Annotated in this window: 50 protein-coding genes and 1 pseudogene (1 of these 51 cut by a window edge); 15 read left to right on the forward strand and 36 right to left on the reverse strand. The window is 73.4% G+C overall.

Features of this window, described 5'->3' with window-relative positions; genetic code table 11:
* Nucleotides 1-204: 204 nt before the first annotated feature.
* On the reverse strand, nt 205-1,053 hold the full coding sequence (locus tag ACFQS1_RS12190; protein WP_378967061.1) for an MBL fold metallo-hydrolase: 849 nt from the start codon (nt 1,051-1,053) through the stop codon (nt 205-207).
* A gap of 65 nt (nt 1,054-1,118) precedes the next feature.
* Nucleotides 1,119-1,595, reverse strand: coding sequence for a molybdenum cofactor biosysynthesis protein (locus ACFQS1_RS12195; protein ID WP_378967063.1), 477 nt, complete (start codon nt 1,593-1,595; stop codon nt 1,119-1,121).
* A gap of 362 nt (nt 1,596-1,957) precedes the next feature.
* On the opposite strand from ACFQS1_RS12195, the gene ACFQS1_RS12200 reads away from it, so the two are divergent.
* Complete coding sequence (locus ACFQS1_RS12200; RefSeq protein WP_378967065.1) at nt 1,958-2,650, forward strand: phosphatase PAP2 family protein; 693 nt, start codon at nt 1,958-1,960, stop codon at nt 2,648-2,650.
* A gap of 2 nt (nt 2,651-2,652) precedes the next feature.
* On the opposite strand, the gene ACFQS1_RS12205 is transcribed toward ACFQS1_RS12200, so the two are convergent.
* Together ACFQS1_RS12205 and ACFQS1_RS12210 are read right to left on the reverse strand one after the other, a co-directional pair.
* Complete coding sequence (locus tag ACFQS1_RS12205) at nt 2,653-3,942, reverse strand: neutral zinc metallopeptidase (protein WP_378967067.1); 1,290 nt, start codon at nt 3,940-3,942, stop codon at nt 2,653-2,655.
* A gap of 26 nt (nt 3,943-3,968) precedes the next feature.
* Nucleotides 3,969-4,883: an AraC family transcriptional regulator gene (locus ACFQS1_RS12210; RefSeq protein WP_378967069.1), complete on the reverse strand. Its 915-nt coding sequence runs from the start codon at nt 4,881-4,883 to the stop codon at nt 3,969-3,971.
* A 101-nt stretch (nt 4,884-4,984) separates the two neighbouring features.
* Here ACFQS1_RS12210 and ACFQS1_RS12215 point away from each other — a divergent pair, with 101 nt between their 5' ends.
* Together ACFQS1_RS12215 and ACFQS1_RS12220 are read left to right on the forward strand one after the other, a co-directional pair.
* A complete protein-coding gene (locus tag ACFQS1_RS12215; RefSeq protein ID WP_378967072.1) occupies nt 4,985-5,422 on the forward strand; it encodes an organic hydroperoxide resistance protein in 438 nt (145 codons plus the stop codon).
* A gap of 41 nt (nt 5,423-5,463) precedes the next feature.
* Nucleotides 5,464-6,918 (forward strand): serine/threonine-protein kinase, encoded by a 1,455-nt coding sequence (locus ACFQS1_RS12220; protein ID WP_378967074.1) that lies wholly within the window; start codon nt 5,464-5,466, stop codon nt 6,916-6,918.
* A gap of 17 nt (nt 6,919-6,935) precedes the next feature.
* On the opposite strand, the gene ACFQS1_RS12225 is transcribed toward ACFQS1_RS12220, so the two are convergent.
* From ACFQS1_RS12225 to ACFQS1_RS12235, 3 genes are all read right to left on the reverse strand, one after another.
* Nucleotides 6,936-8,330, reverse strand: a complete 1,395-nt coding sequence (locus ACFQS1_RS12225; protein ID WP_378967076.1) for a WD40 repeat domain-containing protein — start codon at nt 8,328-8,330, stop codon at nt 6,936-6,938.
* 53 nt (nt 8,331-8,383) lie between these two features.
* Nucleotides 8,384-13,045, reverse strand: coding sequence for a DUF4011 domain-containing protein (locus tag ACFQS1_RS12230; protein ID WP_378967078.1), 4,662 nt, complete (start codon nt 13,043-13,045; stop codon nt 8,384-8,386).
* A 103-nt stretch (nt 13,046-13,148) separates the two neighbouring features.
* Nucleotides 13,149-14,171 carry an oxidoreductase gene (locus tag ACFQS1_RS12235; protein WP_378967081.1) on the reverse strand — a complete coding sequence of 341 codons (1,023 nt, stop codon included), beginning with the start codon at nt 14,169-14,171 and terminating at the stop codon, nt 13,149-13,151.
* A 62-nt stretch (nt 14,172-14,233) separates the two neighbouring features.
* On the opposite strand from ACFQS1_RS12235, the gene ACFQS1_RS12240 reads away from it, so the two are divergent.
* Nucleotides 14,234-14,578 (forward strand): MerR family transcriptional regulator, encoded by a 345-nt coding sequence (locus tag ACFQS1_RS12240; RefSeq protein WP_378967083.1) that lies wholly within the window; start codon nt 14,234-14,236, stop codon nt 14,576-14,578.
* Nucleotides 14,575-15,216 (forward strand): formylglycine-generating enzyme family protein, encoded by a 642-nt coding sequence (locus ACFQS1_RS12245; protein WP_378967085.1) that lies wholly within the window; start codon nt 14,575-14,577, stop codon nt 15,214-15,216. The genes ACFQS1_RS12240 and ACFQS1_RS12245 overlap by 4 nt, the downstream gene beginning before the upstream one ends.
* Nucleotides 15,217-15,229: 13 nt before the next feature.
* Here ACFQS1_RS12245 and ACFQS1_RS12250 read toward each other — a convergent pair whose 3' ends face one another.
* Nucleotides 15,230-16,144 (reverse strand): AraC family transcriptional regulator, encoded by a 915-nt coding sequence (locus tag ACFQS1_RS12250; protein WP_378967087.1) that lies wholly within the window; start codon nt 16,142-16,144, stop codon nt 15,230-15,232.
* A gap of 92 nt (nt 16,145-16,236) precedes the next feature.
* The gene (locus ACFQS1_RS12255) at nt 16,237-17,547 is read right to left on the reverse strand and encodes an FAD-dependent oxidoreductase (protein WP_378967090.1); all 1,311 of its coding nucleotides are present in this window, start codon (nt 17,545-17,547) and stop codon (nt 16,237-16,239) included.
* 89 nt (nt 17,548-17,636) lie between these two features.
* On the opposite strand from ACFQS1_RS12255, the gene ACFQS1_RS12260 reads away from it, so the two are divergent.
* A complete protein-coding gene (locus ACFQS1_RS12260) occupies nt 17,637-17,942 on the forward strand; it encodes a hypothetical protein (protein ID WP_378967092.1) in 306 nt (101 codons plus the stop codon).
* 85 nt (nt 17,943-18,027) lie between these two features.
* Here the strand turns inward: ACFQS1_RS12260 and ACFQS1_RS12265 are convergent, their stop codons facing one another.
* The 3 genes from ACFQS1_RS12265 to ACFQS1_RS12275 are packed head-to-tail and all read right to left on the reverse strand — an operon-like array spanning nt 18,028 to nt 20,938.
* Complete coding sequence (locus tag ACFQS1_RS12265) at nt 18,028-18,753, reverse strand: ABC transporter permease (RefSeq protein ID WP_378967094.1); 726 nt, start codon at nt 18,751-18,753, stop codon at nt 18,028-18,030.
* Nucleotides 18,750-20,222: an ABC transporter permease subunit gene (locus ACFQS1_RS12270; RefSeq protein ID WP_378967097.1), complete on the reverse strand. Its 1,473-nt coding sequence runs from the start codon at nt 20,220-20,222 to the stop codon at nt 18,750-18,752. The genes ACFQS1_RS12265 and ACFQS1_RS12270 overlap by 4 nt, the downstream gene beginning before the upstream one ends.
* Complete coding sequence (locus tag ACFQS1_RS12275; RefSeq protein ID WP_378967099.1) at nt 20,219-20,938, reverse strand: ATP-binding cassette domain-containing protein; 720 nt, start codon at nt 20,936-20,938, stop codon at nt 20,219-20,221. The genes ACFQS1_RS12270 and ACFQS1_RS12275 overlap by 4 nt, the downstream gene beginning before the upstream one ends.
* An 87-nt stretch (nt 20,939-21,025) precedes the next feature.
* Here ACFQS1_RS12275 and ACFQS1_RS12280 point away from each other — a divergent pair, with 87 nt between their 5' ends.
* Together ACFQS1_RS12280 and ACFQS1_RS12285 are read left to right on the forward strand one after the other, a co-directional pair.
* Nucleotides 21,026-22,126, forward strand: a complete 1,101-nt coding sequence (locus ACFQS1_RS12280) for a sensor histidine kinase (protein WP_378967102.1) — start codon at nt 21,026-21,028, stop codon at nt 22,124-22,126.
* Between the two features lie 37 nt (nt 22,127-22,163).
* Entirely contained in the window at nt 22,164-22,820 is a 657-nt protein-coding gene (locus ACFQS1_RS12285; RefSeq protein ID WP_378967104.1) for a response regulator transcription factor, read from the forward strand.
* A 16-nt stretch (nt 22,821-22,836) separates the two neighbouring features.
* Here the strand turns inward: ACFQS1_RS12285 and ACFQS1_RS12290 are convergent, their stop codons facing one another.
* From ACFQS1_RS12290 to ACFQS1_RS12315, 6 genes are all read right to left on the reverse strand, one after another.
* The gene (locus tag ACFQS1_RS12290) at nt 22,837-22,980 is read right to left on the reverse strand and encodes a hypothetical protein (protein WP_378967107.1); all 144 of its coding nucleotides are present in this window, start codon (nt 22,978-22,980) and stop codon (nt 22,837-22,839) included.
* 36 nt (nt 22,981-23,016) lie between these two features.
* Complete coding sequence (locus tag ACFQS1_RS12295) at nt 23,017-23,664, reverse strand: GNAT family N-acetyltransferase (RefSeq protein ID WP_378967109.1); 648 nt, start codon at nt 23,662-23,664, stop codon at nt 23,017-23,019.
* Between the two features lie 23 nt (nt 23,665-23,687).
* Complete coding sequence (locus ACFQS1_RS12300) at nt 23,688-24,257, reverse strand: dihydrofolate reductase family protein (RefSeq protein WP_378967111.1); 570 nt, start codon at nt 24,255-24,257, stop codon at nt 23,688-23,690.
* Nucleotides 24,254-24,844 carry a dihydrofolate reductase family protein gene (locus ACFQS1_RS12305; RefSeq protein WP_378967114.1) on the reverse strand — a complete coding sequence of 197 codons (591 nt, stop codon included), beginning with the start codon at nt 24,842-24,844 and terminating at the stop codon, nt 24,254-24,256. The genes ACFQS1_RS12300 and ACFQS1_RS12305 overlap by 4 nt, the downstream gene beginning before the upstream one ends.
* Before the next feature lie 226 nt (nt 24,845-25,070).
* Nucleotides 25,071-25,403, reverse strand: a complete 333-nt coding sequence (locus ACFQS1_RS12310) for a TfoX/Sxy family protein (protein ID WP_378967116.1) — start codon at nt 25,401-25,403, stop codon at nt 25,071-25,073.
* A 58-nt stretch (nt 25,404-25,461) separates the two neighbouring features.
* Nucleotides 25,462-25,782, reverse strand: coding sequence for a hypothetical protein (locus ACFQS1_RS12315; protein WP_378967118.1), 321 nt, complete (start codon nt 25,780-25,782; stop codon nt 25,462-25,464).
* A gap of 292 nt (nt 25,783-26,074) precedes the next feature.
* Between ACFQS1_RS12315 and ACFQS1_RS12320 the strand changes: the two genes are divergently transcribed.
* Complete coding sequence (locus tag ACFQS1_RS12320; protein WP_378967121.1) at nt 26,075-27,760, forward strand: dynamin family protein; 1,686 nt, start codon at nt 26,075-26,077, stop codon at nt 27,758-27,760.
* 18 nt (nt 27,761-27,778) lie between these two features.
* Nucleotides 27,779-28,513 (forward strand): MBL fold metallo-hydrolase, encoded by a 735-nt coding sequence (locus ACFQS1_RS12325; RefSeq protein ID WP_378967123.1) that lies wholly within the window; start codon nt 27,779-27,781, stop codon nt 28,511-28,513.
* Between the two features lie 44 nt (nt 28,514-28,557).
* Here the strand turns inward: ACFQS1_RS12325 and ACFQS1_RS12330 are convergent, their stop codons facing one another.
* The 14 genes from ACFQS1_RS12330 to ACFQS1_RS12395 form a co-directional block, all read right to left on the reverse strand.
* Nucleotides 28,558-29,730 (reverse strand): RNA polymerase sigma factor, encoded by a 1,173-nt coding sequence (locus tag ACFQS1_RS12330; RefSeq protein WP_378967711.1) that lies wholly within the window; start codon nt 29,728-29,730, stop codon nt 28,558-28,560.
* 95 nt (nt 29,731-29,825) lie between these two features.
* Nucleotides 29,826-30,152, reverse strand: a complete 327-nt coding sequence (locus ACFQS1_RS12335; protein ID WP_378967125.1) for a YciI family protein — start codon at nt 30,150-30,152, stop codon at nt 29,826-29,828.
* A gap of 234 nt (nt 30,153-30,386) precedes the next feature.
* Complete coding sequence (locus ACFQS1_RS12340) at nt 30,387-31,958, reverse strand: beta-N-acetylhexosaminidase (RefSeq protein WP_378967127.1); 1,572 nt, start codon at nt 31,956-31,958, stop codon at nt 30,387-30,389.
* Between the two features lie 44 nt (nt 31,959-32,002).
* Nucleotides 32,003-33,073: a DUF2855 family protein gene (locus ACFQS1_RS12345; protein WP_378967129.1), complete on the reverse strand. Its 1,071-nt coding sequence runs from the start codon at nt 33,071-33,073 to the stop codon at nt 32,003-32,005.
* Between the two features lie 9 nt (nt 33,074-33,082).
* Nucleotides 33,083-34,084: a 5'-3' exonuclease gene (locus ACFQS1_RS12350; RefSeq protein ID WP_378967132.1), complete on the reverse strand. Its 1,002-nt coding sequence runs from the start codon at nt 34,082-34,084 to the stop codon at nt 33,083-33,085.
* 239 nt (nt 34,085-34,323) lie between these two features.
* Nucleotides 34,324-35,319: a LacI family DNA-binding transcriptional regulator gene (locus ACFQS1_RS12355; protein ID WP_378967713.1), complete on the reverse strand. Its 996-nt coding sequence runs from the start codon at nt 35,317-35,319 to the stop codon at nt 34,324-34,326.
* Nucleotides 35,320-35,388: 69 nt separating this feature from the next.
* A complete protein-coding gene (gene araA, locus ACFQS1_RS12360; RefSeq protein ID WP_378967134.1) occupies nt 35,389-36,897 on the reverse strand; it encodes an L-arabinose isomerase in 1,509 nt (502 codons plus the stop codon).
* A gap of 16 nt (nt 36,898-36,913) precedes the next feature.
* Nucleotides 36,914-37,630: an L-ribulose-5-phosphate 4-epimerase AraD gene (gene araD, locus ACFQS1_RS12365; protein WP_378967136.1), complete on the reverse strand. Its 717-nt coding sequence runs from the start codon at nt 37,628-37,630 to the stop codon at nt 36,914-36,916.
* Complete coding sequence (gene araB, locus ACFQS1_RS12370) at nt 37,627-39,258, reverse strand: ribulokinase (RefSeq protein WP_378967138.1); 1,632 nt, start codon at nt 39,256-39,258, stop codon at nt 37,627-37,629. Before araB ends, araD begins: the two co-directional genes overlap by 4 nt.
* Nucleotides 39,255-40,271, reverse strand: coding sequence for a LacI family DNA-binding transcriptional regulator (locus tag ACFQS1_RS12375; protein ID WP_378967715.1), 1,017 nt, complete (start codon nt 40,269-40,271; stop codon nt 39,255-39,257). Before ACFQS1_RS12375 ends, araB begins: the two co-directional genes overlap by 4 nt.
* 32 nt (nt 40,272-40,303) lie before the next feature.
* Complete coding sequence (locus ACFQS1_RS12380; RefSeq protein ID WP_378967141.1) at nt 40,304-41,335, reverse strand: ABC transporter permease; 1,032 nt, start codon at nt 41,333-41,335, stop codon at nt 40,304-40,306.
* Nucleotides 41,332-42,300 (reverse strand): ABC transporter permease, encoded by a 969-nt coding sequence (locus ACFQS1_RS12385; protein WP_378967143.1) that lies wholly within the window; start codon nt 42,298-42,300, stop codon nt 41,332-41,334. Before ACFQS1_RS12385 ends, ACFQS1_RS12380 begins: the two co-directional genes overlap by 4 nt.
* Nucleotides 42,297-43,844 (reverse strand): sugar ABC transporter ATP-binding protein, encoded by a 1,548-nt coding sequence (locus ACFQS1_RS12390; protein ID WP_378967145.1) that lies wholly within the window; start codon nt 43,842-43,844, stop codon nt 42,297-42,299. Before ACFQS1_RS12390 ends, ACFQS1_RS12385 begins: the two co-directional genes overlap by 4 nt.
* Nucleotides 43,844-45,010, reverse strand: coding sequence for a substrate-binding domain-containing protein (locus ACFQS1_RS12395; RefSeq protein ID WP_378967148.1), 1,167 nt, complete (start codon nt 45,008-45,010; stop codon nt 43,844-43,846). The genes ACFQS1_RS12390 and ACFQS1_RS12395 overlap by 1 nt, the downstream gene beginning before the upstream one ends.
* A gap of 354 nt (nt 45,011-45,364) precedes the next feature.
* Between ACFQS1_RS12395 and ACFQS1_RS12400 the strand changes: the two are divergent.
* Nucleotides 45,365-46,125, forward strand: a pseudogene (locus tag ACFQS1_RS12400) (asparaginase domain-containing protein).
* Between the two features lie 29 nt (nt 46,126-46,154).
* Here the strand turns inward: ACFQS1_RS12400 and ACFQS1_RS12405 are convergent.
* The gene (locus ACFQS1_RS12405) at nt 46,155-47,018 is read right to left on the reverse strand and encodes an alpha/beta hydrolase family protein (protein WP_378967150.1); all 864 of its coding nucleotides are present in this window, start codon (nt 47,016-47,018) and stop codon (nt 46,155-46,157) included.
* Between the two features lie 188 nt (nt 47,019-47,206).
* Between ACFQS1_RS12405 and ACFQS1_RS12410 the strand changes: the two genes are divergently transcribed.
* Nucleotides 47,207-49,687 (forward strand): helix-turn-helix transcriptional regulator, encoded by a 2,481-nt coding sequence (locus tag ACFQS1_RS12410; protein WP_378967152.1) that lies wholly within the window; start codon nt 47,207-47,209, stop codon nt 49,685-49,687.
* Nucleotides 49,688-49,700: 13 nt separating this feature from the next.
* On the opposite strand, the gene ACFQS1_RS12415 is transcribed toward ACFQS1_RS12410, so the two are convergent.
* Complete coding sequence (locus tag ACFQS1_RS12415; RefSeq protein ID WP_378967154.1) at nt 49,701-50,462, reverse strand: LLM class F420-dependent oxidoreductase; 762 nt, start codon at nt 50,460-50,462, stop codon at nt 49,701-49,703.
* A 184-nt stretch (nt 50,463-50,646) separates the two neighbouring features.
* Here ACFQS1_RS12415 and ACFQS1_RS12420 point away from each other — a divergent pair, with 184 nt between their 5' ends.
* Complete coding sequence (locus tag ACFQS1_RS12420) at nt 50,647-51,057, forward strand: GNAT family N-acetyltransferase (RefSeq protein ID WP_378967157.1); 411 nt, start codon at nt 50,647-50,649, stop codon at nt 51,055-51,057.
* Between the two features lie 33 nt (nt 51,058-51,090).
* Here ACFQS1_RS12420 and ACFQS1_RS12425 read toward each other — a convergent pair whose 3' ends face one another.
* Nucleotides 51,091-51,807 carry a VOC family protein gene (locus ACFQS1_RS12425; RefSeq protein ID WP_378967159.1) on the reverse strand — a complete coding sequence of 239 codons (717 nt, stop codon included), beginning with the start codon at nt 51,805-51,807 and terminating at the stop codon, nt 51,091-51,093.
* Between the two features lie 110 nt (nt 51,808-51,917).
* Nucleotides 51,918-54,080 carry a glycoside hydrolase family 3 N-terminal domain-containing protein gene (locus tag ACFQS1_RS12430; RefSeq protein WP_378967161.1) on the reverse strand — a complete coding sequence of 721 codons (2,163 nt, stop codon included), beginning with the start codon at nt 54,078-54,080 and terminating at the stop codon, nt 51,918-51,920.
* A 507-nt stretch (nt 54,081-54,587) separates the two neighbouring features.
* Here ACFQS1_RS12430 and ACFQS1_RS12435 point away from each other — a divergent pair.
* Both ACFQS1_RS12435 and ACFQS1_RS12440 read left to right on the forward strand, forming a co-directional pair.
* The gene (locus ACFQS1_RS12435; RefSeq protein ID WP_378967164.1) at nt 54,588-55,928 is read left to right on the forward strand and encodes an extracellular solute-binding protein; all 1,341 of its coding nucleotides are present in this window, start codon (nt 54,588-54,590) and stop codon (nt 55,926-55,928) included.
* 77 nt (nt 55,929-56,005) lie between these two features.
* On the forward strand, nt 56,006-56,404 hold the 5' end (the start) of the coding sequence (locus ACFQS1_RS12440) for a carbohydrate ABC transporter permease (RefSeq protein ID WP_378967166.1). Its footprint extends 447 nt past the window's final position; 399 of the gene's 846 nt are visible here — the first part of the coding sequence; its start codon is at nt 56,006-56,008; its stop codon lies beyond the right edge, outside the window.

A 56,404-nucleotide genomic window follows, 5' to 3' on the forward strand; every position in this document is an offset into this window, starting at 1 on the left:
TTGGTTGTCTTCCTAAGACCGCTTGGCCTCCGACTTGCGGCGGTGCGGTGCGGATGGCCGGCTGCGAGGGCGCGGTCGCGGACGGCGGCGATCCGGCCGCCCGGCGGACGCCCTTGGGTGCCGGGTGCCGCCGCCGGGTGCGCCGGCCGCCGGGTGCCGCTTGGGCTCGGCGGAGCGGTGCTTCTGCGGGCCGGACCGGGTTGGTTACGGCGGCGGCAGGCCGGCGGCGGTGGCGGCCAGGGCCGCGGCGGTGTCTTTCGTGAGCGGGTCGCCGTGGCCGAAGCATGCGATGCGCGGCGCGAGCGCGGCCTGCTTGCGGAGGGAAGCGGCGGCGGTGGGCGGGTCGTAGTTGAAGACGCCGAGCATCACCGTGCCGTCCGGGCCGCGGGCGATCGTGTCGCCGGGGAAGAGGACGCCGGGGCCGGGCAGATGGAAGGCGACGCTGCCCGGGGTGTGGCCGGGCGCCGCCACGCAGACGGCCGTCACGCCGCCGCCCAGGTCGATCTCGTCGCCGTCGTCGAGCTCGTGGTCGACCCGGACCGGGGGCGCCGTGGCGGGGGCGCCGGCCGCGGCATGCACCTGGGCGAAGAGCTCCCGCTCCCCCTCGGACACCAGGATCGGCGGAGGGCCGTCCGCCGCACCGCGGATCATCGGCGCGTCGAGGCGGTGCGCGTACACCTCGGGCGCGCCCCAGGCGGCGCTCCCGCTGCCCCGGCCGGGAAGGTCGGCGCTCTGGCCGGAAAGGTCGCTGCCCCGGCCGGAAAGGTCGCCGCCCCGGCCGGAAAGGTCGGCGCTCCGCCCGGCGGTGTCGGCGCCCAGGGCGGCGATCTCGGCGGCCGAGCCGGTGTGATCGACGTGGTAGTGGGTCAGCAGGATGCGGCGGACGTCGGTGGTGCGGTGGCCCAGGTCGTCGAGAGCGGCCGCGATGGACCGCGCCGAACCGGGGACGCCGGTGTCGATCAGGGTGAGGCCGGACGGGTCGCGCCACAGGTAGGCGTGACCCACCGGGAAGCGGAACATGACCAGCTCGGGGAGCACCTCGACGACGTCCATGCGCTCGACATTAAGCTCGGCGCCGGCTCGGGTAAGGGTGCTCTGCCGATGGCAGAAAAGCCCGCTCAGGCCGCCACCACCGAGGCGGCCACCGGGCCGACCCGCAGGGTGCCGTCGTCCAATGGCGTGCAGCGCACCCCGCCCTTTCCGCGCAGCGCCTTCCACGCGCCGGGACCGACCGTCACGTCCATCCAGGCGCAGGGGTGCGCTTTCCGGTTGACCATCAGCCGCACCGGGCCGTCGCCGGAGTCGAGGGTCAGCACCTGGCCGACCAGGTCGTCGACCGGCACGCCGGAGAGCAGGATGTTGCGGCGCACCGCCAGCAGGCCGACGCCGGCCGGCAGCGACGCGGCGGCGATCACCGTGACGCTGGCGTCGCGGTGGGCCGGCTGGGCGAAGTACCGGTCGCCGACGATGCCGAGGCCGGCCCGGATGCGGACCTCGGACACGAGCTCGCCCTCGGGGGCCGGGGCCGGGCCGTCGCCGGGCCGCCCGCCGAAACGGTGAACCGGTGAGGCGAGAAGTTCCAGGATCTCCGGCACGAGCCGAGTCTAGTCAGGCCGATCATGCGTCCGATCGACCGGCAAATCGGCATTGGCCGGTCGAAGTGGCCACCTCCGACCGGCCGACAGGTCACAGCTTAACGACGTGCAACCGGCAGGTGAAGGAAGTCATACCCCCGCTTGCGGGCGTCTGGGAAGATCGCAGGCCGGTCGCACTTCGATCTTCCCGTGGCGGGGTGAGGCGGAGCGGCGACCGGCACGACCAGGACGCCTGCGCTGTTCCGTTCGGATCGCACGGCCGAAACCGGGGGGAGACGCGCGCGATGAGCCTGCTTCAGGAAAACGACGCTCCGGCCGTACCCAATAAATCCCGACAAAGGCTGCGACGTGCCCTTTACGAGGTGCTCCTGGTCGGGGTTCTCTTCCTTGCTTACAAGATCGGCCGGCTCGCGGCGGACGGCCACGTCGGCGAAGCCCTCACGAACGCCCAGAACGTCTGGGACCTCGAGCGCTTCCTGCGCCTGCCGAGCGAGCTGGCCGTCCAGCAGGCGGTCATCTCGCAGAAGTGGCTGATCAAGGCGGCGAACTGCTATTACGCGTACGTCCATTTCCCGGCTACCGCGGCCGCGCTGATCTGGCTGTACCTGCGCCGCCCGGCGCACTACCTGCCGACCCGGCGCCTGCTCGCCTGGCTCACCGCGGCCTCGCTGGTGGTGCACCTGCTGTTCCCGCTCGCGCCGCCGCGCATGCTCTCCGCCGTCGGCATGGTCGACACCGGCCGTCTCTTCGGCCCGGCCGTCTACGGCTCGCCCAGCTCCGACGCGCTCACCAACCAGTACGCCGCCATGCCCTCGCTGCACGTCGGCTGGGCGCTGGCCCTGGCGATCGCGCTGATCCTCGCCACCCGCGGCCGCTACCGCTGGCTCTGGCTCGCCCACCCCACGATCACCCTGCTGGTCGTGGTCGTGACCGGCAACCATTACTGGCTCGACGCGGTCGTCGCGACCGCCCTGCTCGGCCTGGTCGCCGCCCTGCTCGGTCATCGCGCGCCGGCGGCGCTGGCGATTCCCGAACCCCGCGTCGGCGAGGGCTAGCGTCAGACGCACACGCCGGTGCCTTCCAAAACCCCTTTCCGGTACGCGAAGATGCGGTCGAACGCCGACGGCCCGCCGGTCCCCGCCTTGCCGAAGGCGAGCAACGCCGCCACCGCCTCGTCGAGATCCCCGGGCGAGAGCCGGATCCGCTGGTCCTCCTGGTCGCGGGTGAGCTGGTCGTTGGTCCACGAGCCGGCCAGGCAGTCGACGGTCAGCTGGCCCGCCGTGGAGGTCGTCGACTCCCCGCGCCGGTCCTGCGCCGCCCGGGCGAAGAGATCCCCGAAGACCATCCCGACCGCGTAGTCCCCGATCCGGTCGTACAGCTGCGGACCGAGCCGTTCGGTGTCGAAGGCGATGAAATCCTGCCCGGGGCAGTAGTACGCCTGATCCTCGACCGCCGCGTCCTGGTCGCCGCAGTCCGGCGCCTGCCCGGCGTCGACGACCCGGATCGGCTGCCATTGCTGGTCGGCGATGTCCGGGAAGGTCCGGGTCCAGTACGCCTGCGCGTCCTGGGCGAGCAGGTTGACCGCGTCCGCGTACGGCAGGTCGCCGCCGCTCGCCGCCTCCTGCCGGGTGCTGAACGGCACCTCGGTGACCTGCAGGTTGCCCGCCTCGTAGCCGGCGCATTTCCGCGGGCCCTGCTGGACGCCGTCCTGGAAGGCCCGGATCCGGTCGAACGCGTTCCCGTGCGCCCCCTCGGCGACCGCCGGCGTGCCGGGCTGGTCGCGCAGCATCAGGATCCCCGCCACCGTGTCGTCCAGCTGCTCCGCCGTCGGCTTCTCGAACGCCGTCGAACGGCCGGCCTGCACGTCCGCGAGCCAGGCGCCCGCGAAGCAGTCCGCCTGCTGCTCCAGGACCACGGTCTGCTGGTCGGTGTTGCCGAGGCGGGCCTGGATGGCGTGGCCGTACTCGTGTGCCATGACGACGCCGACCAGGAGCGGGCCGAACTGCTCCTGGAGCTGAGGGATGAGGTTCTGGGCGTCCCAGGCGATGTAGTCGCCGTCGGGGCAGTAGAACGCGTTCGGCTGGTAGTCCGCGGACTGGCCGCCGCACTCCAGGGGCGGCGAGCTCTCGGTGTAGGGATGGAAGCCACCGGTCACCGGCTGGAACTTCTGCCCGCCCGAGATCTTCGGGTATTGCTCCCGCCAGTACCGCTCGACGTCGTCGAGCGACTTCGTGACGACTCCGGAGGACTTCTTCGGCGGCGTCGGTCCCTCGGAGGGGGCGGGGACCAGCCCGCACCCGGCGAGGGAAAGCGCCATGATCCCGGCAACGACCCGCAAAGCCCGCATGTCTCAGAGGTACCCAATCGTCGCAACTATTTTCGCGCGTTCTGGCGATACCGGCCGGGGGCCACGCCGAGCTCGCGCTTGAACGCCTTGGCGAAGGCGAACTCGGACGTGTATCCGGTGCGCTGCGCGACGGACTGTACTGGTTTGTCGCCGTCCCGCAGCAGCTGTGCCGCCAGCGTCATCCGCCACCAGGTCAGGTAGCCGAGGGGCGGCTTGCCGACCAGCGAGGTGAACCGGCGGGAGAACGCGGCCCGGGACAGCCCGGCCTTGGCGCCCAGCTCCTCGACCGTCCATTGCCGGGCGGGCTCCTGGTGGATGTGGCGCAGCGCCGTGGCGATCACCGGATCGCCGAGCGTCGCCGCCCACCCGGTGGCCGGCCCGCCACCGGTCTGCTCGGCGAGCCATGCCCGCACGATGTAGAGCAGCATCATGTCCAGCAGCGCCGACACCACTGCTCCGCTTCCCTGGCCGGGGTCGGCGATCTCGTCGCCGAGCAGGTTGACCGCGGCGTGCAGCGGCGAGCGGCGGCCGAGGCGCGCGGGCAGGTGGATGACCTCGGGCAGCTCCTCGAACAGCGGATGCGGCCGGGTCCGGTCCAGGGTGTAAGCGCCGCACAGCAGAACTGTCTCGGCCCCCTCGCCGGCATCGGCGGCCGGCATCACCTCGGGGAGGGCGGCCACCGGTGCGCCGGCCAGCGGCGTCGACGGGCTGTCGGCCAGCGCGTGCCCGCACCCGTGCGGCAGGCACACCACGTCGCCCGCGCCCAGGCCGATCGCCTCGCCGTCCGGCGGGATCAGCCAGCAGGTGCCCGCCAGCACCACATGAAAGCCCGACCCGGAGAACGGCGCGGCCCGTACGCCCCACGGCGCGCGCTTGCGGATCTCGCTGGAATGCGGCCGCCCGGTGCGCATGACCCCGATGGCGTCGCTGAGCACGTCCATCGGCAGATCGTATCGTCCGTGGGGCCGCGGCGAGACGATCGGACATGGAAGCGAGACGCGGAGCCCTACAACCAGGTTCTCGACCTTCCTACGCTGGTCACATGTCCATCACGACGCTCTACACCGCCGAGGCCGTCTCCACGGGCGACGGCCGCAACGGCCACATCGCCACCTCCGACGGCCGCATCGATCTCGCCCTCGCCATGCCACCCGCGCTCGGCGGCTCCGGCGACGGCGCCAATCCGGAGCAGCTGTTCGCCGCCGGCTACGCCGCCTGCTTCCACAGCGCGCTCCGCCTGGTCGCCCGGCAGGCGAACGCGGACGTGACCGGCTCGACCGTCACCGCCCGCGTCAGCCTCGGCAACGAGGGGGAGTCCCTGGGCCTGGCAGTGGAGCTCGGCTACCACCTGCCGCACGTCGCACCCGGCGCCGCCGAGGAGCTGGCCCGGGCGGCGCACCGGGTCTGCCCGTATTCCCGGGCCACGCGCGGCAACATCTCCGTCGAGCTCCACTCGGTGGCGAGCATGCCCCGCGCGTAGCCGCCCCCTAAGCTGTCGCGCGTGAGAGCGGGAGCTGGGGCATGCTGCACGCCGGGGTGAGGCTGGGCGATCGGTATCGCCTCGAGGACCGGCTCGGCGCCGGTGGCATGGGCGAGGTCTGGCGGGCGGTCGACGAGCTGCTCGGCCGGCGGGTGGCCGTCAAGGCGATGCTGCCGTCGGTGGCCGACGATCCCGACTTCGCGCGGCGGTTCCTGGCCGAGGCCAAGTCGATGGCCCGGGTCAACCATCCGGCGGTGGCGGCCATCCACGATTTCGGCACCGCCGGCGGGATCGCCTATCTGGTGATGGAGCTGGTGGCGGGCGAGTCGCTGGCGCAGCGGCTGGCCCGGGCCGGCCGGCTGGGCGCGGCCGAGACGATGCGGCTGATCGCGCTTGCCGCGGACGGGCTGCAGGCGGTGCACGACCAGGGCATCGTGCACCGCGACATCAAGCCGGCCAATTTGCTGATCCGCCCGGACGGCTCGGTGGTGATCACGGACTTCGGCATCGCGCGGCACGAGGACGCGAGCCGGCTGACGGCGTCAGGGGCCATTCTCGGCACCCCCTCCTATTTGTCTCCCGAGCAGGTGATGGGCCAGGCGGCCACGCCGCGCAGCGACATCTACGCACTCGGGCTGACCGCCTACGAGTGCCTGGCCGGTGAGCGGCCGTTCGCCGGCGACAACCCCTACGCGGTGGCGCTGCAACGGCTGCAGTCCGCCCCGCGCACCATCGGCGTCACCCTGCCCGTGCCGGTCGTGACGGTGGTGGAACGCGCCCTGGCCCTGGACCCGGCCGCCCGCTGGCCGACCGCGGCCGCCCTGGCCGGCGCCGCGCGCGCGACCGAGGGCGCCGGCTCGTCGCCGGCTTTGCGTCCCGCTGACTCCGGCCGCCGGGCCGGTCTCCCGGCCGTGCCCCCGCCCAACGGTCCGGCCGGCCGGCCCGGCGGCGCCGCGCGCCCGCGCCGCGCGGTCGTCGCCGCCTCGTTGGCCGTCCTGCTGGTCGCGGCGGGCGCGGCGTGGTTGCTCACCCAGAGCCGGCGCGACAACGGCACCGGCTACCGGAGCGACCCCGCGGTGGCGGCCACCGGCCCGGCCGCCCCGGCGAAGCCGGTGATCCCGGCCGGCTTCAGCGCGTGCGACAAGAGCTTCTGCCCGTCCGAGCCGATGTGCTGGGGCGGTCTCACGGCGATCAGCGGGGAGGCCAGGCCGCCCGAGCGGATCCCGTGCGCCGAGGACCACTACTGGGAGACGTTCGCCGCCATCGCGTACCCGGGGGACGCTGCCGAGGCGCGCGCGGACGAGCTGATGGACAACGCCGAGGTCGCCACGGCCTGTTCCGCCGGGCTGATGGCGGCCCGCAGCCGCGATCGGACGTCGACCAGCACGTGGCGCCGGACCGCCTGGCCGATTCAGCTGAAGGGCAGCACGGTCACCCTGCTGCACTGCCTGGCCGGCGCCACCGGCGGCGAGACGAGCACCGCCGCCTTCCGTTAGGGGTGCGGAGGTGGCGGTCAGGCCGACAGCGCGCCGTCCGCGCCGAGGGCCAGGATCACCAGCTCGCCGTGATGATCGGTCGCGGTCAGCCGATGGTCGTCGAGGCGGGTGAGCGCGGCGATCCCGAACCCGAACTCGCCGATCAGCCGCGGCCCGGCCGGGACCCCGGCCCAGTCGAGCGTCCAGGAGAACAGCCGGAAGTCGTAGGAGGCCGCCACCACGACCGGCGCGTCCGCCGCGCCGAGCACCGCGACCGCCTTCACCGGCTCGGGAGCGTGCAGCGTGATGCCGCGCTCGACGGTCAGGTCGGGGCCGTCGGCGACCAGCATCACCCGTACCGCCCGGTGGGCGGCCGACACGACCACCCGGTCGGCCAGCGTGTCGACGGCGGTGACCCGGGTGTCGTGCTCCCACAGCGGATGCCGGTCGCCGGCCGTGCCGAGCGTCAGGATCCGGCCGGTAGCGGCGAGCTGACCGCCCCGGAACGGCGCGGACGGCTCGGTCGCCGGCGGGTCAGCGGCGCCGCCGGTGGCCAGGTCGACCAGGTGCGGGCGGCCGCCGAACGTCGCCGACGCCACCAGCGAGCCGGCCGCCGCCAGCGATCGGGGCCAGAGCCGCGCCCCGGAGCGCCGCCACTGCGGCCGGCCGGCCACGTCCAGCGCGACCAGCGCCGGGTCGTAGGTGCCGGCGATCAGCGCGCCGCCGTCGGCCGACCAGGTGATGCCGCGCAGCGGCGCGTCGCCGAGGCGCACCGAGCGCATCGGCAGCAGGGCCGGATTGAGCAGTTCCAGGGCGCCGTCGTCGCCGGCGAGCGCCAGCGTCGTCCCGTCCGGCGACCACGCGCAGTCCTCCACGGCGGCGCCGGGCAGATAGGTGATGCGGCCGGGGTCGCGCCACAGGTCGCGCACCGCGACCAGCCCGTCGGACCCCACGGTCGCGACCAGGCCGTGCGGGCTGACCGTCAGGCGTACGCAATCCTCCAGCTCACCCAGGTAGGTCTCGCCGAAGGCCTGCCACACGGCGGCGCGCGACGACGCGATCTGGCAGATCAGATGTTGCCCGTCGGGCATCCAGGCCACCGACGTGACCGGGCCGGGGTGCCCGGCCAGGACCTTCATCAGCGACGGCGGCCGGTCGTCGACCACCCGCCACACGGCGGCCGTGCCGTCGGCCGAGCCGGTCGCGAGCAGGTCGGCCGCGGCCGGGTTGAAGGACACCGACAGCACCGCGGCGTTGTGGGCGAACTCGGTCACCTTCACCGGGCGCGACGGATCGGTGGTGTCCCAGACGAACACGCTGCGATCGTGGGAACCGCTCGCCAGCCGCCCTCCGTCGGCGCGGAAGGCGACACAGCTGATCGGCGCGGCATGCGCCGGCCCGTTCCCGACCGTCACCCGAACCATGCTGGACATCGACGGAGCGTGAGTCAATACGGTCGGCACCGAAGATCAAAGTCGGATTGCCGTCAGGAGACCGGCAGCAGCTGGAGCAGGTCGGGACGGCGGGACGGGCCGCGCCCGGGCAGCGCCGCCCGCTCGATCGCGGCGCGTAACCGGGCCTCCTCCTCGGCCCGGTCGCGATACCAAGCGGCGCCCCACACCCGGTAGAGGTTCCAGCCGAGGTCACGCAGCACGGCGGCGCGCAGCCGGTCGCGGTCGCGGGCCACCGGGCAGCCGTGGTACATCGCGCCGTCGCACTCAATGCCCAGCAGGTACGAGCCGCCGCGCAGCACGCCGAGGTCGATGCGGTACCCGCCCGAGCCGATCCGGGCGCGGACCTCGTAACCCCACGACTCCAGGGTGGCCCGCACCGACTCCTCGAGCGGGCCGAGCGGCGTCCGGTCGAGCCGGCCGGCCGCGCCGCCATTTTCGCAATACGACAGGTACGCGGCCAGATGCCGGACGCTCTCGTTGCCGGTCTCCGGGATGTCGTGGGAGCGGATCGACGAGACGATCTCCACCCGCTGCCGGGCCCGGGTGATCGCCACGTTGAGCCGCCGCCAGCCGTTGGGCCGGCTGAGCGCCCCGAAGTTGGCGCTGATCCGCCCGTGCTCGTCGTGCCCGTACCCGATCGAGAAGATCATGATGTCGCGCTCGTCGCCCTGCACCGCCTCCAGGCTCTTGACGAAGAACCCGTGCAGCCGGTCGCCGTCGAGCAGCCGGTCCAGCCCCGGGTGGTGGGCGACGGCCTCGGACAGCGCGTACTCGATCGCCTCGGCCTGGGCGACCGAGAAGGTGACCACGCCGAGCGACAGGTCGGGCCGCGTGGTCAGGCTGGCGATCACCCGCTCGGCCACGATCCCGGCCTCGACCGGGTTGTCCCGGGTGCTGCCGCGCCGGTACACGCCGCCCGCCTCGATGAGATGCACCCCGGTGTCCGGCCGGTCCGCGGCGGCCGGGAAGGTGATCAGCCGGCCCTGGTAGAAAGCCTGGTTGGCGAAGGCGATCAGCGACTCGTGCCGGCTGCGGTAGTGCCAGGCCAGGCCGAGACTGGGGAAGGCGCCGCAGGCCTTGGCCAGCTCCAGGATCGACTGGAAGTCGCTGACGTCGGTGCCGCCGTCGGCCACCGCCTCGAAGAACGAGGTCGGCGGCAGCTGCTTGTCGTCGCCGGCCGCGATCAGCGTCGTGCCCCGGTAGATGCAGTTGATCGCGTTGGCCGGCGTGACCTGCGACGCCTCGTCGAAGATCACCACATCGAAACCGATGTCGGCGGGCAGGTACTGGCTCACCGCCAGCGGTGACATCAAAAAACAGGGCTTCATGGCCAGCACGGCGGTGCGACAGCGTCCGATCAATTCGCGTACGGCGAGATGCCGCGTCTCCTTCATCCCCTCCCGGCGCAGCAACGCGGCTTCGTCGGCCGGCACGCCCTCGGCGCGTCGCGCGTGCAACGCCGCGGCGATGTGCGCCGGGGCGGCGGCGATCAGCTCCTCGTCCCGCCGGCGGAACTCGCCCACGAGGTGGTCGCGCTCCTGGGACCGCAGCGGATGCAGCCGCCGGTCGCGGTGCAGCACGTCGTCGGCCCAGGCCCGCAGCAGCGCCCGCTCCAGCACCGGCCGCAGCTGCGACGGCAGCACCTGGGTGTCGGCGCAGAACGCGACGGCCGGGTCGAGGCCGAACCCGGCGAGGACCTCCCGCGCCGCGACGTGGCTGAACCACTCCTCCTGCCCGCTGGAGTCCTCCCGCAGCGCCCGCAGCAGCGCCGGCCCCCGCTCGTAGTCGTCGAGCTCGGCCTCCAGCGACGCCCGCCGCGCGGTCCCGAACGCCGCGACGACGGCGCCCCGGGCAATGGCCCACGCGGCCGCCTTCTCGGCCAGGCCCGGGGACGGCCGGCATCCGGCCAGCGCCGCGGCCTGGTCGGCGGTCAGGGCGCGCCCGGCCAGCTCCCGCGCGCGCTCGGCCCAGTCGATCGCCACCGCCTCGGCCCGCTCGTCGACGTCCCGCGCCGCCGAGGGGAGCTCGCGCATCGCCTCGGCGACCGCCTGCCGCAGCGCGGCGAGCCGCCGCGCCCCGGCCAGATCCAGGGTCTTGCCGGTCGCCTCGTCGTGCGCCGACACGTAGCGGGCGGCCGCCGACAACGGCGCGGCGCCGGCGCGCAGCCAGCCGATCGCGTCGCGCACCGCGCCGTGGGCGAGCTCGGGGCGGGCGGCCGGCTCGAGCGCGGGCCGCAGCGCCGCCTGCCACCGGGAGACCGCCGCCTGCACGCCGGCCGCCGCGCGCAGCAGCCCGTCGTCGGGGCGGGGCGCGCAGACGTGGTCGATGACCGCGGGCACGGCCTGCGGCGGGGTCCAGCGCAGCAGATCGTCCGCGGCCTGGACGGCTTCGCCGAGCGCGGCGAAGTCGCTGGCCGCCCCCCGCCAGTAGCGGCCGAGGGCGGGCCCGTGCTCCCGCTCGAGCGCGGCCAGGTCGCGGCGGGCCGCGCGCCACGCGACGGCCAGGCCGAGGTGCGCGACCGCCTCCGACGGCGATACCGAGGGCAGGGCGAACGAGGCAACCGCCTCGTAGTCGCGGCGGTAGGCGCTGAAGAGCTTGCGCAGGCCCCGGTGCACCCGGGTGAGCCGGTCGGCGAGATGCTCCACCGGCTGGTCCAGGATCGCCTCGTGGAAGTAGCGGCGGGCCTGGCCCTCGGCCGCGGTCAGCGCCTCCACGCCCCGGCGCAGCGCGGCGGCCGCCGCGGTCGCCTTGGCCAGCGCGCCCGGTCCGAACCAGAACGGCTCGGGCCGGTTGGCCCGCCCGCCCAGCTCGGCGATCGCCGCCACCCGGGTGAGGTCGGCGAAGGTGACCGGCGCGGGCAGGCTCAGCGCCGAGGCCACCCGGCCGGCCTCGCGCACCTTCTCCTCGAGCATCGTCGCGTCGTCGTCGAAGCGGCGGGCCAGCCCGGCGGCGGCCTCGGCGGTGAGCTTGGCGTGGTCGGCGGCGGCCGGCCGCAGGCTTGGCACCGCCACCTCGGGCAGGTCCTGCGGAAGGTCCTCCCACTCCACCCCGGCGGCGGCGCGCACCGCGTCGCGGGCCTGCCGCACCCCGGCCAGCCGGCGGCCCCGCTCGGCGGCGGCCCGGCGCACCGGTCGCAGGCTGGAAGCGGTCAGCCAGTCCTCGGCGACTCCCTCGGGCCGCCGCGCGGCGTGCTCGGCCAACGCTGCCAGCGACGCCGCGCCCGAGGGCCGGGCCAGGCCGAACTCGGTGGCAAGGGCGGCGTTGCGGCCGGCCGCCGCGGACAGCTCGCGCAGCGCGTGCTCGGCCTTCTCGAGGCGGCCGTCGAGCGGGTCGTGCTCGGTCACCTCCCGCCAGGCGAACTCGTCGCCCAGCGCGGCCGGGCGCCAGGACCGGGCGAGCCGGTCGGCCGCGTCGGCCACCTGCCGCAGCGCGTCGGGGGTGAGGGTGACCGGCTCCGGCGCGGGGGCCGCGGGCACGTCGGCGAGCCGGGCGCAGCGGCCGAGGATCTCGTGCAGGCTCACGCCGAGCGGCTCGCGAACCTCGTTCATCGCCTCGGCGTACGCGGAAAGTTGCTCCCGCAGCGCGCGAGCTTCGCCGCCGGCCTTTCCGCCGGCCGCCGGGGCCGGGGGCGCCGGCTCGTCGAGCGCCGTCGCCAGGCCCCGGGCCACCTCCTTGCGGGTCGCCTTGTGGCTGTGCAGCTCGAGCAGGTGATCGCCGAGACCGGCCGAGGCGAGCCGGTTGCGCACCACCTCGAGCGCCGCCGCCTTCTCGGAGACGAACAGGACCCGCTTCCCGGCGTGCAGCAGGCAGCCGATCATGTTGGCGATGGTCTGCGACTTCCCGGTCCCGGGCGGGCCGTCGAGCACGAAACTCCGCCCGGCCGCGGCGGCGGCGACGCATGCCCGCTGGGAGGCGTCGGCGTCCAGCACCAGCGGGGTTTCCTCCGGCGGCGCGAAAGTGTCGGCGCCGGCCGGCGAGATCGGCTCGAAGGCGGGCTCGCCGTCGCGCGCGGCCAGCGCCCGGACCAGCGGGTGGGCGAGGATGCGCTCCTCGTTCTCCCGCAGGTCCCGGTACATCGCCTCCTTGTGGAAGCTGAAGGTGGACAGCAGCACGGTCTCCTCGGCGCGCCAGCCGTCCCGGCCGCTGATCGCCGCGCGGACCCGGGTGAGGAACTCGGGCACGTCCAGGTCGGCGAGCGACTCCACGGCCGGCAGCTCCACGCCGAGCAGCCGCAGCCGCAGCGTGAGGGCCGGGTTGACCACCGGGTCGTCGTCGCGCCCGCGCAGCTTCGGCAGGTCGGCCGGGCCGGCCGCGGTCAGCTCGACCGGCACCAGCAGCAGCGGGCTGGCGAAGCTCACGCCCTGCTCGTCGCGCCAATGGAGCATGCCGATCGCGAGGTGCAGCGCGTCGACGCCGCGGTCGAGAAAGTCCTGGCGGGCCTTGCGCATCAGCCGCCGCAGCACGGTCCCGAGCGGCTGCGCCGCCAGTCGCGTACGGAAGAACTCGCCCTCGCCGGTGAAGCCGTGCTCGCCGCCCGCGCGCAGCGCGCCCACGATCACCTGCGGCGGCGGTCCCGCGATGTCGACCGTGCCGGTCTCGGACCGCCGGAAGCCGAGCAGGCGGTTGCCGGCGTCGAGGTTGATCAGGCCGTCGCGCCAGGCGCTGAGGGCGGCCCGCACTTCCTCGCTGGGCATTTCCGGCGTCATAGCCCGATTTCACCAACGACGGGGCCTATCCGCTGGCGTTTCGTGAAAAAGCCTCGTCAGTGGGGTTCGCGACCACCCGAGTCGCGGCCCCTCACCACAGGACGTCCTCGTCGGCCTTGCGGTAGTCGCGGATCTGGTCGGTGCGGCCCGCCGCGGCGAGCCGCACCCAGTCCGGGTTGGCGAGCAGGATGCGGCCCAGCGCGACCAGGTCGTACTCGTCGTTGGCCCGGCGCTTGAGCAGGTCGTCGAGCTCGGGCGAGGTCAGGAAACCGCGGGTCAGCCCGACCGAGCCGACCGTGATCGCGGGCAGGCCGGTGATCCGCTTGGCCCAGCCGGCGAGGTTCTCGTGGTGGCCCGCGAAGACCGGCTCCCAGAAACGGCGCTGCGAGGCGTGCAGCACGTCGGCGCCGGCCTCCGCGAAAGTTTCCAGGATGGCTTCCAGCTCGGCCGGCGTCTCGGCGATCCGCGCCGCGTAGTCGCGCTCCTTGAACTGGGAGAACCGCACGATCAGCGGCATGCCCGGTGGCAGCTCGGCCTTGACCGTGCGGATGACCTCGGCCGGGAACGTCGCGCGGGCGCGGGCGTCGCCGCCGTAGCGGTCGGTGCGGCGGTTGGTGCGCGGCCAGAGAAACTCGTCGAGCAGGTATCCGTGCGCCGCATGGATCTCGACGGCGTCGAAGCCCGCGCGCACGGCGGTGCGCGCGCTTTCCCCGTACGCGTCGAGAATTTCCGGGAAATCGGTGCCGCGCATGGTCGACGGGGTCCACGCGCCGGCGCCGCGCTCGCTGCCCAGGTGCCAGAGCTGGGCCGCGATCCGGCCGTCCGCCCGGTGCACCTCGCCGGTGACCAGGCGCCAGCCGGCCTCCGCGGCGCCCGGGGTCATCCGCGGCACGTCGGTCTCGTGCGACGCGCTGGGGTGGCCCACCAGCGCGCCCTCGGTGATGATCAGGCCGATGCCGCCCTCAGCCCGGCGGCGGTAGTACGCGGCGACCTCGGCGGTCGGCACGCCGCCCGGCGAATATTTCCGGGTCATCGGCGCCATCGCGAAACGGCTGCGCAACGACAGGCCGGCGAGGGTGGTGGGCGCGGGCAGAACATCCAGCGGAGCGGTCATGCGGCTAAGGTAGAACCTGACACGGATGTGAAGTTCAAGGGATTGTGGCGCGGGAGACATCGATGCGGATCGGCGAACTGTCCGCGGCGACCGGGGCGAGCACGCGGTCGCTGCGCTACTACGAGGAGCAGGGGCTGCTCACCAGCGCCCGCACGACCGGCGGCCAAAGGGTGTATCCGGCCGACGCGGTCGAGCGGGTCTCGCTGATCCAGTCGTTGCTGTCGGCCGGGCTCAACAGCGCCACCATCCACGACGTCCTGCCGTGCATCAGCGACGAGTCGCTGCGCACGCCGTGGCTGGCCGGCCGGCTGCGCACCGAGCTCTCGCGGGTGGAGACCCAGATCGACAACCTTTCGCGTACGCGGGAGATCCTGGCCGGCCTCGTCGAGCAGTACCGCGTCGCGTGACCGAGCTGGTCACCATCCCGGCCGGCGAGGTCACCATCGCCGACCGCCGGACCTCCCGGTCGTGGAAAGTTTCCGTTTCCGGGTTCGCGCTGGGCGCTTTCCCGGTCACCGAGGCAGTTTTTGCCGCCGCTCTCCGCTCCGGTGGCGGCGATTCCCGCCTGCCGGTCACCGAAGTGTCCTGGACCGACGCGGTGTCGTTCTGCAATCGCCGATCGGTCGCGGAAGGTTTCGCGCCGGCCTACGTGCTGGGCGAGACCGTGACGTGGGACCGGGACGCCGACGGGTATCGGCTGCCCACCGAGGCGGAGTGGGAGCACGCCTGCCGGGCCGGGACGACCAGGCCGCGCTACGGCGAGCTCGGCGAGATCGCCTGGTACCGCGAGAACTCCGGTGAACGGGTGCACCCGGTGGGCGGCAAGCGGCCCAACGCGTGGGGCCTGCACGACATGCTCGGCAACGTGTGGGACTGGTGCTGGGACCTCTACGACCCCGAGGTGTACGGCAGTTATCGCGTGCTGCGCGGCGGCGGATGGTTCGACGAGCACTGGAGCTGCCGGGCCGGCGTCCGGCGGCGCAGCCACCCGAGCCTGCGGATCGATGACGTCGGGTTCCGGCTGGCGCGGTCGACGGCCGGATAGCCCGCGTTCGATCTCAGGATCGCGGGCTCACTCCGCGCACTCGCTTGAACGCGGCGCTCAGCGCGAAGCCGCTGCCGTAGCCGACCTGGCGGGCCACCGCGGCGATCGTCGAATCCGGCTCGCGGAGCAGGTCGGCGGCGAGCGCCAGCCGCCAGTTCGTCAGGTAGGACATCGGCGGCTCGCCGACCAGCTCGGTGAAGCGGCGGGCCAGCGCGGCGCGGGACACGCCGATCCGGCCGGCCAGGGCGGCCACCGTCCACGGGTGGGCGGGATGGTTGTGCAGCATCCGCAGCGCCCGGCCGACGACCGGGTCGGCCTGGGCGCGGAACCAGCCGGGCGCGGTCCCGGACCGGGCGAACCAGGCCCGCAGCGCGGCGATCAGCAGCAGGTCGAGGAGCCGGTCGAGGACCGCGGACTGCCCCGGGTCGTCCTTGGTGATCTCGGCGGCGAGCAGCGGGACGAGCGGGCTGTCCCACTCGTGCGAGCGCAGGACGAGCAGCGGCGGCAGCGCCCGCAGCAGGCGGTCGGTGATCTCGCCGGCGCCCTGGTACGCCCCGACCAGCATCACCGACTCGCCGGCGTCGGCGTTGCCCCAGGTGCGCACCCCGCGGTCCATTGCGACGGAGACGTCCTCGCCGTACAGCGTCGTGCAGCGCTGGTCCGGGTGGATGATCACCTGCGGCGGCGTGGCGGGGTCGTCGGCGACCACGTACGGCTCGGGCCCGCGCACGATGAGCACGTCGCCGGGGCCGGCGGGGACCGGCGGCTCGCCCTCGCGCATCACCCAGGCGCCGCCGCGCACGACCGCCATCACCGCGAGCGGCGCGCGATCCTCGATCCGGATGGACCACGGCGGATCGAGCACGACGCGCAGCAGGAAGGCGCCCCGGGCCCGGGGGCCGTCGAGGAGTCCGGCGAGCGCGTCCACCCGACCACGGTAGACGATCGCGTATGCGCGAGAGCCCCTCGGCCACGGCCCGTCTCACCCGGCTCCGGGGCTGGTGGGAAACCCGTGCGCCGTCAGCGCGGGAGGTGGCGCAGGAGCCACCGGCCGACCGGGTTGCCCCGGCGTGCGGTTTCCGCCTCGGCCCGGCGCGACGCCTCGACCGCGGCGAAGCCGTAGTCGCGCATCCGGGCCTCGTACGCCCCGATCGCGGCGATGAGGTCGCCGCCGCCGGTCCGGGCATCGCGTCCGGTCCGGGCATCGCGTCCGGTCCGGGCGCCGGCGCCGGTCAGGGCGTCGCACAGCAGCGCCGCGTCCATGAGGGCGGTGTTCGCCCCGGATCCGCGGGCCGGGCTCATCGCGTGGATGGCGTCACCGAGCAGGGTCACCCGGCTCGGCGCCCAGACCGGTACGCGCCGGCTGCTGCGGATCCGGATCAGGAACGTCTCGTCGACGGCGGCCGCGGCGAGCAGCGCGCGCAGATCCGGGTGCCAGGATCGGATCGCCCGGACGGCGACGGCGTGCAAGGCCGCGGCGTCTGCCCCGGTGGGCTCGGCCCCGGAGCCCATCCCGGCGGGCTCGGCGCCGGAAAGCGGCCCGGCGCGCTCCGCCCCGGCGGGCTCGGCGCCGGAGAGCGCCCACATCACATAGTCGCCGGCCGGGCTCAGCCGGACGTCCGGGGCGATCTCGGCGGCGGCCTCGGCCGGTGGGCGCCGGAACTCGACCAGCCCGCAGGCCAGGCCGGCGCGGCCGCCCGTGATCGCGGTGAACCCGCTGGACAGGGCAGGCGGGACGAGCCGCCGGGTCGCGTCGTCGAGCGGGGTCTTGCCGTAGATGACGCTCGTGCCGGTGTCGACCAGCCGCGCGTCCGGCAGCCGGACGCGGCGGACCGCCGAGCCGACGCCGTCCGCGCCGACGAGAACGTCGGCGCGCGTCGTCGCGCCGTCCGCGAACCGGAGGGTCACGCCCTCCGGACCGTCCTCGTACCCGATGAGCTCGCGGCCGTAGTGCGCTCGCTCCTCGAGCCCGGCGGCGAGAATCTCCCGCAGCGTGCCCCGATCGACCGAAGTGGACAGCGTGGACGGGTCGTCCGGGTCACGCCCCGGGCCGGCGGGCGTCTCGTGCAGGACGCGCAGCCGCGGCGACAGCACGGTCATCCTGGTGCTCGGCCGGCTCGTCGTCGCGAGGAACAACCGGAACAGCCGGGGCGGCAGGCATTTCTCCAGCGCGAGGCCGGCGCGTGCGTCGACGTGCAGCCGGTACCCCTGCCGGCGGGCGTTCAGCGCGGCGTCCCGCTCGTAGACCCGGACGTCGATCCCGGCCCGCGCGAGGCCCTGAGCCAGGCACAGCCCGCCCAGGCCGGCGCCCGCCACCGCCACCCGCAACATCTGCCTCCCTGTCCGGCGCGGGCATCAGCCTGCCAGGCGCGCGCAATAAATGTGATGTGCCGGCCGTGGCGTTCTGGCAGCCTCGGCGCATGGAACGCTTCGGGGATCTGGGGGTCCGGCTCGTCCCGCCGGCGGCGCGGCGGTGGGCCGGGGGCGGCGTGCGGTTCGCGCTGCCCGGCGATGACCTCCGCACGACGCCGCCGGCCGTGACGCTGATGGCGCGGCCGGGCTGGATGAAGGCGGTGCGCAACCGGGACGACGCGGTCCGCCGGCTCACCGCGCCGGCGTGCGGCCCCGCGCCGAGACCACCGGGCCGGTGGCCGGATCGAGGGCGCCGGTGGCGGCGCGGGCCGGAGACGCGCCGGTCGCCGCGCCGATGGCCGGGCCGGCGGTGACCCGGCGGCGGAGACTGCGGCCGGGGTGGCCGGGCCGGCGGTGACCGCGGCCGGGGTGGCCGGGCCGGCGGTGACGCGGCGCCCGCTACACGTCGCAGGCCCGCAGGATGAGCGCCCCGGCCCCGAAAAGGCCGAACGCCCAGGCCGCGGCCACCCCGAGCCCGGCCCACGGCCCGATCGGCAGGCTCGCCAGGTCCACGGTGGACTGGATGGACGCGCCGGCGGTGGACGGCGAGAGGCGGTAGATCCAGCGCTGCCAGTCCGGGTCGTGGAACATGCCCAGCACGGCCGGGGTCAGGTACAGCACGCCCAGCACGATGCCGGTGGCAGCCACGCCGCTGCGGACGCAGGCCGCGACCCCCAGCGCGAGCAGCGTCATCAGGCACAGGTAGAGCACCGAGCCGGTGGCCGCCCGCAGCACCGCGGCGGAGCCGAGCGAGGGGTAGCCGTCGGCGTGCGCGTGGGCGAAGAGCACCGACGCGACGATCGCCGGCACGCCGGCGGCGAGCACCCCGGTCAGCAGCAGCGCGGCCTTGGCGAGCAGCACGTCCAGGCGGCGGGGGAGTGCGGTGAACGTGGCCCGGAGCAGCCCGGTGCCGTACTCGCCGGCCAGCGTGTGCACCGCCCAGACCGCGACGGCCGCCTGGCCCAGCTGCACGCCGAGCAGGCTCGACTTCACGACGTCGGGGCTCGACGCGGTGGCGGCGGGAATCGAGACCGCCGCGGTGAGCAGGGCGATGAGCGGCAGGGCGATGGCGGCGTCGGGGACCGTGCGCAGCTTGGTCCACTCGGCCCGCAGCGCGGCCCTCATGCGTCGGTCCTCCGCGCGCGCAGCACGGCCAGGCCCACGAAGGCCGCCGCCCAGGCTGCCACGACGGCCAGCCCGGCCCACGGCGGCAGGGGGAAGTAGCCGCCCGATGGGCGGTAGGGCAGTTGCACCTGGTGGTAGGCCGGCAGCACCTGCTGGAACGCGAATCCCGCCGCCGGGGTGAGCCGCAGCAGCCAGACCGCGGCGCCGGTGGGCAGGACCGACGCGGTGGCGAGGAGATAGGGCAGGACGACCAGAACGATCGCCGCGGTCACGGCGAGCACGCCGCGGCGCAGGGTGGCGCCCATCCCGTACGCGAGAATCGCCGTCAGCGAAAGCAGCAGGCCCGCACCCACCACGACCCGGATCTGCGTGCCGGCGCCGGCCGGCAGCAGGTAACCGTCGTTGCTCTCGACCAGGAAGCGCCCGAGGGGCAGGGCGATCGCGGCCGAGACCAGGCCGGCCACGAAGGTGACGCCGCCGATGACGATCGCCTTGGCGGTCAGGACCCGGCCGCGCGCGGGCATCGCCGCGAAGGTGGTGCGGATCAGGCCGCGCCGGTACTCCCCGGTGATGAACAGGACGCCCACGACGATGACTGCGATGAGCGCGCCGATCATGCCGGTCAGGGTGAAGGTGAGCGACGGACCGGCCTCGTTGCCCGCGGGGGCGATGTCGCCGCTGCCGGTCACGGTGAACCGGCCGCCGTCGCGGGTGACGCCGGGTGGCTCGTTGCCCTTCTCCCAGTCGGTGCGCAGGCCGTCGTCGCCCACGTTGGTGAAGGTCCATTCGCCCTGGCGGTCGACCTGGTCGAAGACCGCGGTGGCCTGCGTCCACCGCGCCTGCACGATCGAGCCGCCGCGGGCGCTCGCCTTGGCGGTCACGTCGCTGGGCGATGCCACGAAAAGCCCGATCTGTACGGACTTCCGGAGACCGTCCAGCTTGGCCTTGCCGATCGGCTGCCACGTCGCGCCGTCCGCCGAGGCGTACCCGGTCACGGTGTCGCCTCGACGGGTCAGGCGCAGCCACGACGCGCCGGCCGGGCCCGCCCGGTCCTCGGTGAACGCGTACTGCATCCGGACGCCGTGGGAGCCGGTCAGGAGCACGGCGGCGTAGTTGGCGCCCTCGCTCGTGCCGTCCTTCACCATGATCCCGGCCTTGGCCCAGGGCACCAGCCCGTCGACGATCGTGTCGTGGTTCGGCGGGGGATAGGTGATGATCCCGCGGAACGAGGCGACGTGCGCGGTCAGCTCGCCGTCGCCGTCCAGCCGCTGATGCACGTACGAGAAATGGTCCGTGACCGCCTCCCCGCCCGGACCGGTCGGCGGCTTCGGGCAGGGACCGTCCGGGCAGTCGACCCGGATGCCGGCCGCGGCCAGCGCGCCCAGCCCGACGACGGCCACGAACACCAGGGCGATCCCGGCCACCCAGGCGCGGACGCTGCGTAACTTGGTGAGCTCGGCCCGGATCACGACAACACCCCCAGGCCGCGGGTGAGCTCCAGGTACGCCGCCTCCAGCGAGCCGAAGCGGGCGGTGAGATCGGTGGTTCGCGCGGCCTGCACGACCCGGCCGGCGCCGACCACCACGACGTGCCCGGCGATGTCCTGCAGCTCGCTCATCAGGTGGCTGGACACCAGCACGGCCCGGCCCTCGTCGGCGAGCGACCGCAGCAGGCCGCGCATCCACACGAAGCCCTCCGGGTCGAGCCCGTTGAACGGCTCGTCCAGCATCAGCATCGGCGGATCCCCGAGCAGCGCGGCCGCGATCCCCAGCCGTTGCCGCATGCCCAGCGAATAGCCGTTCGCCTGGCGGCGCGCCACCGGCCGCAGGCCGGTCAGGTCGAGCACCTCGTCGACCCGCCGGGCGCCGAGCCCCTGCGAATGGGCGAGCCACAGCAGATGGTTGCGGCCGGACCGGCCCGGCTGCAGCGCGCCCGGATCGATGAGCGCGCCGAGGTGGGTGAGCGGCCGGTCGAGGGTGACGTAGCGGCGGCCGCCGACCAGCGCGGTTCCCGCGTCCGGCCGGTCGAGGCCGAGGATCACCCGCATGGTGGTCGACTTGCCGGCGCCGTTGGGCCCCACGAACGCGGTGACCAGCCCCGGGCCGGCGGTGAACGTCATGCCGTCCAGCGCCACGCTCGCGCCGAACCGCTTGCGCAGTTCGCTGACTTCGATGATGGCTTCCATGGCCGCCATTCCTACGCAAGCCCGGGTAACGCCGGCGGAACGCCGGTTGTCACCCGTCTGTTAGGTGCGGCCGGGCATGCTTGGCCGATGGGTGTGCGGCTGCGTTACACGCTCCTCTACGGGGCGATGGTTCTCGTCTCCGGTCTCGGCCTGCTCGCGATCGTGGGGGCGCTCAGCACGCAGCGAACCGTGCGGGCGCCGGGGGACGGCGCACGGGAGCCGGCCGCGGAGCAGATCGCCCGCCTCCAGGAGCAGCTCGCCCGATCCGACGACGCGCACGCGCGGCAGCTGCTGATCGGCCTGGTGACCGGCCTGGGCGTGACGGTGCTGCTGTCGCTGCTGCTCGGGCGGTTCCTCGCCGGCCGGGTGCTGCGCCCGCTGCTCGTGCTCACCCAGGCCACCCGGCGCATCTCGGCCGACAACCTGCACGAACGGCTCGCGGTGCGCGGGCCTGCCGACGAGGTCAAGGACCTCGCCGACACGATCGACGAGTTGCTCGGCCGCCTGGAGGAGTCGTTCGCGGCGCAGCGGCGCTTCGTGGCCGACGCCTCGCACGAGCTGCGCACGCCGCTGGCCACCATGCGGGCGTCGGTGGACGTGGCGATGGCCAAGCCGGGCCCGGTCCCCACCGAGACGACCGTGCTGGCCGACCGGGTCCGGGCCTCGCTCGACGAGGCCGACCGCCTGCTGGAGGGGTTGCTGCTGCTGGCGCGCGCCCAGCACGGGGCCTTCGACGATCGCGAGGTGGTCTCGCTCACCGCGCTCGCCGCGGCCGCCCTCCGGTCCCGCCCCGGCGACCTCGAGTTGTACGAGGAGCTCCCGGCCGACGTCGCCACGCGCGGAAACCCCGTGCTGCTCGCCCGCCTGGTCGACAACGTGATCTCCAACGCGTTCCGGCACAACGTGGCGGGCGGCTGGGTGCGCGTCGCGGTCGCCGCCGCCGGCGACGACGCCGTGCTCGAGGTCGAGTCGACCGGCCCGGTGCTCGACCCCGCTCAGGTCGCGGTGCTGGGCCGCCCGTTCCACCGGCTCGGCCCGGAGCGCACCGGGTCGGGCTCCGGCCTCGGGCTCTCGATCGTCGCGGCGGTGGCATCCGCCCACGGCGGGCAGCTGCGGCTGGCGGCACGGCCGGGTGGCGGCCTGCGAGTGACGATCTCGCTGCCCCTGGCCGTGGCGGTGCCGGCGTGAGGGCGCGTGCCGATCTCGTCGCCGTGGCGGTGCCGGCGTGAGGGTGCTGGTCGTCGAGGATGCGCGGGCGCTGGCCGACATTGTCGCCGAGGGGCTGCGTGATCAGGGCATGGCCGTGGACCTCGCGTACGACGGGCTCAGCGCCGCCGCGAAACTGGATGTGAACCCGTACGATGTCGTGGTCCTCGACCGCGACCTGCCCGGCCTGCACGGCGACACGCTCTGCCAGATGATCACCTCGCGGGACGACCGCTCGATGGTGCTGATGCTGACCGCCGCCGGCTCGGCCGACGACCGGGTCCGCGGCCTCACCCTCGGCGCCGACGACTACCTGGCCAAGCCGTTCCACTTCCCCGAGCTCGTCCTGCGGGTCCGGGCCCTGGCCCGCCGCCAGCCCGCCGCCCGCGCCCGCACGCTGCGGGTGGCCGGCCTCGAGCTCGACCCGATCACCCGGACCGCGACCCGCGACGGCGTGCCGCTCCCGCTGTCGGTCAAGGAGCTCGCCGTCCTCGAGGCGCTGATGCGCGCCACGCCGGCCTATCTGAGCAGCGAGGCGCTGCTGGAACAGGTCTGGGACGAGAACGCCGACCCGTTCACCAACACCGTCACGGTGACCATCGGCCGCCTGCGGCGCAAGCTGGGTGACCCGCCGGTCATCACGACCACGCCGGGTGTCGGTTACCGCATCGCCTAGAAGGCGGCGGTGGTGACTAGAAGCCGGCGGCGCCGGGCGGCAGCTTGGACCGGTCGTCCACCTTGTCGCAGCGGGAGCACTGCTTGAAGCGCCCGCCGTCCGAGGTCGAACGACCCACCCACTTGTGCCAGCCCAGCCGACAGCTGAAAGGCCTGCCCATGCGCCGGAGGCTACGCCCCGCCGCGGGCCGTGCGCGTCAGCCGAACGGCGCGTGCCCGGCCTCCGCGATCAGCACCGCCGCTTCCGGCCGCCAGCCCAATCTCGGGTAGAGCCGCTGCCCGTCCTCGCTGGCGATGAGGATCCCGTGCCGCGCGCCGTGCTCGGCGGCCGTCCGCGCCAGCTCGCCCATGACGACGCTGGCCAGCCCCCGGCGCCGATGCGCCGCCGCGGTCTCGATCCGATCGGCGATGGCGTCCGTCCCGACCAGGCCCATCGTTCCGCCGGCCGCCGCCTCGCCCGACTCGTGGCGCACCGTCGCCGTGACGACGTCCCGGTCGACGGCGACCTCGAGGTGGTACGGACCGTCCAGCTTGCTCGCGGGATGCTCGCTCAGCTCGATGGTCATCAGCTGTTCGGCCCGCTTGAGCAGTGCCAGCCCCCGCTCCTGGAGCAGCCCAGCGGTGCGGCCGGGGTCGTGGGTCGGCACGGTCAGCCAGGCGACCTCCGGCTCGGCGCGCACCCGCTCGGCCAGCCCGTCGAGGTCGTCCGGGCCGTAGGCGACGTACTCGATGTCCCGTCCCGGCTGCAGGCAGCGCACCCGCAGCCCGCCCCCGACGTCCTCGGCGGCGGGCACCCGCCGCGCCACACACCAGCCGCGGTGCCAGCGTTCGATCAGCTCTCGCACCCGGTAAGTATCCGGGGCGAACGCTACTTCGCCACCCGGTATCGCAGGTGTGTCACGTCGCGGGCCTCCAGTCGCCGGACGAGTTCCAGCTCGATGTGCGCGGACTCGGTGCTGCCGAACAGCCGGCGGCCCGCGCCCAGGAGCACCGGAACGAGATGGATCTCCAACTCGTCGAGCTCGCCCGCGCGGAGCAGCGACTGGGCCGCGCCGGCGCCGTGGACCAGCACGGCCCGGTCACCGGCCTCGGCGCGGGCCTGCGCGGCGCAGGCGGCGACATCGGAGTGGAAGGTCGTGTTGCCGGACAGCTCCCCGCCGTCGTCGACGCGGTGGGTGAGGATGTGGATCGTGACGCCGTCGTGGTGGTCGCCGTGCCAGCGGTCGGCGAGCTCGAAGGTGCGCCGGCCGGCGATCACGGCCCCGGTCGCCATGGCCTCGCGGAAGATCTGTCCGCTGGGCCCGGCGGACATGCGGTCGTCGAGCCAGTTGAAGAGCCGGCCGCCGTTGTGGCCGAGGCCCTGGCCCTTGCGATCGTCCGGGCCGGTGATGAAGCCGTCGAGGGACATGGACATGTAGAGACGCAGCGGGCCGCTCATCCGCGCTTCACCTCGTACCGCAGGTGCAGGGTCTTCGGCGCCGGCAAGGTCCGGACCAGGTCGAGCTCGACGTGCTCGGGCGGCAGATTGTCGAACAGGAGCCGGCCCTGACCGAGAAGGACCGGCATGAGCTGGATCTCGATCACGTCCAGCAGCCCGGCCTTCAGGCACTCCTGGGCCGTGTAGGCGCCGTGCATCATGACATCCCGGTCGCCGGCGGCCTCCTTCGCCTGCGCCACGCACGCCGCGATGCCCTCGGTCACGTAGTGCACGCGCGGGTGGGGGTTGTCCGCCGGCGCCCGGTGGGCCGGGACGAAGATCGGCACTCCGTCGTGGTGGTCGCCGCCCCAGTAGCCGGCGAAATCGCCGGTCCGCCGCCCGGTGATGACCGCGCCGGTCGCCATGCACTCGTCGAAAACGATCCGGCTCTCGGCGCTGTCCGGCCGGAACTCGCCGGCCGTCGGTCCCGGGCCGAGCCATTCCATCAACCGCATGCCGTCCCGGCCGGCGGGGTTCTCCTTGTCGTCATCGGGCCCGGTGATGAACCCGTCCAGGGACATCGCCATGTACAGAACCACGCGTGCCATGTCTCCTCCAGCCGTGCGTCTTGATCGCCGCTCGAGGCTAGGCGCGCCGGGACGTCGCGGTCTTGAACGAATCCGGCATCATCACTTCGATCGGCCCGGCCGTTCTTGTCGTACCCCTCTGCCATCCTCGGTGCCATGACTGGGCAGCGGGTGGCGGTGGTGACCGGCGCGAGCCGAGGCGTGGGCAAGGGGATCGCCGTGGCGCTCGGTGTCGTTCTTCCCCGGGTCACTTGGCGGGAAGGGAGCGCGCGTATCGGACGCCGATCGACACCCAGTGCTCGAGGTCCTCGTCGGTGGCCAGCCCGCTGGGATCGACGCGCAGCCAGCCGTCCATCTCCCGGCCGCGCATCTCGAACCGGTCGGCCTCGGGCCGTTGCGTCAGCGTGGGCGTGTCGGCGGGGTCGACCCGCAGCAGCAGGCCGCCCTTGCTGCTGGCGCTCACCGCCATGTTCCCGCCGATCAGGAACGCCAGCCCGCCGAACATGCGCTTCTCGGTCAGGCCGGGCTCGCTCTGGACGATCTCCCGGATCCGGTCGGCAAGCTCCTGGTCGTAAGCCACGCCGACAGTCTCGCACCGTCCGGCTGATCTCTCCACGATCGAGCCGGCGGGATTGCCGCTACTGCGCGGGGCGGACCCGGGGCTCGCGCCGGTCGGCCGCGGCGTAGGACGCCGCGGCGGCGGCCGCCGAGACGACGAGCACGGAGGGCCAGGCGCCGATCCGCTTGGCGAGGGGGTGGGACAGGGCAAAAGCCGACGCGTACGTCGTGAGCAGCGCGCCCGTGACGACCGGGCTGGTGCGGCGGGCCCACTCGCGGCCGGCCAGCACGCCGCCGGCGGCCAGCACCACCCCGCCCAGCGGACGGATGCCGGTGCGGCGGGCGAGCTGCCAGCCGCCGATCAGAGACCCTGCGGTGATCGCCGCGGTGGGAAGACGCATGACCCCGAACCTACACCGCCCGCCCGTCCGGCCGGACCGCCCGGTGGGACGCCGACCGCGCCCGTTTCTTTCGGGTGACAGGGGTTTGTCGCCTCGGAGACACGGGAACCCGCCGGACGGGACCGGATCATCGGCCATGTGGATGTTGCGATCCCGCTCCAGGATGGAAAGCCTGTTGTGGGTACGCGACCAGCCCGCGCACCCGGCGCCCGGCGGCCCGTCACGTTCCCGCCGGTTTCCCCCTCCATTTCCCCCCTCCATTTCCCCCTCCATTTCCCCCCGGAGGCGCCGCGTGACCGACCCGCACACCGGGCTCGCCCACCTCATCGACCTCGTCCGCGCCGAGGCCGGCCGGCTCGGCCGCGACGACCTGGCCGCCTTCCTGCCCGCCTCGCCGGGCGCGGCGGACACCACCGTCCGGCCCCGGATCGCGGTGGCCGGCGGGCCCGGCCGGGGCAAGTCGCGACTGATCAACAGCCTGCTCGGGCGGCCGGGGCTGAGCCCGGTCGGCAGCCGGCCGACGACCGGCGGGTGGGTGGAGTTCCGCTACGGCTCCGGCGACTCGGCCGTCGCCCTCGTCGCCGACCCGGGCGATCCGGGGACGCCGCGGCGGGTGCCGATCCCGGTGACCGAGCTGCACGCGTACGCGAAATTGGACGAGCTCGAAGCCCCGGTGCTCGGCGTCGAGGTCCGGCTGGACGTGCCGGTCCTGCGCGACCTGATCCTGGTCGACACGCCGGGCGTGGGCGGGCCGAACGCCGCCCTGCGCCACGCCGACGGGCTGCTGTTCGTCAGCGACGCCACCGAGCCGGTCACCGAGCACGAGATGGCGTTCCTGGCCGCGGCCACCCAGCGGCTCGACACCATCGTGGTGGCCGTCAACAAGAGCGACGTCGTCGGCCACGAGCGCACGCTGGCCGAGACCCGCCGCCGGCTCGCCGGGCACCCCGACCTGGCTCGCCTGCCCGTTCTCGGGATCTCCGCGCGCCTCGCCGAGCAGGCCGCCCGCCCGGGAACCCCGCAGCGCGTCGCGGTGCGGCTCACCGAGCTGGCCGGGACCCGGCAGCTCATCGACGTGATCAGTTACGAGGCGGCGGCGGGCCGGCGCCGGGCGTGCGCCACCGACCGGGCGCACGCGACCGCGGCCGTGGCCCGCGAGCTGCTCGCCCACCTCGACCGGCTGACCGGCCCGGACGAGCGGGTCGACGCCGACATCGCCACGGTCACCACGCTGCTGGACGGCGGCGGGCTGCTCGGCGCCCGGTTCGAGGACGCCCGCCGGGCGGCCACGCAGCGGTTCGCGGCCCGCGCCGACGAGTTCGGCGAGCGGCACCGCGAGGCCGCCGAGGGCGGTCCCGGCACCGACCTCGACGCGCTGCCGCCCCGGCTGGTCATCGGGCTCGCGACGGCCGGCGCGGCCGCCCTGAACGAGACCGAGGACCAGATCCTCGACGCGCTGCGCGACAGCCTCCGCGACCACGTGCTGCTGCCGCCGGCCGCCGAGCTCGGCATGCGGCAGCGGGCCGCGGTTCCGGCCGCGCCGGGCCCGGCCGCCGGGGAGAGCGAGGAGGTCGCCCGCGGCCGCGATCTGCTGCCGACGCTGACCGGCCTGCTGACCGGCTCGGCGGTGGTGTTCACGCTGCTCACCGGATCGGCGGTGGTCGGCGCCGACCTCGCGCTGGCCGCCTGCGCCGGCTGGTGGCGGCTGCGCGGCGACGCCGGGCCGCAGCGCCGCGTCCGCCTGGCCACCTGGGCGGAGGCCGCGGTCGCCGAGGCCAAGCGGGCCTTCGAGAGCGAGCTGCGCAAGCGGGTGGCGATGGCCCGCCAGTACGTGGCGGAGGCGGTGCCCCGGATCCTTCAGGCGCGCCTCGAACGCCTCACCCGGATGCGCATCGAGCCGCCCCCGGCCGACCCGGAGGCGTCCCGCGAGACGCTCGCCCGGGTTCTCGACGAACTGTCCCGCCGGAGCAACGCCTAATTGGCATAATCGACGGCCATGAGACTAACGCGCCGCCGGCTGTTGTTCACGACCGCACCTGGAGTTCTCGGCATCGCCGTCCTCAGTGGATGCTCCTCCTCGTCGCCGCCTTCCGCGTCCGCCGAGCCGGCGCCCGAGTCCCCGGTTCCGGCCGCCAGCGGAGCCGTCGCCGGCGATTGGCGGCGGGTCGCCATGTCCTCGGTCTCGGCCTACCTGCTCGTGCGCGGCGGCGAGGTGGCCATCGTCGATCTCGGCAATCCGGGCTCGTCCGGCGCCATCGAGGAGGGGCTGAAGGCGGCCGGCGCCGACTGGAAGTCGGTGAAGCACATCATCCTCACCCACCAGCACCAGGACCACGTGGGCGGCCTGGACAGCGTCGCGCCGCACGTCGGCGCGACCATCTATGCCGGCGAGGGCGACCTGGCGTCGATCATCTCGCCCAAGCCGCTGAAGCCGGTGAAGGAGGGCGACGAGATCTTCGGGATGCGGATCATCGATACGCCCGGCCACACGCTCGGGCACATCTCGGTCTTCGAGCCGGCCACCGGCATCCTGGTCGCCGGCGACGCCCTGCGCACGAGCGGCGAGCTGGCCGGGTCCGATCCGCAGTACACCGCCGACGAGGAGAAGGCCAACGCTTCGGTGCGGAAACTGGCGGCGCTCGACGTGAAGGCGATCCTCTGCGGGCACGGCACGCCGCTGGTGGCCGGCGCCGGCACGGCCTTGAAGGATCTCGCCGCGACGCTGCAGTAACCGCGAGCCGGCGACGCCGCGGGGCCGGTGAGCCGGGCAGCGCCTCACCCCAGCTGGTCGCGGCGGCGTTTCAGGTAGGCCGTCTCGGCGGTGTTGCCGGCCAGCTCGATGGCCCGGTCGTAGGCCGCCCGCGCGTCCCGGCTGCGCCCCAGCCGGCGCAGCAGGTCGGCCCGGGTCGCGTGGTAGGCGTGGTAGCCGTCCAGGACGGATCCGAGGTGGTCGACCGTGGCCAGGGCCACCTCGGGCCCGTCGAGCTCGGCGACCGCGATGGCCCGGTTGAGGGCGACGATCGGCGAGGGGTCGAGGCGGGTCAGCTGGTCGTAGAGGGCGGCGATCTGCGACCAGTCGGTGTCGCGGACGTCGCGGGCGGAGGTGTGCACCGCGTTGATCGCCGCGAGGAGCTGGTAACGGCCCGGCGGCATCCCGGTGGCGATGCGCGCACGCACCAGCCGGTGGCCCTCCGCGATCAGCGCCGCGTCCCAGCTGCCCCGGTCCTGCTCGGCGAGGGCGACCAGCTCGCCGTCGGCCGAGACCCGGGCGGTGCGGCGGGCCTCGGTCAGCAGCATCAGCGCCAGCAGGCCGGCGACCTCGCCGTCGCCGGGCAGCAGCGCGCGGATCAGCCGGGTGAGCCGGATCGCCTCGTCGGTCAGGTCGTGCCGCACCGGGTCGGTGCCGGGGCCGGTGGCCAGGTAGCCCTCGTTGAAGACCAGGAAGAGGACGGCGAGCACGCCGGAGAGCCGGAGCGGGAGATCCTCCGCGGACGGCACCCGGTAGGGGATCCGGGCCGCCTTGATCTTGGCCTTGGCCCGGGTGATCCGCTGTTCCATGGCGGCCGGCCGCACCAGGAACGCGCGGGCGATCTCCGGCACCGTCAGGCCGCCGACCATGCGCAGGGTCAGCGCGACGCGCGTCTCCATGGCGAGCGCCGGGTGACAGCAGGTGAAGATCAGCCGGAGCCGGTCGTCGTCGATCGGGCCGGCCGGCTCGGGCGGGTCGTCGTACGACACCAGGTGAGCCTCCTTCTGCTTGTCCTCGCGCCGGCTCTCGCGCCGGATGCGGTCGATCGCCTTGCGGGTGGCGGTGGTGGTGAACCAGCCACCCGGGTTGGGCGGCACGCCGTCGGCCGGCCAGCGCTCGACGGCGGCCGCGAACGCGTCGGCCGCGGCCTCCTCGGCGACGTCGAGGTCGCCGAAGCGCCGCGTCAGGGCGGCGACCACCCGCGCCCACTCCTGGTGGTGGGCCCGGGCGGCCGCGAGCCGCGCCGCTTCCGCATGACGGGCCGGAACGGCCGCCGGCCGCGCGACGTCCTCGCTCACCGGACCGGTCGCACCTCGACCCGTCGGTTGCACGCCTTCGACCCGGCCGCGGCGAGCTTCAAGGCCACGTCGAGGTCGGGCGCCTCGATGATCCAGAAGCCGGCGACGAACTCCTTCGTCTCCACGAACGGCCCGTCCGTGAAGATCGGCTCCCGGTCGCCCCGGTTGTCGATGACGGTGGCGGTGTCGGGGGCGGCCAGCCCGGCGGCGAAGACCCAGTGACCGTCGGCCTGGAGCCGCTCGTTGAACACGTCGATCTCGGCCATCTCCGCCGGCGTGGCCAGGTCGCCCCGGTCGTAGAGCACGGAAACGAAGTACTGCATCTCGGGATCATCTCCTGTCGCAACGGCTGCGGGCGCCCGGTGGCCCCGCACCATCACCACGAACGGCCCGCCCCCGATCCGACACCGCCCGCCGAGCGGTCAGCCGATGAGCGTCTGCTTGGGTCGCAGGACGCAGAACTCGTAGCCCTCCGGGTCGGCGAGCACGGTCCACGACTCCGTGCGATCACGATGTGGTGCAGGGACGCGGTCTCCCCGCCGAGTCTGGCACGAGCGTCAATCGGCCCACGGGATCTGTGGCGATCGGTAGAAGTCGACTCCCTGGTGGGCCCAGCGTGGCCCGTACGCGCCGAGCCGGGCGCGGAAGGACTCCCAGTCGCCCGGCAGCGAGCGGGTGGGCGACCAGCCGAGCTCGGCGATCGCGGCCAGGCGGGGGAAGGCCATGAACTCGATGTCGTCGATCGAGCGCAGCGTCTCGGACCACAGCGGGGCCTCGACGCCGAGCACGGCCGACTCCGGGACGTCGGTGAGCCGGGTGCCCGGATCCCACCCGTACGCGTCCTGGACCTCGATGTAGGCCGCCCAGCTCAAGCCCAACGGGGTCGACGGGTCGTATTTCATGTCCAGGTAGGCGCGGTTCGCGGGGGACATGACCACCTTGGTGCCGCCGGCCACGGCCGCCGCCAGCGCCGGGTCCGACGTGTCCAGACCCCAGAACTGGGCCACCGCGTCGCTCGCGCTGGGCGATCGGCTGATCTCGTTCCATCCGTACGCGGTCTTGCCGTACTTCCGCACGAGCGGCAGCACCCGCCGTTCGAACGTCAGGTAGTCCGCGGCGGTGGTGGCGTGCGCCTCGTCGCCGCCGATGTGCAGGTAGGGGCCGGGGGTCAGGGCGGCCAGCTCGCGGATCACGTCCTCGACGAACCGGTACGTGATCTCCTTGCCGATGCACAGCGAGCTGTACCCGACCTCGGTGTCGGTGCGCGGCGGGGGAGCGACCCCGTCGCAGGTGAGCTCGGGGTAGGCGACCTGCGCGGCGTTGACGTGCCCGGGCATGTCGATCTCGGGCACGATCGTCACGAACCGCTCGGCGGCGTAGCGGACGAGGTCGCGGTAGTCGGCCTTGGTGAGGTAGCCGCCGCCCACGCCGTCCACCCCGGTGCCGGGCGCGCCGCCGACCGTGGCCAGCCGCGGCCACGAGTCGATCTGGATGCGCCAGCCCTGGTCGTCGGCGAGGTGCAGGTGCAGGTAGTTGATTTTGAAGCGGCTGATCTCGTCGATGTAGCGCTTGATCTCGGCGGGCGTGTGGAAGTGCCGGGCCTCGTCGAGCATGGCCCCGCGGTAGGCGAACCGCGGGTGATCGACGATGTCGCCGCCGGGCACGGTCCACCGCACGTGCCGCGGCGTGCTCGCGTCGATCGCCGCGGGCAGCAGCTGCCGCAGGGTCTGCACGCCGGCGTAGAGGCCGGCGTTGCCGTTGGCGCGCACGGTGACGCCGGATCGCCGCACGCTGAGCCGGTAGCCCTCCGCGCCGAGCCCGGCGCCCGCGTGACCGGGGGACAGCTCGATCACCGGCGCGCCGGCCGGGGCGTGGGCGCGGATCGGCAGCCGGTAGCCGGTGGCCGGGCGCAGCGCCGCGGCGAGCCGGTCGGCGACCGGGCGGGCGGCCGGCGGCGCGGCGATGACCGTCCCGGCGGTGAGCCGGAAGGCCGATCCGGACGGCCGTACCGAGACCGGCGCGGGCAGGACGCTGCCGAGCGAGACCGCGGGCGGCGCGGCCGACGCCGGCGCCGGGGCGGCGGTCAGCGGCAGCGCACAGGCGAGCAATGCGGCGAGGGGGAGGCGCATCACCCGACGCTACATAAAGCAGCATCGATCTGTGAAGACTCTTGTCAGAGCTGGATTATCCGGCCGGTGGCCGGCGGGACGCGACCGGCCAGGACATCCAGCCAGGCGTCGCGCAGCGCCTTCGGGCCGGCGCCGACCTGGATCTCGAGCCGGGCCGCGGCCTCCGGCGCGAAGCGGTGCCACGCCTCGGCGAATCGGCGGTCCAGTTCCGCGCGGCCCCAGTCGTGCCGGCGCTTGCGCATCTGGGTGGGCGCGAAGAACAGCTCGTCGGCGGCGTCGACGTTGGGCACCTGGTTGGTCAGGCCCACGGCGATGTCGCGGACCAGGCCGGCGCCGAGGTGGTCGCGCACGCTCGCCCGCAGGCCCGGCGTGCCCGAGAAATCGAGATAGAGCGTGGGATCGGCGCCCAGCGAGGCGACCTCGGCGTAGGGCAGGACCGCGTCGTAGCAGCCCAGCGAGCGGGTGAACGCGACGTTGGCCGGGGAGGTGAGGCCGACCAGGCGCGGGCCGCGGCCGTGCAGCTCCATGGCGGCGGCGAAGGCCGTCTTGGCCGACGCCGACGAGAAGGCCAGGACCGACGCGCCGAAGTACGCGTTGTCGGCCAGATAGTCGGCCAGCATGAATGACGTGAAGAACAGCGGCCGCAGCAGGATCGCCAGGTCTTCCTGGTCGTGCCGGTAGGCGGGGTCGCCGGCGGTCGAGCGGTAGGAGTTGTACGGCGACGGCAGGGCGGCCCGGTGCGCGGCGGCGTCGTGGAAGCCGGCCTGGTCGACGCGGGCGGGGCGGACCACGAGGAAGGCCGCGGGCGGGAGGTAGCCGTAGAACCGCCGGCCCTCGATCACACCGGGCACCGAGGACGCCACCACGTCGGCGAAGCCCCACACCGGCGGCAGTCCCCACGACGGATCCAGGCCGCGCGGCGCGGGCGGGAAGAACTCCCAGTACCGCATCGCGTCGCCCAGCACCGCGTACGTGATGTTGTTGGCGGTCAGGCCGACCCGGTCGACCCGCAGCACCGCCTCGCCCTCGGCCGGCGCCGGCAGATCCCCGGAGACGAGCGTCGTCCGGGCGAGGTCGTCCCTGGCTACCGCGAACGTCCAGTACGAGAGATCCATGGACGCATGTTAGAAGAGGGAGAGCTGACCCGGGGTCGGGTCGCGCCGGGCCGTGAGCCCGCCCCGGAAGACCCAGGGCCGCAGCTCCGGCGTCTCGGCGATCTGGGCCGGCGACGGGGCCGCCCCGCCGACCAGCGCCCATAGCGACGGGCCGAGGTTGATGCCGCGCGCCCGTAGCGCCTGGCGCATCACCGGGTAGGCCAGCGGCAGCCGGGCCGAGGCCAGGGCCGGCACCGGCAGATCGCTGCGCTGGCTCATCAGCCGCCGGTTGCGCGCCACGACCTCGCGCGCCGACGGGTCGGTGAAGAAGGTGGCCGCCTGCGCCCCCACCGCCGCCGTGACCAGGGCCGGATCGGCGGCCCAGGCGGCCTCGACGCTGCCGAACGCCGCCAGCAGCCGGCGTGCGGTCTGCGCGCCGAACCTGCGCACGCCGGGCAGGTTGTCGGACGGGTCCCCGCGCAGCGCGGCGAAGTCGCGGTACTGCCCCGGGGTGACGCCGTAGAGGGCCGGCAGGTCGTCGGCGCCGATCAGGACGGCCTCGTCGTACCCGCCGTTGCGCACCCGCAGCACCGAGGTGGTCTCGTCGATCAGCGAGAACGCGTCGCGGTCGCTGGTCATCAGCACCGACCGCCACCCGGCCGCGCGGGCCGCCGCGGCGCCGCTGGCCAGCACGTCGTCGGCCTCGTAGGCGGGCGGGACGACGGTGCAGATCCCGCAATCGGTCAGCAGCTCGGGAGCGGCGAGCAGTTGCGCCACCAGCGAGCCGGCCTTGTCCGGGCGCTGGGCCTTGTAGAGCGGATAGTCGCCGCGGCGCGCCGAGGAGACCGGGCAGTCGAACCCGATGATCACCGCGTCGGGGTTGAGGTGGGCCGCGGCGCGCGCCAGGTACCCAACCAGGCCCTGCAGGGCCCACACCGGGGTGCCGTCCGGCGCCCGGAGCTCGCCGAAGGCCGCCGCGTGGTAGGCGCGATGCAGGAGGCTGTTTCCGTCGAGGACCAAAAGCAGCGGCACGCGCAACACCCTACGCGTGACCCGCCGGGACCATCACTCCCCTGATGGCCCCGGCGGGCGTCTGCGCGCGCGATGTCGACCGGCAATCGATGTTCACGTTCACAAGCAAGAACCTTGCCAGTCGGTTACATCGGCGTTTCCACGAATGTTAACGATCACAGCGTGAGTGTCAAGACGGTCCGCAGGAGCGCGTCTGAACGGACAAATCGGACGGTACGTAATAGATATGTATCGATATCCTACGACCCGGCCCGGGCGACGCTGTCGCGCTCGATCAGCTCGGGCGCGATGGTGCGCCGCGCGCCCGCCTCCACGCCGGCCGGACCCTGCTCGACCTGCGCCATCAGCAGCTCCAGCGTGGCCGTGGCCACCGCCGCGAAGTCGGGCCGCACGGTGGTCAGCGGGGGCGTGAAGTACGCCGCCTCGGGCACGTCGTCGAAGCCGACGATGCTCACGTCGCCGGGCACCCGGCGGCCGTGCTCGTTGAGCGCCCGCAGCAGACCCAGCGCGATGTGGTCGTTGGCCGTGAAGACCGCGGTGACATCGGGCAGGCGAGCCAGCAGCTGGCCGTTGCGGTAGCCGGAAGCGGCACTCCAGTCGCCGGTCAGCAGCGGCGGGATCTCTATCCCGGCCTCGGTGAGCGTCTCCTCCCAGCCGCGTACGCGGCCGGCCGCGTCGAACCAGTCGGACGGCCCGGAGATGTGCCACACCGTGCGGTGCCCGGCGTCGAGCAGCCGCTTGGTCGCCGCGCGGGCGCCCGCCACCTGGTCGACGGTCACCAGGGTGCTGGACCGCTCGGGGTCGCCGTCGATGGTGACGATCGGGACGTCGGCCGGCAGGTGCTCGAGGGCGGGGCCGGCGCTGGCCACCGGCGCGATCACGACGAGGCCGGCGACCCGCTGGTCGAGGTGGCGCTCGACCGCCTCGCTGATCGAGCGCTCGTCGAGGCTGCGCACGCTGCCCACGTTGACCGCGAAGCCCTTGGCCTGGGCGGCCTCCTCGAACGCCGTCAGCATCGACGCGGGGCCGAACAGCGACGAGTTCTGCGCCACCACCCCGATGACCCGCGACGTGCCTGTGACCAGGGCGCGCGCCGCCCGGTCGGGCCGGTAGCCCAGCTCGGCTATGGCCGCTCGTACCTTGAGCCGGGTCTGTTCGCTCACGTTCTTGTGCTCGTTGAGCACACGTGAAACGGTTTGATGCGACACCCCCGCCAGCCGGGCGACGTCCATCATGCCCGGCGGTCGTCCGCGCTTCACGCTCACCGACACCCCGCATCCGCCTGTTGCGGGCAGGATATAACCTCACCGCAGTCCGCCCGCCAGCAGTTGATACGCGGCGTTCCACTTCAGCTCGCGGCGGATCGACGACGGCGAGCTGGACGCATCGATCATCACCAATTCCGTGCGGGTCAGCTCGGCGAACTGCTCGACGACCGCGACGCCCAGCGCGGTGCTCAGCACGGTGTGGTGCGGACCGCCCGCCATCAGCCAGCACTCGGCCGAGGTGGGCAGGTCGGGGGCCGGTTCCCAGACCGCCGAGGCGACCGGCAGGGCGGTCAGCTCGGCGTCCGGCGGCACCACGTTCACCACGTTGCCGACCAGCCGGAAACGGTCGCCCATGTCACACATGCCGACCACGACGCCCGGGCCGGGCGCGGCCGAGAACTTCAGGCGTACGGGATCCTCGCGGCCGCCGATCGACAGCGGGTGGATCTCCAGCGACGGCCGGCCGGCGGCGATCGACGGGCAGACCTCGAGCATGTGCGCGCCCAGGATGCGTTGCGGCCCGGGCCCGAGGTGGTACGTGTAGTCCTCCATGAACGAGGTGCCGCCGGGCAGGCCGTACGCGGCGGCCTTGAAGGTGGCCAGCAGCATCGACGTCTTCCAGTCGCCCTCGCCGCCGAACCCGTACCCGTCGGCCATCAACCGCTGGACGGCGAGCCCCGGCAGCTGCCGCAGCCCGCCGAGGTCCTCGAAATTGGTGGTGAACGCCCCGAATCCGCCGTCACCGAGGAACCGCCGCAGCCCGGCCTCGATCTGCGCGCCGTACCGCAGCGAGTCATGCCGATCGCCATCTTTTCGCAAAGATGGCGACAAATCGTAAATGTCGGAATACTCGGCCACCAGGGCGTCGATCTCGGCCGGCGAGACCCCGGAAACCACGTCGACGAGGTCGTTCACCCCGTACGTGTTGACCGAGACGCCGAAATGCCGCTCGGCCTCCACCTTGTCGCCCTCGGTGACCGCGACGTCCCGCATGTTGTCGCCGAAGCGGGCCAGTCGCAGCGACCGCATGGTCGCGACGGCGGCCGCGGCCCGCACCCACTCGCCGATCCGCGCGGCCGTCCGCGGCTCGGACGCGTGCCCCGCCACGGTCGTGCGGGCCACCCCGAGCCGGGTCTGGACGTAGCCGAACTCCCGGTCGCCGTGCGCGGCCTGGTTGAGGTTCATGAAGTCCATGTCGATGGTCGCCCACGGCAGTTCCCGGTGCGCCTGCGTGTGCAGGTGCAGCAGCGGCTTGCGCAGCGCCTCCAGCCCGCTGATCCACATCTTGGCGGGCGAGAACGTGTGCATCCAGGCGATCACCCCGGCGCAGCGGTCGTCGGCGTTGGCGGCCGTCATGACGGCGCGGATGCCGGCCGCGTCGGTGAGCACCGGGCGCCACACGATCGGCGCCGGGATGTCCGCCGACGCGTCCAGCATCGCGGCCACCTGCTGCGACTGCGCCGCGACCTGGGCGAGCGTGTCCTCGCCGTAGAGGCCCTGGCTTCCGGTCAGGAACCAGATCTCGCGGCCTTCGAACGGGTTCATGCTCAACCTGCCTCGTTCATTCGGGGTCTTCTTCGGAGGTCCGCCGCGGGCCGGCATTGCCGTAGTAGGCGCCGGGGCCGTGCTTGCGGCGGTAGTGCCGGCGGATCAGGTGCTCGGGCGGCGTCGCGGCCGGGTTGAGCGCCAGCGTGTGGATCGCGATCTCGGCGACCGCCTCGCAGACGATCGCCGTCTCCAGCGACGCGGTGGCGGTCGCGCCCCAGGTGAACGGCCCGTGCCCGGCGGCGAGCACGGCGGGCACCGACGCGCAGTCGCCGTCGAGCGCGTCCAGGATGGCCAGCCCGGTGTTGCGCTCGTAGTCGGTCTCGCACTCGGCCGGGGTGAGGTCGCGGGTGCAGGGGATCGGCCCGTCGAAGTTGTCGGCGTGGGTGGTGCCGAGGACCGGGATGTCCCGGCCGGCCTGGGCGAACGCGACCGCGTGCGTGGAGTGCGTGTGGGTGATCCCGCCGATCGCCGGGAACGCCTGGTAGAGCAGGCGGTGGGTCTCGCTGTCGACGGACGGCCGGAGCGTCCCGCCGACCACCCGGCCGGTCTCGATCTCGACGGTGACCAGGCTCTCCTCGTCGAGGCGGTGGTACGGCACCCCGGACGGCTTGATCACGTAGACGCCCGCGCCGCGGTCGACCCCGGAGACGTTCCCCCAGGTCAGCGTGGCCAGCCCGGCGACCGGGATGCGCCGGTTGGCCTCGAGGACCTCGCGCAGCAGATCCCTCATGCCAGGGCCGCCCGGCGGATCTTCCGGAGCCGGCGCATGACGTCGTTGCCGTGCCGCCCGAAGTGGTCGACCAGCGCGCGGTACTCGGCATAGAGCGCGTCGTAGCGGTCCGCGTTCGCCGGGTCGGGGCGCCAGGCGTCGCGGGTTACCCGGCCCATCGCGGCGGCGGCCGCCCGGATGTCGGGGTAGGCGCCGGCGGCGACGGCCGCGTGCAGGGCCGAGCCGAGCGCCGGTCCCTGGTCGGAGTCGAGCAGGTGGATCGGCATCCGGGTGACGTCCGCGTAGATCTGCATGATCAGCGGGTTCTTCTGCAGGCCGCCCGTGACGATCAGCTCGGTGACCGCGACGCCCGACTCGCGGAACGTCTCGATGATCAGCCGGGTGCCGTACGCCGTCGCCTCGACCAGCGCGCGGTAGATGTCCTCGGGGCGCGTCGCCAGGGTCTGGCCCAGGATCACCCCGGAGAGCTCGTGGTCGACCAGCGGCGAGCGGTTGCCCGAGTGCCAGTCCAGGGCGATCAGGCCGTGCCCGCCGACCGGCTGCCGGGCGGCGAGCTCGCTGAGCCGCTCGTGCTTCGCGCCGGCGTCCGCGCCGTAGCCGGCGGGCACGCCGTTCTCGACGAACCAGCCGAAGATGTCCCCGACGCCGGACTGCCCGGCCTCGTAACCCCACAGGCCGGGAACGATCCCGCCCTCGACCACCCCGCACATGCCGGGCACCTCGCGGAGCACGTCGCCGCTCATCACGTGGCAGGTCGACGTGCCCATGATCATCACGAGCTGGCCGGGCTCGACCGCCCGCGCGGCCGGCGCCGAGACGTGCGCGTCCACGTTGCCCACCGCCACCACGACCCCGGTGTGCAGGCCGGTCCACGCCGCCGCCTCCGCGGTGAGGGTGCCCGCTGCTTGGCCGAGTTGTCCGATGGGCGCATCCAGCATCCGCTCCGGAAAGTCCGAGAAATCGGGATTCAGAGCGCCCAGGTATTCCTTCGAGGGATAAGCCCCGTCGACAAATTGCCCCTTGTAGCCGGCCGTGCAGGCATTGCGGACATAAGACCCGCACAGTCGCCACACGATCCAGTCGGCGGCCTCCACCCAATAGCGAGTGGCCGCCCACACCTCCGGCGCCTCCTCCAGCACCTGCAGGGCCTTCGCCAGCTCCCACTCCGAGCTGATCATGCCGCCGAACCGGCGCAGCCACGGCTCGCCCCGCTTCGCCGCGAGCTCGGTGATGCGGTCGGCCTGGGGCTGCGCCGCGTGGTGCTTCCACAGCTTCACGTACGCGTGCGGGTTGTCCGAGAATCGATCGAGGTCGCAGAGCGGGGTGCCGTCCTCGAGCGTCGGCAGGACGGTGCACGCGGTGAAGTCGGTGGCCAGCCCGATCACGTCGCGCGGATCCACGCCCGCGTCCGCGAGCGCGGCCGGCACCGCGTTCGTCAGCACGTCCAGGTAGTCGGAGGGCACTTGCAGCGCCCAGTCCGGCGGCAACGGCCGCCCGCGCAGATCCCGATCGACGACGCCGTTCGCGTACGTGTGCACCGCGGAACCCAGTTCGGCGCCGTCACCGACCCGCACGACCACCGCCCGGCCGGACAGCGTCCCGAAGTCGACACCCACCACGTACGTCATTCGTGCTTCTCCTTGTCCGCGACCGGCCGCGCCGGCGGCGCGACCGTCGCCCGGGGAATGAGAACCGGCTCGACCAGCGCCGACTCGGCCGCGTTGACGCCGGTCGCGAGCTGGTCGAGCAGCAGCCGCAGCGCCTGCCGGCCGACCTCGGCGAACTCCTGCCGCACGGTGGTCAGGCCGGGGTGGAAGTAGCCGGCCTCGGGCACGTCGTCGAAGCCGACCAGGCTCACGTCCTCGGGGATGCGCCGGCCCTGTTCGGCCATGGCCCGCATGATCCCGAGCGCCACGTGGTCGTTGGCCGCGAAGATCGCCGTGCAGTCCGGGATCCGGGCCAGCATCCGCCCGCACTGGTAGCCGGACGCCGCCGACCAGCCGGCCCGGGCCATCGGCGGCGCGACCGCCCCCGCCTCGGCCAGCGCGGCCCGCCAGCCCTCCTCGCGGGCGCGGCTGCCGTGCCACGGCTCGGGCCCGGCCACGTGCCACACCGTCCGGTGCCCCGCCTCGAGCAGATGGCGGGTGGCGAGCAGGCCGCCGGTGTACTGGTCGACCGAGACGTTCGCGCACTGCCACTCGGGCAGCCCGTCCACGGTCACGATCGGCACCCCGCCGGGCACCAGCCGCATCGCCTCCTCGGCCGCGTCGACCGGGGCGATGAACACCAGGCCGGCCGCGCCCTGCTGGACCAGCCGCTCCACGATCCGGCGGGACGCGGCGGTGGCGTCGTACCCCGCCACGTGCCCGACGGTGAGGGACAGATCGGCGCCGAGCGCCGCCTCGCCGATGGCCTGCACCATGCTCGACGGTCCGTACAGCGCGGTGTTCTGGGCCACCACGCCGATCACGTTGGACCGGCCGGTCGCCAGCACCCGGGCCGACAGGTTGCGCCGGTAGCCGAGCTCGGCGATCGCGGCCAGCACCCGGGTGCGGGTGGTGGCCGACACGTGCGGGTGCCCGTTGAGCACCCTCGAGACCGTCTGGTGCGAGACGCCGGCGCGGGCCGCGACATCGGACATCACGGGCCCGCGCTGCGGCGGGGGAAGAGCGGTCATGTCTCACTCGTGCCGGCCCGGCGGCTCAGCGCCGCCTGGAGGATGACCACCACCAGCAGGAACGATCCGGAGACCACCTGTTGCACGTACGAGTTGAGATTGGCGCCCTGGACGATCAGATTCTGGATCACGAACAGCAGCAGCACGCCGGCCAGGGTGCCGACCATCGAGCCGACGCCGCCGGAGAGCAGCGTCCCGCCGATCACCACGGCCGCGATCGCGGAGAGCTCGTACGCGTCACCGATCCGCGCCTCCTGGCCACCGCCGGAGAGCGCAGTCGTGAGGACGCCGGAGAGGCCGGCACACAGGCCACTCACCACGTAGACGATGGTCTGCGTCCGCTTCACGGGCAAGCCCATCAGCTCGGCCGCGCTCTGATTGCCACCCACTGCCTGAACGGACTGTCCAAATGGGGTCCTATTGAGCGCCCACCAGCCGATCCCGAAGACCGCCAGCATGATCCAGACCGGGGTGCCGATGGTCGCGAGCGAGCCGGTGCCGAGCGCCTCGAAGGCCAGGCGGCCCTCGATCCGCGGGTGGTCGTTGCCCTCGTGGGTGATGTAGAAGACCAGGCCGCGTACGCCGGTGAGGCCGGCCAGCGTGACGATGAAGGCGGGCAGCCGCCACCGCGCGATGATCAGCCCCTGGATCAGGCCGACCAGGCCGGCCGCCAGCAGCGCGTAGAGCACCGCGATGAACGAGCCGCGCGGCGCGTACATGGCGCTGATGATCGTTGCGAGCGCGTAGGTGGAGCCGACCGAGAGGTCGATGCCGCCACTGATGATCACGAAGGTCATGCCGGCCGCGATGATGCCGATGAAGCTCGCGGCGAGGGCCACATTGCGCAGGTTGTCGGGCTTGCCGAAGCTGGACACCAGCAGCGTTCCGGCCAGGACCACGATCACGAGTACGGCCACCGCGCCGTTGCGCGAGATCAGGCTCGTCAAGGCCCGCGCCCGGGCCCGGGCGGCCTCCCGGCCACCGTGGTCGGCGGCGACCGCCACCGGTGCTTGTTTGGTGGTGGTCACCTTGAACTCCTTGCCGGGCGCTGGATGTAGACGGCGGCGATGATGATCACGGCCTCGACCATGCGGGCCACCGAGTCGGGCGCGTTGTGCGAGACCAGCGTGGTCTCCAGGAGCTGGATGAGGATCGCGCCGGTGACCGTGCCGAGGATCCGCACCCGGCCGCCGTTGAGCGAGGTGCCGCCGACGACCACCGCGGTGATCGCCGAGAGCTCCATGAGCAGGCCGATGTAGGACGGGTCGCTGGCCCGCAGCCGGGCGGTCGCGATCACGCCGGCCACCGCGGCGAGCGTGCCCGAGATCGCGTACACCACGATCAGCGTGCGGCGCACCGGCAGACCGGCCAGGACGCTGGCCCGCCGGTTGCCGCCGATGGCGAGCAGGCGATAGCCGAAGGCGGTGCGGCGCACCAGGAACGACACGCCGACCGCGAGCAGGGCGGCCACGATCATCACGTACGGCACGCCCAGGAACTTGCCGAGCCGCACGTCCTTGAAGAACGGCACGAACAGCTCGACCAGCGCGCCGCCGGTGATCACCAGGGCGATGCCCCGGCCGGCCACCAGCACGCCGAGCGTGGCGACGATCGGCTGCACCCGGGCGAACGCGACGACCAGGCCGTTGAAGACGCCGACCAGCAGGCCGGCCACGACCGCGGCGGCCATCGCGACGCCGATCGGCGAGCCGCCGACGACGAACTTGGCCAGCACCGCGCTGGCGATCGCCATGGTGGCGCCGACCGACAGGTCCACGCCGCCGGTGCCGATCACCAGGGCCATCCCGAGCGACACGATGATCACCGGCGGCACCTGCGAGAACAGCAGCTGCAGGGTGTCCACGGTGAGGAAGTTGGTGGTGGCGACCGCGTTGAACGCGATCAGCAGCACCAGGGCGATGTAGACGCCGTGCTCGCGGGCCCAGGTCGAGACGACCGTGCGGTCCTTGAGGCTGGCGGTCAGGGTGGTCATTTCGCCGCCTCCTCCAGCTGCTCCGAAGCGGCGTCGGCGATCAGGTCCATGATCTTGTCCTCGGTGATGTCGTCGCCCACGAGGCGGCCGAGCTGGGCGCCGTCGCGCAGCACCACGACCGAGTCCGAGCCCTCCACCACCTCCTCGAGCTCGCTGGAGATGAGCACCACGGCCATCCCCTTCTCGGCCAGCTCGGCGATCAGGGCCTGCACCTCGGCCTTCGCGCCGACGTCGATGCCCCGGGTCGGCTCGTCCAGCAGCAGCACCCGGGGGTTGAGGCAGAGCAGCCGGGCCAGCAGCACCTTCTGCTGGTTGCCGCCGGACAGCTCGGACACCTTCTGTTGCGGGCCGGCCGCCTTGATCCGCAGGCGGGTCATGAACGTCTTGACGATGTCGTCGACCCGCTTGCGCGAGACCAGGCCGGCCTTGGTGAGCTGGGGGAGCGCGGCCAGCCCGATGTTGTCCCGGATCGACATGTCGGGGATGATCCCCTCGGCCTTGCGGTCCTCGGGCAGCATCGCCACCCGCTCCCGGATCCGCGAGGCGGGGGTCTGATGGGTCAGCGCCCGGCCGTCCACCGCGATGTCGCCCGAGTCGAGCGGCAGCGCGCCGAAGATCGCCTTGGCGGTCTCGCTGCGGCCCGAGCCGAGCAGGCCGGCCAGGCCGACCACCTCGCCCGGCCGCACCACGACCGAGACGTCCTCGAGGATCAGCCGGCGGTTGAGGTGCTCGGCCTTCAGCACCGGCTCGGCGTCGGCGATCTCGCGCCGCTGCAGCTGGGTGCGGGCGCCCTCGTCGAGCTCGGCCGCGTCCCGGCCGAGCATCCGGGCGATCAGCTGCCGGCGGGTGAGGTCCTTGGTCGGGCCGGTCGACACCAGCTTGCCGTCGCGCAGCACGGTGACGGTGTCGCAGGCCCGGAAGACCTCGTCCAGCTTGTGACTGACGTACACGATGGCCACGTCCTTGGCCTTCAGCTGGCCCACCAGATCGAGGAGCAGGTCGACCTCGCGGGGCTCGAGCGAGGAGGTCGGCTCGTCCATGATCACGACTTTGGCGTCGGACTCGATCGCGCGGGCGATCGCGACCATCTGCTGGATGCCCAGCCCCAGCTCGCCGAGCGGGCGCTTGACGTCCGCGACGATGCCGTAGCGCTTGAGCGCCTCGGCGGAGTCGCGGTTCATCTTCTTGAGGTCGAGCGAGCCGAAGCGGGTCGGCTCGCGGCCCAGGAAGAAGTTGCGGGCGACGCTCAGCTGCGGCGCGAGATGCACCTCCTGGTAGATGGTGGCGATCCCGGCGTGCTGGGCGCTGCGGGGCGAGGCGAAGGCCACGTCCTCGCCCCGCAGCTGCACGGATCCGCTGTCCAGCTGATACACGCCGGTGATCAGCTTGATCAGCGTCGACTTGCCAGCTCCGTTCTCGCCGACGAGCGCGTGCACTTCACCGGGAAACAACTCGATTGAGACGTCCTCCAGAGCGCGCACTCCCGCGAACCGTTTGCTGGCCGACGTGACTTTGAGGATCGGGCTGGTCACCGGCGTGGTCATCAGTAGGCCTTGCCCGAGCTCAGGGCCTCGGCGGCGTTGGAGCTGTCGTACTGGTTGTCGGTCGTGATGGTCACCGCCGGGGCGCCGTCGCCGTTCACGTACGCCTCGAGCGCGGCCTGCGAGGCCGGGCCGAACGCCGGGTTCGACTCGATCACGGCGTCGAAGTTGCCGTCGACGATGGCCTGCACGGCGCCCTTGGTGCCGTCGATCGAGACGATGTGCACCTTGTCGGTGCCGGACTTGCCGGCGTCGTCGAGCGCCGCGAGGGCGCCCAGGCCCATCTCGTCGTTCTCGGCGTAGATCGCGGTGACGTCCGGGTGGGCGCGCAGCATCGTCTCGGTGACGCTCTTGCCCTTCTCCCGGGTGAAGTCGCCGGTCTGCTGGAAGACCACCTCGATGCCGCTGGCGTTCTTCGCCTTGAGCTGGTCGAGGAAGCCCGCCGTGCGGTCGTCGGTGACGTTCACGCCGGACGCGCCGAGCAGGATGGCCAGCTTCGCCTTGCCGCCGGTCGCCTTGATCATCGCGTCGGCCGCCCGCCGGCCCTGCTCGACGAAGTCCGAGCCGAGCTGCGGCCCGACGTCCTTGCAGCCCTGCACCCCGGTGATGTTGCGGTCGACCGGGATCATCGCGACCTTCTTGCTCTTGGCGTACGCGATCGCGTCACCCAGGCCGGTCGAGTTGATCGGCGAGAAGATGATCGCCTTCGCGCCCTTGTCGATCATGCCCTTGATGTCGCTGTTCTCCTGCTGCACGTTGGACTGCGCGTTGGTGGTGAGCAGCTTCCAGCCCTTGGCCTTGGCCGCCTCGATCTGCGACTTGGTCGAGGCGATCCGGAACGGGTTGGCCTCCTTCTCGGACTGGGCCCAGCCGATCGTGTCCTTCTTGAAGTCGATCTTGCCGATGCCCAGGTCGGAGCCCTTGCACATCGGGCCGTACTCGGCCGAGACGCCCTCGCCCTTGGGCCGGGTGAGCAGCTCCGTGCCGCCGGCCGCGGTGATCGCCGCCGGGACGCCCCCGGCGTTGGCCGAGCCCAGCGCGGTGGCGACCGGCGCCGCCGAGCTGTCGTCCGTGGTCGAGCCGCTGTTGCTGCCGGTGCTGCAGGCGGTGAGAAGTGCGGCCGTCGCGACCACGGAGGTCGCGACGACGATCCTGCGACGTGCCTTCATGCGAAATCGTCCTTTGCGCTGGGTGAGAGAAGAACCCGGGGGAGCGGGCGGGACCGCCGCCTGGTGCGCTGTGGCGGGCGAAATTGTGAACGCAAACATCCACGCCGTCGATACGCGCTGTCAAGGTCCAGCTACGGCGACGTTACTCGTTCGTGACATTGGGCCGCCGCGCCCGTGACGTGGAAAAACCGTCTCTTGACAGGGTTTCCGGAGGTGGTGGATGGTGTCCACGGTGTATCCATCAGGTTTCCGATCAACTGATCTTGTTGATCGTCGTTGGCGCGGCGTTGTTAACGGTCTCAGGTGGGGAGGCCAGCGGTGACGCTCGTGGTCGGGCTGGGCGGGACGATCGCTATGGCCGGCGGGGACGGGGTGCGGCCCAGCCTCTCCGCCGAGCAGCTGGTCGAGGCGGTGCCGCAGCTCGGCGCCATGCGCAACCCGACGCTCGCCGGGGCGGACGGGCCGGCGAACCTTCTCGCGGCGGTCCGGGTCGCGGGCGACCCGGCGGCGCGCGGGCTGGGGTGCGTCGTGGTGATGGCCGACGAGATCCACGCCGCGGCCCGGGTGCGCAAGACGCACACCAGCGGCGTCGCGGCCTTCGCCTCGCCCGGCGGCGGGCCGCTGGGGTACGTCGCGGAGGGCCGGGTCCACATCGTGCAGCGGCCGGTGGCGCGGTTCGCGATGCCGCCGCTGCCGGAGGGTGCGCCGATCCCGCGGGTGGTGGTCTGCACGGCGACGCTGGGCGACGACGGGCGCTGCTGGAGGCGGTGGCGGGCCGGGCCGGCGGGCTGGTGGTGGCCGGGTTCGGGGTGGGGCACGTGCCGCAGTCGTGGCCGGCGGTGCTCGAGCGGATCGCGGCGCGGATTCCGGTGGTGCTGGCCTCGCGCGTCGGAGCGGGCTACGTGGCCACCTCGACGTACGGGTTCGCCGGGTCGGAGAGCGACCAGATCCGGCGCGGGGCGATTCCGGCGGGGGCGCTCGACCCGTACAAGTCCCGGTTGTTGTTGCAGTTGGCCTTGGCCCACGGAGCGACGCGGGCACCGATCGCCGGCGCTTTCGGCGCGGCCGGCGGCCTGGGCGATCCGGGCGCGTGGCCGTGGCCGCGCCCGGCGTGACGAACACGCCGGGCGCGGTCCTCCGGGGGTCAGGAGAGCGGGCAGGTGTTGCGGTAGTCCGAGACGTCGGAGCCGGACGGGCCCGGGCAGATGAACTGGTCGTAGCGGGTGTCGTTGTCGACGAAGCGCTTGAGCCAGGCCACCGCCATCCGGCCGGTGATGGTGTTGACCGTCTGCGGGAAGAAGTGGCTCGCGTTGTTCAGCTCCACGTACGCCTTCTCGGCCGCCGACGGGATCGACGAGTAGAACGGGATCGAGTGCGTGGCGACGGGCGCGATGGTGTCGGCCTCGCCGCCCACGATCAGCGTGGGTACCCGCAGCTCCGACCAGGTCTTGTCGGTGTTCCACGGGGCGAGGGGCACGGCCGCCTGCAGCGACGGGCGATCGCTGGCGGCTTCGAGCGAGCCGCCGCCGCCCATCGAGTGCCCGGCCACCGCGAGGCGGGACGCGTCGACCCGGCCGCGGACGGAGCTCTGCGTGGTCAGGTAGTTCAGCGCCGCCAGCAGCTGGTCGCCGCGCTGGCCGGGCTGGTCGAGCAGGGTGTTGGTCTCGATGCCGATGACCACGAAGCCGTGCGAGGCGATCCGCGGGCCGAGCCAGGAGATGCTCGACCAGGTGGCGGTGAAGCCGGGCGAGATGGCGACCGCGCCGAACGTGCCGTCGCTGCTCGTGGTCGGGTAGTAGATGGTGCCGCCGCCGAAGCCGAGGACCAGCGGCGAGACCGAGGTGGTGGAGACGGCGTACGGGCCGCGGAGCGCGTCGAGGGCGGCGAGCGTCGGGCTGGGCCCACGCTGGTAGGGGTTGTCGGCGGCGTGTGCCGCGGTGGCCGGCGCGGCGGTCAGGACCACGGCCGCGGCGACCGCGGCGAGGAACCTTCGGGTTCTGGTTGTCACCTGGATGCTCCCGGGGTCGGGGGATGGATGGCGGTCAGTGTTTGCGCGGGCACGGCGCGTACGCATCGGCGAAATCACCGGCCTTCGTTCGCGGGCCGTTGACACGGCGGAAATTTCAGGTCCTGAAAAGTCCCTTCCGTCCGGTCGGTGCGGGCCGCGAAGATCGGCGCATGGTTGATGCACCGGCAGTGCAAGAACCTGGGTCGCCCCAGCCCGGGTCGCCCCAGCCCGGGTCGCCCCAGCCCGGGCCGGCCGGGCTCGGCGCGGCCACGGCGGCGATCGAGCGGCTGCTGCGCGACGGCGGGGCCCTGGTGGTGACGGGCGAGCCGGGATCCGGCCGGACGAGCCTGCTGCGCTGGGCGGCGGCGTGGGCGGCGCCGGCGGTGTGGGTGCCGGGCCACGCGGACGAGATCTGTGTCCAGCGGCTGCTGGCGCGCCGGGCCGCGCTCTGCCTCGTGGACGACGCCCATCTGCTCGATCCGGGGTCGTGGCGGCTGATCAAGCGGTTCGCGCGGCGGTTCGCCGATGCGCCGGCCGCCGTCCTGGCCGCCGCGCCGGTGGGGTTCGACGCCGGGCTGCCGATCCTGCCGCTGTCCCCGCTCGACGAGCACGCGGCCCACGAGCTGTTGCTGCGGCTGGCGCCGGATCTCGCGGACCCGGTCGCGGCCGGTCTGATCCGGCAGGCCGGCGGGAACCCCGCGGCGCTGACCGCCCTGGCCACCGCCCTCGATCTCGCGCAGCGGCGCGGGTTCGCCCCGCTCCCCGAGGGGCTACCGCCCGGCAGCGTGCTCGGCCAGCACCTGCGCGCGTCGCTGCGCGCCCTGCCGCCGGCCACCCGGGACGCCCTGCTCCTGCCGGCGCTCGACGACCGGGCGCGGCCGGCCCCGGACGCGCTCGAACCCGCCGAGGCCGCCGGCCTGATCTCGGTCGCGCCCACCGGCGAGGTTCGTTTCGTCCCGGCGATCCTGCGCGACGTGATCCGCCAGGACGCCCCGTCGATCGCCCGCCGCCGGGCCCACCTGACCCTCGCGCGGACCCTCCGGGGCCTGCCCGCCTTGCTGCACCGCGCGGCCGCGACACCGGGACCGGACCCGGCGCTGTCCCGCGATCTGGGTGCGGCGGCGGCCAGTGCGGCGCCCGCGCAGGCGGCGATCGCTTTCCGGTACGCGGCCGCGCTGTCCGACGATCCGGCGCCGCTGCTCTCGGCGGCGAGGTCGTTCTGGCTGGCCGGACGCCCCGACGAGGCCGTGCCCCTGGCGCGGCGGCTGTCGGCGCACCACCGGGCCCGCAGCCTCATCGCCGAGATCGGCCTGCGCGGCGATCCGCTGCCGGCCCGCGACGTCCTGCTCGACGTGGCCGCCGAGCTGATCCCGGCCGACACCCCCGGCGCCCTGTCGGCGCTGCTGCTGGCGGGCGAGGCCTGCTGCCGGGCCGGCGACCCCGGCCGCTTTCCCGCGCTGGTGTCCCGGCTGGAGGTCACCGACCCGTCCCCGGCCCTGGCGCTGGCCCATCGCCAGGTGCTCGGAGTCGCCGCGCTGCTGAGAGGGCAGCACGACGAGTCCTTCGCGCACTTCCGGTCGGTGCTGTCAGTGGCGCCGCGCGTCGACGACCCCGCCCTGCTGGTGGCCGCCGCGATGGCCGGCATCATGGTCGGCCAGGACCGCCACGGCGCGTCCCTCGCGGCTCGCGCCGCCGCGCTGGCCTTCGCCGCCGGCGCCCACGCCCTGGTGCCCGCGGCCCTGGAGGCGGTCGCCTACGCCGAGCTGGCAGCCGGCCGCTACGACGCGGCCACCACCGCGGCCCTGGACGGCGCGGCCGCGGCCCGGCGGTACGGCCGCCTCGACCTGGCCGACTCCCTGCTCGCCCTGCTGGCCGTCCTGGCCGGCCTGGTCGGCGACCGGCCCACCGGCGAACGCCGCTGCCGCGAGGCCACCGCCCGTCATCCGGAGGCCCGCGACCTCACCGAGTGGGCCCACGCCCTGCTCGACCTGGTCGAGGGGCGCCCGGCCCCGGCCGCCGAGCGCCTGGCCGCGATCGTGGCCGCGCCGCCCGGGCGCGGCTCGGCCGTCCTGCGGGTCGCGGTGATCCCGCATCTGGTCGAGGCGGCCCGGGCCGCGGCGCCGCTCGAGCCGGCCGTGCTCGACCCGGCGATGGCGATGTTCGACCGCTGGGCCGGCCGCACCGGCGAGGCGCCGTGGCTGGCGATCCGCGCCCGGTGCCGCGCCCTGCGCGCCGACGAGCCGGCCGCCGACGACTACTTCCGGGAGGCGTTGCGCCGCCACGACGCCGGGTTCGCCCGCGCGCACACCGAGCTGCTCTACGGCCGGCACCTGCGCCGGCGCCGCCGCCACCTGGAGGCGCGCACGCACCTGCGGCAGGCCGCCGAGACGTTCCACCGGCTCGACGCCGACCCGTGGGCCGCCCTGGCCGCCCGGGAGCTGCGGGCGGCCGGCGAGCGGGCCTCCGCCTCGGTGCCGGTCGCCCCCGGGCCGCCGCTGACCGCTCAGCAGGAACGGATCGCCGGACTGGTCGCGGCCGGCGCGACCAACCGCGAGGTGGCCCAGCAGCTGCACCTGAGCACCCGCACGGTCGACCACCACCTGCGCAACGTCTTCGCCCGCCTCGGGGTGCGGTCACGCACCGAGCTGGCCCGGGTCCTGCACGAATAGCCCCGGAATCGGCTCAGGTCGTCTCGTCCCGCCAGGCCAGCCAGCGCCGCAACTCGCCGAGGTCGTACCGGGGCCCGCCGGCGATCACCGTGACCATGCCGATCCCGCGCCGCCGCAGCTCCGCGCCGACCACCCAGGGATCACCCGCCACGAAGGACGACCGCTCGATCCCGGCCGGGTCGCGCCCGATCTCGCGGCAGTGCTCGTCGAGCTGCTCCGACTTGCGGCTGAACGCCTCGCCGTCGGCGAAGGTGTGCCAGATGTCCGCGTGCCGCGCCGCCAGCCGCAGCGCCCGCGGCCCGTCCGCCGCCACCAGGATCGGGATCCGCCGGGTGGGCGGTGGGTTCAGCACGGCGAGGCGGCTTTCGATCCGGCCGAGGGCTTCGCCCATTTCCCGTACGCGCGCGGCCGGCGACCCGAACTCGTAGCCGTACTCCGTCGCCTCCCACTCCCGGAACCCCGCCCCGATCCCGAGAATCAGCCGGCCGCCGCTGATGTGGTCGACCGTGCGGGCCATGTCGGCCAGCAGATCGGGATTGCGATACGACACGCAGCTGACCATCGCCCCGATCTCGGCCCGCCGGGTCGACTCGGCCCACGCGCCGAGCATCGTCCAGCACTCGAAATGCTTTCCCGTCCGATCCCTGCCCAGCGGATAGAAATGGTCCCAGTTGAAAATGGCGTCCACCCCGAGCGCCTCGGCCTCGCTCGCCGCCCGCCGGATGGCGTCGTAGTCGGCCCGTTCCGGCGCCAGCTGAATCGCGACACGCACCACGTCTTCGCTCCCCGTTCCCGCTCGCCCGCATCTCGGCACGCAACGCCGGCTCATCTGCCGGAGGCGCGATGTCCGCCCGGCGGCCGGCGCCAATGTAGTCATTGCCGCACGCCGCGCGCAGTCGGCCGCCTGCCCGATGGTGGCGGGACGCCGGGGCCGGTAATGTCGTTGCTACATTCGGGCCGTGCACATTCGTTCCTTCGAGTGGGCCGACTACGCCGCCGTGACCGCGGTCTGGCAGGCGTCCGGCCGCGAGGTCGTCCCGCGCGCCGAGCTCGCCGCCAAGCTGACCCGCGACCCCGAGCTGTTCCTGATCGCCGAGGTCGGTGCCACTCTCGCCGGCGTGGTGATGGGCACCTACGACGGCCGCCGCGGGTGGATCCTCCGCCTGGCCGTGCATCCCGCGCACCGCCGCGCCGGGATGGCCTCCCGCCTGGTGTCCGAGCTGGAGTCCCGGCTCGCCGCGCTCGGCTGCCCGCGGATCAACCTCCTGGTGCTGCCCGACAACCTCGACGGCTTGCGCTTCTGGCAGGCGCTCGGTTATCTGCCGATGCCCGACGTGCTGTGCACCAAGCCCCTCGCCCCGCCCGCCTGAGCGCGGCAGAGAGCGGGAGTGTGCAGCGGAGGCTCAGTCCCAGCAGAGGCAGAACGGCTTGCCGGCCGGGTCGGCGTAGACGCGCCAGTTCTCCCCGCCCGCGGACAGCGACGTGGCGCCCAGCTTCAGCGCGGCGGCCTCAGCCACCTCGACGTCGTCGACCGTGACGTCGAGGTGGAACTGCTGCGGATACGCGGGGTCGGGCCACCGCGGCGCGCGGTAGTCGGCGATCTGCTGGAACATCACCGGCTGGGCGCCCTCCGCGCCGATCATCGCGACGCCCTCCTCGTCGCCCTGGTAGGTGACCGGCTTGCCGAGCAGCTCCGCGTAGAAGGCGCTCAGCTCCCTGGCGTCCGGGCAGTCGAGCATCACGGCCATGAGCGTGGTGTCCGGCCGCTCCGGATACCGGCACAGGTCGAACGGATGCCCGGCCGGGTCGGCGAGGGTGTGCCAGTGCTCGGTCTCGCGCAGCAGCGTGGCGCCCAGCTCGACCGCCCGCGCGGTGCCGGCGGCCAGGTCGGGCACGCGCAGGTCGAGGTGGGCCTGCTGTGGGTGCGCGGGATCGGGCCAGCGTGGCGGCACGTGGTCGGGGCTCTGCTGGATCGCCAGCCGCCACCCGTCGCCGGTCTCGAGCTGGACCCAGTCGTCCTCGGCATACGGCGAGCTCCACCCGCCGAGGGCGCTGTAGAACGCCGCGAGCCGCCGAGCGTCCGGCCCGTCGATCGCCACCGTGCGCAAGGTCCCGATCACCGGCGCAGTCTATCGCGGCGCGCGTTCGCCATGGGGCCCGACGCCGCGGCCGGAGTTCGGGCCGGGCAGGGTTCGGGCTTCCCGGCGGACGGCGCCGGGAAGCCCGGGTCTCAGATCTTCTCCACCTCGACCGGGGTGATCAGCACCCGGTCCCGGCCGGCCTCGCGGATCGCGCCGGTGAGCGTCACCGCGCCGCGGCACGGCAGCTCCCCGGCCGACGAGCCGACCATCACCTCGAGCTCGCCGGGCTCGACGATCCGGCGCAGGTCGCGGCCGGTGAACGCGGTGCGGTCGGTGTGCACCCGGAACCGGACGTCCTTGGCCTCGCCGGGCGCGAGCGGCACCCGGGCGAAGCCGGTCAGCTGCTTGACCGGGCGGGTCACCTGGGCGACCAGGTCGCGCAGGTAGAGCTGGACCACCTCGTCGCCGGCCCGCTCGCCGGTGTTGCGCACCCGCACGGTCACCGTGAACTCGCCGTCGGTCGGCACGGCGGCGTCGCTGATCCGCAGGTCGTCGATCTCGAACGTGGTGTAGGACCGGCCGTGGCCGAACGGGAACAGCGGGGTGGGGTCGAGGTTGCTGATGCCGTTCTTCTCGGCGCCGAGCTCCGGCTGCAGGTACGTGCCGGGCTGGCCGCCCGGGGTGCGCGGGATCTGCACCGGCAGCTTCGCGCCCGGCTGGACCCGGCCGCTGAGCACGCCGGCGATGGCGGCGCCGCCCTCCTCGCCGGGCATGAACGCCTGGACCAGCGCGGCGGCCCGCCCGGCGATCTCGCCCAGCGCGTACGGCCGGCCGGAGACCACCACGACCACGACCGGGGTGCCGGTGGCCAGCAGCTCCTCGATCAGCTCGCCCTGCAGGCCGGGCAGGCGCAGCTCGTCGGCGTCGCAACCCTCGCCCGAGGTGCCGTGCCCGAACAGGCCGGCAAGGTCGCCCACCATCGCCACGCAGACGTCGGCCGCCCGCGCCGCCGCCACCGCCGCGGCGAAGCCCGACCGGTCGCCCCCGATGACAGCACAACCCTTTTGGTGTACGACTTCGGTAGCGCCGAACTCGGCTCGAAGCGCTTCGACGGCCGTCGGCACCTCGACGCCCAGCCCGCGCTCGGGGTAGCGGGGCAGCACGTGGTTGGGGAAGGCGTAACAGCCCATGAACGTACGCGGATCGGCGGCGCACGGACCGACCACCGCGATGCGGCGCGGGGCCGGGTCGAGCGGCAGCGTGGACCCGGCGTCCAGCAGGATCACCGACTTCTCGGCCATCTCGCGGGCCAGGGCCCGGTTGGCGGGGGAGTCCAGGTCGACCTCGTCCGCGCCGGCCACCGAGCCTTCGGGCGTCCAGCCCGGGTCGAGCAGGCCCAGCTCGGCCTTGTGGGTCAGGTGGCGGCGGACGGCCCGGTCGATCAGCTCCTCCGGCGCCTTGCCGATCAGCCCGTCGCCGAAGCCCAGCGTGTCGGGCAGCTCGACGTCGATGCCGGCGGCCAGCGCCTGCAGGCCCGCGTCGTCCATGTCGGCGGCGATCCGGTGCTTGGTGGCCAGGAACGGCACCGCCCAGTAGTCGCTGACCACGGTGCCGGCGAAGCCCCACTGCTCGCGCAGCACCTCGGTGAGCAGCCACGGGTCGGCGCCGGCCGGCACGCCGTCGACGTCGGCGTACGAGTTCATCACCGAGCGGGCGCCGGCCTCGCGCACGGCGGTCTCGAACGTCGGCAGGATGACGTCCATCAGCTCGCGCCGGCCCATCGGCACCGGGCCGTGGTTGCGGGCGCCCCGGGACGCCGAGTAGCCGGCGAAGTGCTTGAGGGTGGCGATCACCCCGGCGCTCTGCAGGCCGCGCACGTACCCGGCGCCGAGCAGGGCCACCAGGTACGGGTCCTCGCCGATGGTCTCCTCGACCCGGCCCCAGCGGTAGTCGCGGACCACGTCGAGCACGGGGGACAGGCCCTGGTGAATGCCGAGCGCCGCCATGTCGCGGCCGATCGCGGCGGCCATCCGCTCGACCAGCTCGGGGTCGAAGGTGGCGCCCCAGGCGATCGCGGCCGGGTAGACGGTGGCGCCGAACGAGGTGAACCCGGTCAGGCACTCCTCGTGCACGATCGCCGGCACGCCCAGGCGCGATTCGGCGAGGACGACGCGCTGCTGGCGGATCACCTCGGCCGCGCCCTCGGCGGCCGTGCGGGGCGCGCTGCCGTACACCCGGGTCAGCTGCCCCAGCCCGTGCCGGCTCGCCTCGGCGAGGGGAATCGAGCCCGACGCGGCGAAGGCGTCCTGCATCGGCGCGACGTTGAGGGGCTCCTCAGGTTCGGAGCTTGACTCATCGTGGCCGGAGCTTGACTCAATTGTGCCCGAATCCTGCACATCGTTGCCCACCCATCGGCTGCCCAGTTGGGCTACTTTCTCCTCGATGGTCATTGTGGCCAGCAGAAGCTCGACGCGCTCCGCCACGGGTAGCGACAGGTCATGCCATGGCTGGGCGGGCTGTTCTGCGGTCACGGCGTAACTCCTCAACAAAGTTCCGAAACTTTCAGTACCTTCACAGCATGAATTATCGGTCGGACTCGGGTTGACCGAGGGTGTCACGCTCGGGTCCACTCTTGCGGTGGGAGCGCGACCAGAGCAAGACCCTTGACATGATCAAGCCGAAACCCTACGTTAACGAAACCTTGCGTCAACTACCGGTCGCTTCACGAAAGTTGCAGACTTTGTGACAGCGGCTACCACCCATCCCCACGACGATCCACTCGCCGCGGCAGGACGCGGCACTCGAGTACGGAGATCAGCGTGACCAATAGCAACTTCTCCCGGCGGAACTTTCTGGGACTAGCCGCGGGGGCCGCCGGTGCTGCGGCCCTCGCGGCATGTGGCAGCTCGGGCCCGTCCGACAAGGGCGGCAGCAGCGGCGGCGGTGCGAAGGGCGGGGCCAGCTATTGGTCGCTGTCCGGTGAGCCCGGCGAGCCGATCCGCCAGGCGGCGGTCGACCGCTTCAACAAGGCGAACGCCGACACCAAGATCACTCCGACGTTCTTCCAGAACGACGCCTACAAGCAGAAGATCAAGACGGCGATCGGCGCCGGCCAGGCCCCGACGATGATCTGGGGCTGGGGCGGCGGCGGCCTCAAGTCGTACGTCGACGCCGGCCAGGTCGTCGACCTGACCGACTGGTTCGGCCAGAACGCCGCGGTCAAGGACAAGATCCTGCCGTCGTCGTTCGGCGCCGCCACGGTCGGCGGCAAGATCTACGCGATGCCGGTCGAGACCGTGCAGCCGATCGTGCTGTTCTACAACAAGAAGGTCTTCGACAAGGTCGGCGTCGAGCCGCCGAAGACGTACGGCGACATCCTCAACCTGATCCCGAAGTTCAACAGCAAGGGCATCGCGCCGTTCTCGCTGGCCGGCCAGTCCCGCTGGACCAACATGATGTGGCTCGAGTTCATGCTCGACCGCAACGCGGGCTCCGAGGTGTTCGACAACGTCTTCGCCGGCAAGCCGGGCTCCTGGTCCGACCCGGCCGTCCTGGACATGCTGACCAAGATCCAGGATCTGGTGAAGAACAACGCCTTCGTCAAGGGCTTCTCGTCGGTCACCGCCGACTCGAACGCCGACCAGGCTCTGCTCTACACCGGCAAGGCCGCGATGATGGTGCACGGCTCCTGGTCGTACGGCATCCAGAAGGCCAACGGCGGCGACTTCGTCAAGTCCGGCGGCCTCGGCTGGATGAACTTCCCGCCGATCGAGGGCGGCAAGGGCGACCCGAGCAACACCGTCGGCAACCCCGGCCAGTACCTCTCGATCTCGTCCAAGGCCTCGGCCGCCGAGCAGGACGTGGCGAAGAAGTTCTTCTCCACCACCCTGGTCGACGACGACGAGAAGGCCGGCTGGGTCAAGTCGGGCGGCGTCCCGGTCCTCAAGGGCGCGGACAGCCTGTTCACCGGCGACGACGCGCAGTTCCTCAAGGACATGTCGACGATCGCCTCCAACGCCAAGACCTTCGCGCAGTCGTGGGACCAGGCGCTGAGCCCGACCGCGGCCGAGACCCTGCTGGACAACATCGCCAAGCTGTTCCAGCTGCAGGTCACCCCGCAGCAGTGGGTCGACGCCATGAACGGGGTCATCGGCAAATGACGACGCTCGCTCCGCCCGCCGTTCGCGCGCAGGAGCCAACAACCGCGAAGGGCGGGCGGGGCGGCTCCGTCGGATGGATGGCACTGCCCGCGCTGCTGATGTTCACGGCGTTCGGGATCATCCCGTTGCTCGGGGTGCTGTTCCTGAGCTTCACCACCTGGGACGGCATCGGTGACATCCATTTCACCGGGTTGGACAGCTGGAAGGCCGAGCTGAGCGATCCCGGGCTGACCCACTCGCTGTGGGTCACGTTCGAGATCATGATCATCTCGTGGCTGGTGCAGACGCCGCTGTCGATCTTGCTTGGCGTGTTCCTGGCGGCGTCCACCAAGAAGTACCGCGGGTTCCTGGCGGTGCTCTACTTCATTCCGCTGCTGCTGTCCTCGGCGGCCATCTCGATCACCTTCAAGTCGCTGCTCGACCCGAACTTCGGGCTCGGCGCCGGCTTCGGGGTCGACTGGCTCAAGCAGGACTGG

The sequence above is a fragment of the Paractinoplanes rhizophilus genome (assembly GCF_042664765.1).
Lineage (GTDB): Bacteria > Actinomycetota > Actinomycetes > Mycobacteriales > Micromonosporaceae > Actinoplanes > Actinoplanes rhizophilus.

Coding starts and splice junctions, on each gene's coding strand:
- ACFQS1_RS12240 (WP_378967083.1), top strand. CDS start 14,234: ATGCGGATCGGCGAACTGTCCGCGGCGACCGGGGCGAGCACGCGGTCG.
- ACFQS1_RS12215 (WP_378967072.1), top strand. CDS start 4,985: ATGTCCATCACGACGCTCTACACCGCCGAGGCCGTCTCCACGGGCGAC.
- ACFQS1_RS12275 (WP_378967099.1), bottom strand. CDS start 20,938: ATGGAAGCCATCATCGAAGTCAGCGAACTGCGCAAGCGGTTCGGCGCG.
- ACFQS1_RS12260 (WP_378967092.1), top strand. CDS start 17,637: ATGGAACGCTTCGGGGATCTGGGGGTCCGGCTCGTCCCGCCGGCGGCG.
- ACFQS1_RS12230 (WP_378967078.1), bottom strand. CDS start 13,045: ATGCCCAGCGAGGAAGTGCGGGCCGCCCTCAGCGCCTGGCGCGACGGC.
- ACFQS1_RS12340 (WP_378967127.1), bottom strand. CDS start 31,958: ATGCGCCTCCCCCTCGCCGCATTGCTCGCCTGTGCGCTGCCGCTGACC.
- ACFQS1_RS12390 (WP_378967145.1), bottom strand. CDS start 43,844: ATGACCACGCCGGTGACCAGCCCGATCCTCAAAGTCACGTCGGCCAGC.
- ACFQS1_RS12395 (WP_378967148.1), bottom strand. CDS start 45,010: ATGAAGGCACGTCGCAGGATCGTCGTCGCGACCTCCGTGGTCGCGACG.
- ACFQS1_RS12255 (WP_378967090.1), bottom strand. CDS start 17,547: ATGTTGCGGGTGGCGGTGGCGGGCGCCGGCCTGGGCGGGCTGTGCCTG.
- ACFQS1_RS12355 (WP_378967713.1), bottom strand. CDS start 35,319: ATGATGGACGTCGCCCGGCTGGCGGGGGTGTCGCATCAAACCGTTTCA.
- ACFQS1_RS12375 (WP_378967715.1), bottom strand. CDS start 40,271: ATGTCCGATGTCGCGGCCCGCGCCGGCGTCTCGCACCAGACGGTCTCG.
- ACFQS1_RS12315 (WP_378967118.1), bottom strand. CDS start 25,782: ATGCGTCTTCCCACCGCGGCGATCACCGCAGGGTCTCTGATCGGCGGC.
- araA (WP_378967134.1), bottom strand. CDS start 36,897: ATGAACCCGTTCGAAGGCCGCGAGATCTGGTTCCTGACCGGAAGCCAG.
- araD (WP_378967136.1), bottom strand. CDS start 37,630: ATGAGGGATCTGCTGCGCGAGGTCCTCGAGGCCAACCGGCGCATCCCG.
- ACFQS1_RS12205 (WP_378967067.1), bottom strand. CDS start 3,942: ATGCGGGCTTTGCGGGTCGTTGCCGGGATCATGGCGCTTTCCCTCGCC.
- araB (WP_378967138.1), bottom strand. CDS start 39,258: ATGACGTACGTGGTGGGTGTCGACTTCGGGACGCTGTCCGGCCGGGCG.
- ACFQS1_RS12225 (WP_378967076.1), bottom strand. CDS start 8,330: ATGTCCAGCATGGTTCGGGTGACGGTCGGGAACGGGCCGGCGCATGCC.
- ACFQS1_RS12300 (WP_378967111.1), bottom strand. CDS start 24,257: ATGAGCGGCCCGCTGCGTCTCTACATGTCCATGTCCCTCGACGGCTTC.
- ACFQS1_RS12280 (WP_378967102.1), top strand. CDS start 21,026: ATGGGTGTGCGGCTGCGTTACACGCTCCTCTACGGGGCGATGGTTCTC.
- ACFQS1_RS12325 (WP_378967123.1), top strand. CDS start 27,779: ATGAGACTAACGCGCCGCCGGCTGTTGTTCACGACCGCACCTGGAGTT.
- ACFQS1_RS12335 (WP_378967125.1), bottom strand. CDS start 30,152: ATGCAGTACTTCGTTTCCGTGCTCTACGACCGGGGCGACCTGGCCACG.
- ACFQS1_RS12265 (WP_378967094.1), bottom strand. CDS start 18,753: ATGAGGGCCGCGCTGCGGGCCGAGTGGACCAAGCTGCGCACGGTCCCC.
- ACFQS1_RS12290 (WP_378967107.1), bottom strand. CDS start 22,980: ATGGGCAGGCCTTTCAGCTGTCGGCTGGGCTGGCACAAGTGGGTGGGT.
- ACFQS1_RS12430 (WP_378967161.1), bottom strand. CDS start 54,080: ATGCAGGACGCCTTCGCCGCGTCGGGCTCGATTCCCCTCGCCGAGGCG.
- ACFQS1_RS12220 (WP_378967074.1), top strand. CDS start 5,464: ATGCTGCACGCCGGGGTGAGGCTGGGCGATCGGTATCGCCTCGAGGAC.
- ACFQS1_RS12210 (WP_378967069.1), bottom strand. CDS start 4,883: ATGGACGTGCTCAGCGACGCCATCGGGGTCATGCGCACCGGGCGGCCG.
- ACFQS1_RS12235 (WP_378967081.1), bottom strand. CDS start 14,171: ATGACCGCTCCGCTGGATGTTCTGCCCGCGCCCACCACCCTCGCCGGC.
- ACFQS1_RS12345 (WP_378967129.1), bottom strand. CDS start 33,073: ATGGATCTCTCGTACTGGACGTTCGCGGTAGCCAGGGACGACCTCGCC.
- ACFQS1_RS12305 (WP_378967114.1), bottom strand. CDS start 24,844: ATGGCACGCGTGGTTCTGTACATGGCGATGTCCCTGGACGGGTTCATC.
- ACFQS1_RS12190 (WP_378967061.1), bottom strand. CDS start 1,053: ATGGACGTCGTCGAGGTGCTCCCCGAGCTGGTCATGTTCCGCTTCCCG.
- ACFQS1_RS12385 (WP_378967143.1), bottom strand. CDS start 42,300: ATGACCACCCTGACCGCCAGCCTCAAGGACCGCACGGTCGTCTCGACC.